The organism is Burkholderia sp. BCC1644, from assembly GCF_902833225.1.
Classification (GTDB): Bacteria; Pseudomonadota; Gammaproteobacteria; order Burkholderiales; family Burkholderiaceae; genus Burkholderia.
In genome coordinates, this window is sequence record NZ_CADFEI010000008.1 from 169,158 (window position 1) to 226,828 (window position 57,671).

At 66.7% G+C, this 57,671-nt stretch carries 49 protein-coding genes (2 of these 49 cut by a window edge); 20 read left to right on the top strand and 29 right to left on the bottom strand.

Annotated elements, in window-relative coordinates; genetic code table 11:
- The 4 genes from HWX87_RS18005 to HWX87_RS18020 all read right to left on the bottom strand — a co-directional run.
- Nucleotides 1-1,538: the 5' portion of an NADH:flavin oxidoreductase gene (locus HWX87_RS18005; protein ID WP_176048376.1), read on the bottom strand. 526 nt of this gene lie to the left of the window's left edge; the window shows 1,538 of its 2,064 coding nt (coding positions 1-1,538); the start codon lies at nt 1,536-1,538; its stop codon lies off the left edge, out of view.
- Between the two features lie 68 nt (nt 1,539-1,606).
- Entirely contained in the window at nt 1,607-2,140 is a 534-nt protein-coding gene (locus HWX87_RS18010; RefSeq protein ID WP_048243292.1) for a DUF5943 domain-containing protein, read from the bottom strand.
- A gap of 140 nt (nt 2,141-2,280) precedes the next feature.
- Nucleotides 2,281-3,252, bottom strand: coding sequence for a dipeptidase (locus HWX87_RS18015; protein WP_175841053.1), 972 nt, complete (start codon nt 3,250-3,252; stop codon nt 2,281-2,283).
- 39 nt (nt 3,253-3,291) lie between these two features.
- Nucleotides 3,292-4,566, bottom strand: a complete 1,275-nt coding sequence (locus HWX87_RS18020; protein ID WP_059239231.1) for a serine hydroxymethyltransferase — start codon at nt 4,564-4,566, stop codon at nt 3,292-3,294.
- A gap of 448 nt (nt 4,567-5,014) precedes the next feature.
- Between HWX87_RS18020 and HWX87_RS18025 the strand changes: the two genes are divergently transcribed.
- The gene (locus HWX87_RS18025) at nt 5,015-6,040 is read left to right on the top strand and encodes a GlxA family transcriptional regulator (protein WP_176048377.1); all 1,026 of its coding nucleotides are present in this window, start codon (nt 5,015-5,017) and stop codon (nt 6,038-6,040) included.
- Between the two features lie 58 nt (nt 6,041-6,098).
- Here HWX87_RS18025 and HWX87_RS18030 read toward each other — a convergent pair whose 3' ends face one another.
- Nucleotides 6,099-7,511 (bottom strand): discoidin domain-containing protein, encoded by a 1,413-nt coding sequence (locus tag HWX87_RS18030; RefSeq protein WP_176048378.1) that lies wholly within the window; start codon nt 7,509-7,511, stop codon nt 6,099-6,101.
- Between the two features lie 271 nt (nt 7,512-7,782).
- Between HWX87_RS18030 and HWX87_RS18035 the strand changes: the two genes are divergently transcribed.
- Nucleotides 7,783-9,216: a PLP-dependent aminotransferase family protein gene (locus tag HWX87_RS18035; protein WP_176048379.1), complete on the top strand. Its 1,434-nt coding sequence runs from the start codon at nt 7,783-7,785 to the stop codon at nt 9,214-9,216.
- A 189-nt stretch (nt 9,217-9,405) separates the two neighbouring features.
- The gene (locus HWX87_RS18040; RefSeq protein ID WP_176048380.1) at nt 9,406-10,167 is read left to right on the top strand and encodes a hypothetical protein; all 762 of its coding nucleotides are present in this window, start codon (nt 9,406-9,408) and stop codon (nt 10,165-10,167) included.
- Between the two features lie 151 nt (nt 10,168-10,318).
- Here HWX87_RS18040 and fdhA read toward each other — a convergent pair whose 3' ends face one another.
- The 8 genes from fdhA to HWX87_RS18080 all read right to left on the bottom strand — a co-directional run bounded on the left by fdhA (nt 10,319) and on the right by HWX87_RS18080 (nt 20,237).
- Complete coding sequence (fdhA, locus tag HWX87_RS18045; RefSeq protein WP_176048381.1) at nt 10,319-11,515, bottom strand: formaldehyde dehydrogenase, glutathione-independent; 1,197 nt, start codon at nt 11,513-11,515, stop codon at nt 10,319-10,321.
- 265 nt (nt 11,516-11,780) lie between these two features.
- Complete coding sequence (locus HWX87_RS18050) at nt 11,781-12,971, bottom strand: efflux RND transporter periplasmic adaptor subunit (RefSeq protein ID WP_176048382.1); 1,191 nt, start codon at nt 12,969-12,971, stop codon at nt 11,781-11,783.
- A complete protein-coding gene (locus HWX87_RS18055; RefSeq protein WP_176048383.1) occupies nt 12,971-14,848 on the bottom strand; it encodes an efflux transporter outer membrane subunit in 1,878 nt (625 codons plus the stop codon). The genes HWX87_RS18050 and HWX87_RS18055 overlap by 1 nt, the downstream gene beginning before the upstream one ends.
- Nucleotides 14,849-14,850: 2 nt before the next feature.
- Entirely contained in the window at nt 14,851-15,789 is a 939-nt protein-coding gene (locus tag HWX87_RS18060; protein ID WP_176048384.1) for a glycosyltransferase family 2 protein, read from the bottom strand.
- A gap of 10 nt (nt 15,790-15,799) precedes the next feature.
- The gene (locus tag HWX87_RS18065; RefSeq protein WP_176048385.1) at nt 15,800-17,401 is read right to left on the bottom strand and encodes a DHA2 family efflux MFS transporter permease subunit; all 1,602 of its coding nucleotides are present in this window, start codon (nt 17,399-17,401) and stop codon (nt 15,800-15,802) included.
- Nucleotides 17,398-18,681, bottom strand: a complete 1,284-nt coding sequence (locus HWX87_RS18070) for a nucleotide disphospho-sugar-binding domain-containing protein (protein ID WP_176048386.1) — start codon at nt 18,679-18,681, stop codon at nt 17,398-17,400. The genes HWX87_RS18065 and HWX87_RS18070 overlap by 4 nt, the downstream gene beginning before the upstream one ends.
- A 16-nt stretch (nt 18,682-18,697) precedes the next feature.
- Entirely contained in the window at nt 18,698-19,267 is a 570-nt protein-coding gene (locus HWX87_RS18075; protein WP_011547084.1) for an isoprenylcysteine carboxylmethyltransferase family protein, read from the bottom strand.
- Between the two features lie 67 nt (nt 19,268-19,334).
- The gene (locus HWX87_RS18080) at nt 19,335-20,237 is read right to left on the bottom strand and encodes an alpha/beta hydrolase (protein ID WP_176048387.1); all 903 of its coding nucleotides are present in this window, start codon (nt 20,235-20,237) and stop codon (nt 19,335-19,337) included.
- Nucleotides 20,238-20,957: 720 nt separating this feature from the next.
- Between HWX87_RS18080 and betI the strand changes: the two genes are divergently transcribed.
- Genes betI through betA form a run of 3 tightly spaced genes read left to right on the top strand, consistent with a single transcriptional unit; the run spans nt 20,958 to nt 24,770 of the window.
- On the top strand, nt 20,958-21,542 hold the full coding sequence (betI, locus tag HWX87_RS18085; RefSeq protein WP_176048388.1) for a transcriptional regulator BetI: 585 nt from the start codon (nt 20,958-20,960) through the stop codon (nt 21,540-21,542).
- 32 nt (nt 21,543-21,574) lie between these two features.
- Complete coding sequence (gene betB, locus HWX87_RS18090; protein ID WP_176048389.1) at nt 21,575-23,044, top strand: betaine-aldehyde dehydrogenase; 1,470 nt, start codon at nt 21,575-21,577, stop codon at nt 23,042-23,044.
- 25 nt (nt 23,045-23,069) lie between these two features.
- Nucleotides 23,070-24,770, top strand: coding sequence for a choline dehydrogenase (betA, locus tag HWX87_RS18095; RefSeq protein WP_176048390.1), 1,701 nt, complete (start codon nt 23,070-23,072; stop codon nt 24,768-24,770).
- Nucleotides 24,771-24,860: 90 nt separating this feature from the next.
- On the opposite strand, the gene HWX87_RS18100 is transcribed toward betA, so the two are convergent.
- The 11 genes from HWX87_RS18100 to HWX87_RS18150 all read right to left on the bottom strand — a co-directional run bounded on the left by HWX87_RS18100 (nt 24,861) and on the right by HWX87_RS18150 (nt 36,187).
- A complete protein-coding gene (locus HWX87_RS18100; protein ID WP_176048391.1) occupies nt 24,861-26,147 on the bottom strand; it encodes a type II toxin-antitoxin system HipA family toxin in 1,287 nt (428 codons plus the stop codon).
- Nucleotides 26,140-26,454 (bottom strand): helix-turn-helix transcriptional regulator, encoded by a 315-nt coding sequence (locus tag HWX87_RS18105; RefSeq protein WP_347880178.1) that lies wholly within the window; start codon nt 26,452-26,454, stop codon nt 26,140-26,142. The genes HWX87_RS18100 and HWX87_RS18105 overlap by 8 nt, the downstream gene beginning before the upstream one ends.
- A gap of 417 nt (nt 26,455-26,871) precedes the next feature.
- Nucleotides 26,872-27,456 carry a dual specificity protein phosphatase family protein gene (locus HWX87_RS18110; RefSeq protein ID WP_176048393.1) on the bottom strand — a complete coding sequence of 195 codons (585 nt, stop codon included), beginning with the start codon at nt 27,454-27,456 and terminating at the stop codon, nt 26,872-26,874.
- 6 nt (nt 27,457-27,462) lie between these two features.
- Entirely contained in the window at nt 27,463-27,957 is a 495-nt protein-coding gene (locus HWX87_RS18115) for a hypothetical protein (protein ID WP_176048394.1), read from the bottom strand.
- The gene (locus HWX87_RS18120) at nt 27,954-29,096 is read right to left on the bottom strand and encodes a glycosyltransferase (RefSeq protein ID WP_176048395.1); all 1,143 of its coding nucleotides are present in this window, start codon (nt 29,094-29,096) and stop codon (nt 27,954-27,956) included. Before HWX87_RS18120 ends, HWX87_RS18115 begins: the two co-directional genes overlap by 4 nt.
- A gap of 358 nt (nt 29,097-29,454) precedes the next feature.
- Complete coding sequence (locus HWX87_RS18125; protein ID WP_176048396.1) at nt 29,455-30,576, bottom strand: hypothetical protein; 1,122 nt, start codon at nt 30,574-30,576, stop codon at nt 29,455-29,457.
- Between the two features lie 233 nt (nt 30,577-30,809).
- A complete protein-coding gene (locus HWX87_RS18130; RefSeq protein ID WP_176048397.1) occupies nt 30,810-31,313 on the bottom strand; it encodes an activator protein in 504 nt (167 codons plus the stop codon).
- Between the two features lie 121 nt (nt 31,314-31,434).
- Nucleotides 31,435-32,259, bottom strand: a complete 825-nt coding sequence (locus tag HWX87_RS18135) for an OmpW family outer membrane protein (RefSeq protein ID WP_176048398.1) — start codon at nt 32,257-32,259, stop codon at nt 31,435-31,437.
- Between the two features lie 73 nt (nt 32,260-32,332).
- Nucleotides 32,333-33,586: a DUF2957 domain-containing protein gene (locus HWX87_RS18140; RefSeq protein WP_176048399.1), complete on the bottom strand. Its 1,254-nt coding sequence runs from the start codon at nt 33,584-33,586 to the stop codon at nt 32,333-32,335.
- Between the two features lie 73 nt (nt 33,587-33,659).
- Complete coding sequence (locus HWX87_RS18145; RefSeq protein WP_176048536.1) at nt 33,660-35,273, bottom strand: DUF2957 domain-containing protein; 1,614 nt, start codon at nt 35,271-35,273, stop codon at nt 33,660-33,662.
- A gap of 617 nt (nt 35,274-35,890) precedes the next feature.
- Complete coding sequence (locus HWX87_RS18150) at nt 35,891-36,187, bottom strand: cupin domain-containing protein (RefSeq protein ID WP_059239182.1); 297 nt, start codon at nt 36,185-36,187, stop codon at nt 35,891-35,893.
- A 423-nt stretch (nt 36,188-36,610) separates the two neighbouring features.
- Here HWX87_RS18150 and HWX87_RS18155 point away from each other — a divergent pair, with 423 nt between their 5' ends.
- From HWX87_RS18155 to HWX87_RS18170, 4 genes are all read left to right on the top strand, one after another.
- The gene (locus HWX87_RS18155) at nt 36,611-37,555 is read left to right on the top strand and encodes an ABC transporter ATP-binding protein (protein ID WP_176048400.1); all 945 of its coding nucleotides are present in this window, start codon (nt 36,611-36,613) and stop codon (nt 37,553-37,555) included.
- Nucleotides 37,556-37,558: 3 nt separating this feature from the next.
- Nucleotides 37,559-38,320, top strand: coding sequence for an ABC transporter permease (locus HWX87_RS18160; RefSeq protein ID WP_176048401.1), 762 nt, complete (start codon nt 37,559-37,561; stop codon nt 38,318-38,320).
- Between the two features lie 151 nt (nt 38,321-38,471).
- Nucleotides 38,472-39,896 carry an MFS transporter gene (locus HWX87_RS18165; RefSeq protein ID WP_176048402.1) on the top strand — a complete coding sequence of 475 codons (1,425 nt, stop codon included), beginning with the start codon at nt 38,472-38,474 and terminating at the stop codon, nt 39,894-39,896.
- 196 nt (nt 39,897-40,092) lie between these two features.
- Nucleotides 40,093-40,794 (top strand): MBL fold metallo-hydrolase, encoded by a 702-nt coding sequence (locus HWX87_RS18170; RefSeq protein ID WP_176048403.1) that lies wholly within the window; start codon nt 40,093-40,095, stop codon nt 40,792-40,794.
- 46 nt (nt 40,795-40,840) lie between these two features.
- Here HWX87_RS18170 and HWX87_RS18175 read toward each other — a convergent pair whose 3' ends face one another.
- Nucleotides 40,841-41,071, bottom strand: a complete 231-nt coding sequence (locus tag HWX87_RS18175; RefSeq protein WP_046549636.1) for a hypothetical protein — start codon at nt 41,069-41,071, stop codon at nt 40,841-40,843.
- 208 nt (nt 41,072-41,279) lie between these two features.
- Between HWX87_RS18175 and HWX87_RS18180 the strand changes: the two genes are divergently transcribed.
- The 6 genes from HWX87_RS18180 to HWX87_RS18205 all read left to right on the top strand — a co-directional run bounded on the left by HWX87_RS18180 (nt 41,280) and on the right by HWX87_RS18205 (nt 46,156).
- Complete coding sequence (locus HWX87_RS18180) at nt 41,280-41,711, top strand: YciI family protein (protein ID WP_176048404.1); 432 nt, start codon at nt 41,280-41,282, stop codon at nt 41,709-41,711.
- Nucleotides 41,712-41,816: 105 nt separating this feature from the next.
- Nucleotides 41,817-42,623, top strand: coding sequence for a DinB family protein (locus HWX87_RS18185; protein ID WP_176048405.1), 807 nt, complete (start codon nt 41,817-41,819; stop codon nt 42,621-42,623).
- 166 nt (nt 42,624-42,789) lie between these two features.
- Nucleotides 42,790-43,668 carry an alpha/beta hydrolase family protein gene (locus tag HWX87_RS18190; protein ID WP_176048537.1) on the top strand — a complete coding sequence of 293 codons (879 nt, stop codon included), beginning with the start codon at nt 42,790-42,792 and terminating at the stop codon, nt 43,666-43,668.
- 75 nt (nt 43,669-43,743) lie between these two features.
- Complete coding sequence (locus HWX87_RS18195) at nt 43,744-44,637, top strand: LysR family transcriptional regulator (RefSeq protein ID WP_176048406.1); 894 nt, start codon at nt 43,744-43,746, stop codon at nt 44,635-44,637.
- Nucleotides 44,638-44,772: 135 nt separating this feature from the next.
- Nucleotides 44,773-45,099 (top strand): carboxymuconolactone decarboxylase family protein, encoded by a 327-nt coding sequence (locus HWX87_RS18200; RefSeq protein ID WP_059239151.1) that lies wholly within the window; start codon nt 44,773-44,775, stop codon nt 45,097-45,099.
- 49 nt (nt 45,100-45,148) lie between these two features.
- Nucleotides 45,149-46,156 carry an aldo/keto reductase gene (locus tag HWX87_RS18205; protein WP_176048407.1) on the top strand — a complete coding sequence of 336 codons (1,008 nt, stop codon included), beginning with the start codon at nt 45,149-45,151 and terminating at the stop codon, nt 46,154-46,156.
- 100 nt (nt 46,157-46,256) lie between these two features.
- Here HWX87_RS18205 and HWX87_RS18210 read toward each other — a convergent pair whose 3' ends face one another.
- Together HWX87_RS18210 and HWX87_RS18215 are read right to left on the bottom strand one after the other, a co-directional pair.
- Nucleotides 46,257-46,487 carry a hypothetical protein gene (locus HWX87_RS18210; protein WP_176048408.1) on the bottom strand — a complete coding sequence of 77 codons (231 nt, stop codon included), beginning with the start codon at nt 46,485-46,487 and terminating at the stop codon, nt 46,257-46,259.
- A gap of 207 nt (nt 46,488-46,694) precedes the next feature.
- Nucleotides 46,695-47,594: a hypothetical protein gene (locus HWX87_RS18215; protein WP_176048409.1), complete on the bottom strand. Its 900-nt coding sequence runs from the start codon at nt 47,592-47,594 to the stop codon at nt 46,695-46,697.
- Between the two features lie 78 nt (nt 47,595-47,672).
- Between HWX87_RS18215 and HWX87_RS18220 the strand changes: the two genes are divergently transcribed.
- From HWX87_RS18220 to HWX87_RS18235, 4 genes are all read left to right on the top strand, one after another.
- The gene (locus HWX87_RS18220) at nt 47,673-48,011 is read left to right on the top strand and encodes a helix-turn-helix transcriptional regulator (protein ID WP_176048410.1); all 339 of its coding nucleotides are present in this window, start codon (nt 47,673-47,675) and stop codon (nt 48,009-48,011) included.
- A gap of 1,053 nt (nt 48,012-49,064) precedes the next feature.
- The gene (locus HWX87_RS18225) at nt 49,065-50,993 is read left to right on the top strand and encodes a S53 family peptidase (RefSeq protein WP_176048411.1); all 1,929 of its coding nucleotides are present in this window, start codon (nt 49,065-49,067) and stop codon (nt 50,991-50,993) included.
- 298 nt (nt 50,994-51,291) lie between these two features.
- Nucleotides 51,292-52,698 carry a methyl-accepting chemotaxis protein gene (locus tag HWX87_RS18230; protein ID WP_176048412.1) on the top strand — a complete coding sequence of 469 codons (1,407 nt, stop codon included), beginning with the start codon at nt 51,292-51,294 and terminating at the stop codon, nt 52,696-52,698.
- 120 nt (nt 52,699-52,818) lie between these two features.
- Nucleotides 52,819-53,664, top strand: a complete 846-nt coding sequence (locus HWX87_RS18235) for a GNAT family N-acetyltransferase (protein ID WP_176048413.1) — start codon at nt 52,819-52,821, stop codon at nt 53,662-53,664.
- A gap of 77 nt (nt 53,665-53,741) precedes the next feature.
- On the opposite strand, the gene pbpC is transcribed toward HWX87_RS18235, so the two are convergent.
- On the bottom strand, nt 53,742-56,153 hold the full coding sequence (gene pbpC, locus HWX87_RS18240; RefSeq protein ID WP_176048414.1) for a penicillin-binding protein 1C: 2,412 nt from the start codon (nt 56,151-56,153) through the stop codon (nt 53,742-53,744).
- 54 nt (nt 56,154-56,207) lie between these two features.
- On the bottom strand, nt 56,208-57,671 hold the 3' portion of the coding sequence (locus tag HWX87_RS18245) for an MG2 domain-containing protein (RefSeq protein ID WP_176048415.1). It continues 4,536 nt past the right edge of the window; 1,464 of the gene's 6,000 nt are visible here — the last part of the coding sequence; its start codon lies beyond the right edge, outside the window; its stop codon occupies nt 56,208-56,210.

The window sequence follows — 57,671 nt, forward strand, 5'->3', positions numbered from 1 at the left end:
GGCTCGACCTTGCCGGTCAGGATGTCCCACGAGCTCACGGCGAGCCCGTCGGCCACGCCCCAGCCCGGCACCTGCCACGTGAAGCTCGACCCGCCCGTCGCGAGCACGACGATGTCCGGCTTCTCGGCCATGATCATCTTCTCGTCGGCGGCCACGCCGAGACGGCGGTCGACGCCCAGGCGCTTCGTTTCCATGTCGAACCAGCGGATGATCCCCGACATCTGTTCGCGCTGCGGCGCCTTGGCGGCGATCATCACCTGCCCGCCCACTTCGGCGTTCTTCTCGAACAGCACGACGTCGTGGCCGCGCAGCTTCGCGACGCGCGCCGCTTCGAGCCCCGCCGGGCCCGCGCCGACCACCACGACCTTGCGCTTCGGGCCGCGCGACTTCTCGATGATGTGCGGCATCGTCGCTTCACGCGACGTCGCCGCGTTCTGGATGCACAGCACGTCGAGGCCGTTGTACTGGCGGTCGATGCAGTAGTTCGCACCGACGCACTGCTTGATTTCGTCTTCGCGGCCGTCGCGGATCTTGATCACCATGTGCGGATCGGCGATCTGCGCGCGCGTCATGCCGACCAGGTCGATCATGCCGGTCGCGAGCAGGCGCTCGGCCTGGCCCGCATCGCGGATGCTCTGTGCGTGCATCACCGGAATCTTCACGACCGACTTGATGCCGGCCGCGAGGTGCACGAACGGCTCCGGCGGCAATGCCATCGGCGGCATGCAGTTCGCGATCGTGTTGTGCGTGTCGCCACCCGAGCCGACCACGCTCAGGTAGTCGATCAGGCCCGTCTCCGACATCGCCTGTGCGATTTCCTTCAGCGCTTCGTGATCGAGGCCGTCCTCGTGGAATTCGTCGCCGCACATGCGCAGGCCGACGCAGAAATCCTTGCCGACCGCCTCGCGCACGGCCGTCAGCACTTCGATGCCGAAGCGCAGGCGGTTTTCGAGGCTGCCGCCCCATTCGTCGGTACGGTGGTTCGAACGCTTGCTCCAGAACTGGTCGATCAGGTGCTGGTGCGCGGCCGAGATTTCGATGCCGTCCATGCCCGCTGCCTTCACGCGCTTCGCGGCCGCCGCGAAATCGCCGATGATGCGGCGGATTTCCTCGATCTCGATGATCTTCGCGTTGCCGCGGTGCACGGGTTCGCGCACGCCCGACGGCGACATCAGGTGCGGCCAGTGCTCGCCGTGGAACGACGAACGACGGCCCATGTGCGTCGCCTGGATCATGATCTTCGCGCCGTGCTTGTGCATCGTGTCGGCGAGGCGCGTGAGCGGATCGATGATCTTGTCGGTCGACAGGTTCACCGATTTCGACCAGCCCTGCGGGCTGTCGATCGATACGGGGCTCGACCCGCCGCAGATGGCCAGGCCGACGCCACCCTTGGCCTTTTCTTCGTAGTAGCGGATATAGCGGTCGCCCGGCAGGCCGCCCGGCTCGGCATACACCTCCGCATGCGCGGTGCTGACGATCCGGTTGCGCAGCGTCAGCTGGTTCAGCTGCATGGGTTTGAACAGGTGGGGATAACGCATCGCTGGCGACCTCTGGCGTTCGAATGTCTCGTGTTGCGGGTGTTGTTGTGTAGCGGTGAATCAGTGCGTCAGTGCGCGATCGGCGACACTTCGAAGACGCAGTGGTCGTGATGCTCGGCCGCGCACTGCACTTCCTTCGATTGCGCGCGCGGTGCGCCCTTGCCTTCCGGCGTCGTGTCGTTGACCCAGTCCATCGCGCCCGCGAACCAGCCCGCGAACATGTAGCAGAGCTTGCCTTCCTTGCCCGGCTGCTGGAGCACGAACGACGAGTGGCGCAGCTCGATCTTCGCGCGCGCACTGGCCGGATCGGCCTCGATGATCGAGAACAGGCCCCAGCCGCGTTGCGACAGTCGCTTCAGGTAGTGCTCGAACACGGCCATGCCGGTCAGCCCGTGCAGCTTTGCTTCCTTGTCGCACCAGTGGTACGCGGACTTGTAGCCGGCCTTGTAGAGGATCTCGGCATACGCGTCGACGCCGAGCGCTTCCTCGACGGCGACGTGGTTGTTCGTGAAGAAGTGACGCGGCACGTACAGCATCGGCAGCGCGTCGGTGGTCCAGACGCCGGTATCGGGATCGACGTTGATCGGCAGTTGCGGTTGCATCGTGGTGACTCCGTGAAGAAAGTGGCCGCGCGGCTCAGTGCGCAGGCGCGACATCGTCCGCGCGCCCGCGCGGCTTGCGCAGGCACGTCCCGATTTTTCTAATGTTGAATCGCGGGTGGCGGTTCGGCTCGATGCGGCGCTTACGCGCCCCACACGTCCTTGAACACGCGCACCCAGTTCTCGCCCATGATCTTGCGGATACGCGACTCCTTCCAGCCGTGGCGTTCCATCGCCGCGGTCAGGTTCGGGAATTCGCCGATCGTGCGGATGCCGTCCGGGTTGATCACCTTGCCGAAGTTCGTCAGCTGGCGATAGCGGCCCTTGTCATGCGTCAGCATGTCGAAGAATTCCTTCGCGAAATCCTGCGTGAAGTCCGTGCCGATGCCGACCGCGTCTTCGCCGATCAGGTTCACGACGTAGTCGATTGCCTCGATGTAGTCGTCGATGTTCGCTTCGATGCCGCGCTTCAGGAACGGCGCGAACATCGTCACGCCGACGAAGCCGCCCGCATCGGCGATCTCCTTCAGCTGCACGTCGCTCTTGTTGCGCGGATGCTCCTTCAGGCCCGACGGCAGGCAGTGCGAGTAGCACACCGGCTTCTTCGAGAACGCGATCGCTTCCGACGACGTGTTGCCGCCCACGTGCGACAGGTCGACCATGATGCCGACGCGGTTCATCTCGGTGATCACTTCGCGGCCGAAGTCCGACAGGCCGCCGTCACGCTCGTAGCAGCCGGTGCCGACCAGGTTCTGCGTGTTGTAGCAAAGCTGCACGACGCGCACGCCCATGTCGGCGAACGCTTCGATGTAGCCGAGGTTGTCTTCGAACGCATGCGCGTTCTGGAAGCCGAGGATGATCCCGGTCTTGCCTTCCTTCTTCGCGCGGAAGATGTCGTCCGTCGTGCGCACGAGCGTCAGCAGCTCGCCGTTGTCGCGGATCTTCTTCTTCATCACGCCGATGTTGTCGACGGTCTTGGCGAAGTTCTCCCACACCGACACCGTGCAGTTCGCGGCCGTGATGCCGCCCTTGCGCATGTCCTCGAACACCGGCTTCTCGAACTTCGAAATGTTCAGTCCGTCGATGATGATGCTGTCCTGATGCAGCGTGCTCATATCTGCTCTCGCTCGTGGGTCTGTTCTTGTGGGAGTCGATCAGTAGATCGGGAAGCGTTCGCAAAGCGCGAAGATCTCGCGGCGCACGCGCTGTTCGGTCGCGTGGTCGCCTTCCGGGTTCGCGCGCAGCGCGTCGAACACTTCGAGGATCAGGCGGCCCACTTCACGGAATTCCGCGACGCCGAAGCCGCGCGTCGTGCCGGCCGGCGTGCCGAGACGGATGCCCGACGTGACGGTCGGCTTCTCGGTGTCGAACGGGATGCCGTTCTTGTTGCAGGTGATGCCCGCGCGTTCCAGCGCCTGCTCGACCGGCGCGCCCTTCAGGCCCTTCGGGCGCAGGTCGACCAGCAGCAGGTGGTTGTCGGTGCCGCCCGTGACGAGATCGACGCCGCCGGCCTTCAGCACTTCGCCGAGCGCCTGCGCGTTCGCGAGCACGTTGTCGATGTAGGTCTTGAAGTCCGCATGCAGCACTTCGCCGAACGCGACGGCCTTGCCGGCGATCACGTGCATCAGCGGGCCGCCCTGCAGGCCGGGGAACACGGCCGAGTTGATCTTCTTCGCGATGTCCTCGTCGTTGGTCAGCACGAAGCCGCCGCGCGGGCCGCGCAGCGTCTTGTGGGTGGTCGACGTGACGACGTGCGCATGCTCGACCGGGTTCGCGTGGCGGCCCGCGGCGATCACGCCGGCGATGTGCGCCATGTCGACCATCAGCTTCGCGCCGACGCTGTCGGCGATCGCGCGGAAGCGCGCGAAGTCGAGCGCGCGCGGGTATGCCGAAAAGCCGGCGATGATCAGGTTCGGCTTGTGCTCGTGCGCCAGCGCCTCGACCTGGTCGTAATCGATCCGCATCGTGTCGCGGTTCACGCCGTACTGGACGGCGTTGAACCACTTGCCCGACAGCGCCGGCTTCGCGCCGTGCGTCAGGTGGCCGCCGGCGTCCAGCGACATGCCGAGCACCGTGTCGCCCGGCTTGGCCAGCGCGAGCATCACCGAGCCGTTCGCCTGCGCGCCCGAGTGCGGCTGCACGTTCGCATAACCGGCGTTGAAGATCTGCTTGACGCGCTCGATCGCCAGCGCCTCGACTTCGTCCGCGAATTCGCAGCCGCCGTAATAACGCTTGCCGGGATAGCCTTCCGCGTACTTGTTCGTCAGTACCGAGCCCTGCGCCTCGAGCACGGCGCGCGACACGATGTTTTCCGACGCGATCAGCTCGACCTGCGACTGCTGACGCTCGAGTTCCTTCAGGATGGCGCTGCGTACCGGCGCGTCGCGCTCGGCAAGGGGCTGCGAGAAGAAAGGCTGGGTGTTCGACATAGTGCGTCCGTGACGAAGAATAAAGGGCTGCAACCAAAGCTCAAGGCCCGCCCTGCCTGGGTTTCCCGCTGCGCCAGTACAAGGTTGCCGACGGCTCTATTCTTGTCGTTCGGATTTTCGGCGGATTGATGAATTTAGACGCGTTCTTTGCCTTTTCCGCCATGCACGTCCGTTTTATACAAGTGACCGGTCGTGCTTTTTCGGATGACCAACCAAAACGGCGTCGGCTGTTCACCTATGGATACGCACGCGGGCAGTGCGTTTGCCGCCCGTTCGGGGTGCGGCGTCTCCCGCTTACGGTGCAGTGCAACATCGGCCTTACACCCAGACAACGTATGGAGCTAGGGTTTAGCCGTATGGCACGCTTGTTGCGCTCGCTCACACAATACCGCTGCCCGACCCGTGCCCCCCGGGCGTATAGCTATTAGAGATTTTAGGAACGCTCCCCATGTCGCCCGACCGCACAGCGTCGCTGTCCCACTTCGCGTTCATGCCGTTACCGAATTTCACGATGATCGCGTTCACCAATGCGATCGAGGTGCTTCGGATGGCGAACTACCTGAGCGGCCAGCCGCTCTACCGCTGGTCGGTGATCAGCCCGGACGGCGGCCCGGTCACGGCGAGCAACGGCCTCACGGTCGACACGGGCCCGGCCGAATGCGCGGGGCAGCCCGACATCGTGTTCGTGTGCGGCGGCGTCGACGTGCAGCGTGCGACCACGCCGGCCCACCTGTCGGCACTGCGCCGCTTCGCGCGCTCGGGCATCCCGCTCGGCAGCCTGTGCACGGGCACCTATGCACTCGCGAAATCGGGGCTGCTCGCGGGCTACGCATGCGCGATCCACTGGGAGAACATGTCGGCGCTGAAGGAAGAGTTTCCGGACACGCGCTTCCTGAAGGAACTGTTCGTGATCGACCGCGACCGCATCACGTGCACGGGCGGCGTCGCGCCGCTCGACATGATGCTGAACCTGATCGCCGCGCGCGTGGGCACTGCGCGCGTCACGCAGATCGCCGAGCAGTTCATCGTCGAACACGTGCGCGACACGAGCGCGCAGCAACGCATGCCGCTCGTCGCGCGCCTCGGCTCGGCGAACAAGTCGCTGTTCGAAGTGATCTCGCTGATGGAGAACAACATCGAGGAGCCGCTGTCGCGCGAGGAGCTCGCGCGACTCGCGAACATGTCGCAGCGGCAACTGCAGCGCCTGTTCCGCGAGCACCTCGGCATGACGCCGACGCATTACTACCTGACGCTGCGGCTGCGCCGTGCGCGCGAGCTGCTGCTGCAGACCGACATGTCGATCATGCACATCACGATGGCGTGCGGCTTCCAGTCGGCGTGCCACTTCAGCAAGAGCTATCGCGATGCATTCGGCGTCGCGCCGACCCGCGAGCGCCGCAAGCAGGTCGCGCCGCTCGCGCAGGGTGCGGCGAGTGCCGCCCCCGCGTTTCCCACCCATGTACTGCATGCGTGAGCGACGCCGCGCGTGATGCATGAAAAAAACGGCCATCAAGGCCGTTTTTTCATTGTGCTCAGGATCCCCACACCTGCATTTCGTAGAGCGAGTAGCCCCACTGCGTCGCACGCTTCGTGCCGAGCATCCGCACGTAGCGGCCGCTTCCGTTGAGATTCGGCAGCGTGACGTGACTATATGAACCGCCGTTGCTCGTCGAGTAGATCGTCGTCCAGTTCGCGTTGTCGTTCGACGTCTGGATCTGATAGACGAGCGCGCCCGCATCCCAGTAGAGATCGACGTGATCGATGTGCTTCACCGCGCCGAGATCCACCGAGATCCATTGCGGATCGACGCCGGCGCCTTCCGGCGAATCCCAGCGCGTGCTCGTCGTGTTGCCGTCGAACGCCTTGTCCGCCGTGAGCGACGCGTTGTAGCTCGCCGACGCGGCGGCCGGGCGCCCCTGCGACAGCAGCGTCGGCTGCGCGACGGCCGGGCCGCCGTAGTAGCTCGATCCGAGCTTCGCCTTCGTCGTGTCGGCATTCACGCCGAATTGCGACAGGCTCCAGCGCTGGCCGGTCGTCACGTCGCCCACATAAAGCTGATAGCCGCCTGCCGTCGTCGACGAGAAGAACAGGTAGTTCGTGCCGCTCACCGGCGCCGGATCCGAGTTGTTGCTCACGCAGTCGTTGAGCGCCAGCGCGTTCGGCGTCGATGCCGGGTCGGCCGTCTTCGAATAGATCTGGTCGGCCCCGCCGCTGTCCTTCCAGCGCGCATAGAACACCATGCCGTCCGCCCGCACGATCGGGTAGTAGGTCTGCAGCCCGGCCGGATGATCGAACACGGCGGTCGCGCCGGTCGCGAGCGTGCGCTTCATCAACCCCATGTTCGAGCCGGTGCCGGTCGCGTAGTACACGGCGCTCGCATCCGGTGCGAGGTACGGCATCGAGTATTCGGCGCCGGACGGCGCGTTCGTCAGGCTCACGACCGACGTGAACGTCGGGCCCGCGCTCGTGTACGACAGCGTCGCCTGCTTGACGTCGCCGTTCTGCTTGAACACGAGCGTCTTGCCGTCCGCGCTGAATTTCGGGTCCTCGTTGCGCGTCGCGCCCGTGCTGTTCGTCAGGTTGACGGGCGGCGTGCCGGCGCCGAGCTGCAGCATGAACACGTTCCATGCGCCGTTGCTGATGCCCATGAACGCGAGCCACTTGCCGTCGGGGCTGAACACGCCGTTCATCGGGTCGGTGATGCCCCACGTGCTCTTGCTCAGTTGCGTCAGCGTATGGGCCGAGAAGTCGTAGAGGAACAGCTGGCTCGTGCCGTCGCCGTACTTCACGTAGCTGTGATAGACGAGCTTGCCGGTGAGCGCGGCTGGAAACGTCGCATTCGGCTGGGCGGCGGGATTGCTGACGCAGGCAGCCTGCGCGGCGCCGCCGGACAGGGTGAGGGCGATGCCGGCCACGAGGCCGGCGGCGAGAGTCTTCAGTTTCACGCTGGATGCTTCCGGATAGGGTCAGGACGCCGCGGACAGGAACCCATGCAGGACATGCGTGGGTCACGGAGCCGCCGCCATGCAGCGTGGATTCCGTCTCGGTCGGACATCGGGAATGGGACGTGCTGGAGAATGCCCGCTTGTCAGACGAAAGAACAGCATCAGAGCGCTCAAAAAACATACGGATCAGCGATTGGGGGCGCGCTTGCGTGCGACGGGTGCCGTGCCCTACTCTTTTTTCAGCGAGGCTTCGAGCGGCCGGGGGGCAGGCATGAAGCGATATGCGGCGCTGGCACAGACGATCGCCGACGCGATCCGGCGCGGCGACCTGGCAGTCGGTGCGCGCATCCCCACCGTGCGCGCCGCGTGCCGCGCATATGGCGTGAGCCCGTCCACCGTGTTTCGCGCGTACTACGCGCTCGAAAGCGAGGGTCTGATCGTCGCGCGAGCCCGCTCCGGATATTTCGTTGCGAACCTGGCAGACAAGCATGTGCGGTTCGGCGACGATCCGCCGCGCAAGCCGGCCGCCACACCAGCCGACGGCGACGACAACGACGACGACACGCTGCTCCGCCTGCTCGACTCCCTCAAATGCGACGACATCGTCCCGCTCGGCTCGGCATTCGCCAGTTACTCGCTGTTCCCGATGAGCAGCCTGTGGCGCTACATGGCGTCGGCGGCCCGCAGCATGGACCGCACGAAACTGCTGTCGGGATTACCGCCCGGCAATGACGCATTGCGCCGGCAGATCGCGTTGCGTTACCTGAACGCGGGCGCCGCCTTGCCGCTGGACGAGATCGTCATCACGACCGGCGCGCTCGAAGCGTTGACGCTCTGCCTGCAGGCGCTGACGCGTCCCGGCGACATCGTCGCGATCGAACGGCCGGCATTCCACGCGGTACTGCACGCCGTGCAGCGCCTGCACCTGAAAGCCGTCGAGATTCCGGTCGACCCGCGCACGGGCCTCGATCTCGATGCGCTCGCGCAGGCGCTCGACACGCATCCGGTGCGCGCGTGCTGGTTCATGACGTCGTTCCACAACCCGACCGGCGCGACGCTGAGCGACGAGCGCAAGCGCGCGCTGATCGACCTGCTCGCGTCGCGCGGCGTGCCGCTGATCGAGGACGACGTGTACGGCGAACTGCATTTCGGCACGGCGCCCACGCGCCCCGCGAAACTGTATGACGACAGCGGGCTCGTCCTGCATTGCGGGTCGTTCTCGAAATGTCTCGCGCCCGGGTTCCGGATCGGCTGGGTCGCGGCCGGGCGCTACGTGCGGCAGATTCGGCAGGCAAAGGGCGCGAGCGCGCCAGCCGCCGACGTGCCCGCACAGCTGGCGATTTCGAGCTACCTGCGCGACGGCGCATACGACCGCTTCCTGCGCAAGCTGCGGCGCAATCTCGCCGCGCACCAGGCGCAGATGCTCGCGGCCGTGCGCGCGTATTTTCCGGCGGACACCGAAGTATTCGCGCCGCGTGGCGGGTATTTCCTGTGGATCGAACTGCCGCCGCGCGTCGATGCGATGCACCTGTTCGACGCTGCGATGGAAAGCGGCGTCAGCATCGCGCCGGGGCCGATCTTTTCCGCGACCGGCGGATTTCGCCGCTACCTGCGGCTCAACTACGGCCGGCCGTGGACGCCGGCCGTCGAGCGCGCGATGGAGACCGTCGGGACGCTCGCGGCGCGGCAACGACACGACGGCTAGCGCCAGACGCGCGGCCGGGAACGACCGACATCGTCCTTGCGTTTCACGTGCCAGCGACAAAGAATGAAGCGACAGGTAGCCGCGGACGAACGGATTCCACGCGTCCGATGTTATGGAGAATCACATGAACACCGAACGCGAACGATCGTCGACGTGTGCTCCGTTGATGGCGCCCGCCGGCCGCTGACGATGCGTGTCCTGCCCAACCGGAACGTTCGCACGCGCGACGCATGGCGCACCGTGTCGAACGCACGCGCCGAATCTCGGCACGCCGAGCGTTGCCGGTGCAGGGAGTGCGGATTCGTCGCGCCCCACGCACTCGAGCGCTGCCCCGCCTGCGGCCAGTGGGACTGGCCGTTCGATCCGCTTCGTCATACGCCCGATCCTGCGCACGCCGCTCACGCGCCGCATGCCGTCCGTTCATGGTCGTCGCGCGTCGCGCACTCGCTGCGCAACGCGACGTTCCGGCGGCCGAGCGCATCGAGCGCACCGATCCTGAGCCTCCTGACACTCGTGCTGCTGGTCGGCGGCTATGTGATGGTCGACCGCACATGCAAGGCCGATCCCGTCTGCCGAGGGTCCGGTGCGCCGGCAGCCACTGCGACCGAATCCGGCTTGCATACGGTGAACGAGCCGATGCTGCCGGTATTGCCGACGCCCGCTTTTCCGTTTCATCCGCCCGACCGCACGCCGCAACTGGCGGCCATTCCGCCACACGCCGACGCGAACGCCAGCCTGACTGCCGGCAAGATGCAGGTTGCGCAAGCCGCACCGTCGATGCGCGCACCCGACCGGCCACACGCCAGCGCAGTTCGCATGGCCGACTGGAAAGGCAGCCGCGATGCCGCGCATCGCACGCATCCGATTCGCCGCGTGAGCCTGCATACCCGCCATGGGCGGTACACGGCGTCCAGCAACGCCGAGGTCGCGAAACTCTATCGCGGCCACTGAGCGCGGAGTCCGGCCGTTCGCGCCGGACGATTCGCTTTCCGAACCGATCTTCGACTCCCCTCGCTCGCCCCGCGCCCGCAACAAAAACGGGCGGCCCGTTTCCGGAGCCGCCCGTTTGCGTTCAGCGTGTAGCGTATCGAGCGCTAGCACATCACGCCGCCAGCAACCCGTGCGGGTCGATGACGAATTTGCGCGGCGCGCCGCCGTCGAACTTCTTGTAGCCTTCCGGCGCCTGGTCGAGCGAGATCACTTCGACGTTGACGATCTTCGCGATCGGCAGCCGGTCGAACAGGATCGCCTGCATCAGGTTGCGGTTGTACTTCAGCACCGGCGTCTGGCCCGTGAAGAACGAGTGCGACTTCGCCCAGCCGAGGCCGAAGCGGATGCTCAGGCTGCCGTGCTGCGCCGCCTTGTCCTTCGCGCCCGGATCGTCCGTCACGTACAGGCCCGGGATGCCGATCGCGCCGGCCGGCCGCGTGATTTCCATCAGCGAATTCAGCACCGTCGCGGGCGCTTCCTCCGCATGGCCCGACGAGCCGTGGCCGTGCGCCTCGAAGCCGACGCAGTCGACCGCGCAGTCGATCTCGGGTACACCGAGGATCTGCTCGATCTGCTCGCCGAGCGATGCATCCTTCGACAGGTCGACCGTCTCGAAGCCCATCGCACGCGCATGCGCGAGACGTTCCGCATTCATGTCGCCGACGATCGTGACGGCCGCGCCGAGCAGGCGTGCCGATGCGGCGGCAGCCATGCCGACCGGGCCCGCGCCCGCGATATAGACCGTCGAGCCCGGTTTCACGCCCGCGCTCACCGCACCGTGATAACCGGTCGGCAGAATGTCGGACAGGCAGGTCAGGTCGCGGATCTTCGACATCGCCTGGTCGCGGTCCGGGAATTTCAGCAGGTTGAAATCGGCGTACGGCACGAGCACGTACTCGGCCTGGCCGCCGATCCAGCCGCCCATGTCGACGTAGCCGTAAGCACCGCCGGCACGCGACGGGTTCACGTTCAGGCACACGCCCGTATGCGTGTCCTTGCACATCGCGCAGCGGCCGCAGGCGACGTTGAACGGCACCGACACGAGATCGCCGATCTTCAGCGTCTCGACGTCGCGGCCCACTTCGACCACTTCGCCGGTAATCTCGTGACCGAGCACGAGGCCGACCGGTGCGGTCGTGCGGCCACGCACCATGTGCTGGTCGGAGCCGCAGATGTTCGTGCTGACCACTTTCAGGATCACGCCGTGGCCGATCGCGCGGCCGCTCGGGTCGACCATCTTCGGATAATCGATTTTCTGGACTTCGACCTGGCCCGGTCCAAGATAGACGACACCTCGATTGCTGCTCATCGTATTGTCTCCATGTCTCGTTGGATGGCGCCGCGGCGCGCCGTCTCATGCGGCGCACACGCAACGTGCTGTTCGAGAGTAGTCCCGGAGGCAGGGGCGCCGATGTCTCAAACGCGACATGCGTTTGATCGGCGCCGACATCGATGGCGGAAATACGAAAGTCGGGCGGGAAACGACGGGACGGCGCCGGACGCGACGCGGGACGCGCACCCTATCGGGAGGCGGACCGGCGCTCGCGGCAGGCCCTTTCCTTTTCCGACGGGCGTCAGCCGCCCTGATTCTCGCGGATGATCGCGGCAGCCGCCGCTTCCGCGTCGCTCGCGACGCCGTCGTGCACGCGCGTGCTGACGGCCGGCGTCGGTGGCTCGCTGTCGAGCGCGTGGCCGTTGCGGTCACGCGTGTCGACCGTCGCGCGCATCGACAGCCCGACGCGCAGCGGATGCGCGGCGAGATCGCGCGGATCGAGCGCGATCACGACCGGCACGCGCTGCACGACCTTGATCCAGTTGCCGGCCGCGTTCTGCGACGGCAGCATCGAGAAGGCGCTGCCCGTACCGGCCGAGAAGCCCTGCACGCGGCCGCGATAGGCGACCCGCGAGCCGTAGAGATCCGACACGACCTCGACCGGCTGGCCGACGCGCATGTGGCGGATCTGCCCTTCCTTGAAATTCGCCTCGATCCAGAGCTGGCTGAGCTGCACGACCGACATCAGCGGCACGCCGGGCCCGACCTGCTGGCCGACCTGCACCGAGCGCTGCCCGATCGTACCGTCGACGGGTGCGACGATCGTCGTTCGTTTCAGGTTGCGGTACGCGAGCTTGAACTGCGCGGCCGCCTGCACGACGGCCGGGCTTTCGTCGACGGGCAGCTTGCTGCCGAGCGCGCGCGCCGCGTCGAGCTGGGCCTGCGCGGCCGCGAGGCTCGCCTGCGCGCCGGCCACCGCCGCGCGCGCGCGCGCCAGCTCCTCCGGCGCGACGATCTCGACCGACGCGCCCGAGCGCGCGACGAATGCGCGCTGCGCGAGCGACAGGTCGGCGCGACGCGCATTCACGGCCTCGACGTACATCGTGTTCGAGATCTTCGCGTTTGCCACCTGCCTCACGGCCTGCGCGAGCTGCGCCTTCGCCTGCGCGAACGCGACGGATGCCTCGGTGTCGTCGAGCCGCACGAGCGTCTGCCCGGCGCGCACGGCCTGCGTATCGGCCACCAGCACGTCGGTCACGGCGCCGGGGATCTGCGCGGCGACCTGCACGATGCTGCCCGCGACGTACGCGTCGTCGGTGTCCTCGTAGTAGCGGTCGCTCAGCAGCCAGTACGCGATCCACGCGATCGCGGCCAGCAGCACGATCGCGAAGAACACGGTAAAGCGCTTGCGACGCGTCGCGCGGCGCGCAGCGAGTGCCGGGTCGGTCTGTGCGGCCGGCGGCGCGGCGGTATGAAGGTTGTCGTGGTGCATCAGTCGCTTTGCGTAACGATCAGTCGATCGTGCTGGAACAGGGGGATCGGCTGGGTGACCGACGGGGCCGGCGCCGCGATCGTCGTCGCCGTGCGCGCAAGAACGGGCGTGCCGCGAGGCGTCGTGTCGACAGCCGGCGTGCGTGCCGCGTCGTCGCGTCGCGCAGACCCCGCATCCGATGCGGCGACGACCGGCCGGACGGCCGCGCCCTGCGCACGTGCATCGGCCGACGGCCCTGACACCGATCGGCTCACGGTCGCGGCGGTGGCCGGTGTGATCGTGGCGGTCGCAGCCGCCACGGCGAGCGCTGCAGGTGCCGTGGTCGCAGCACCCCGCTTCGCCGCCCCGCTGCGCGCCCGATGCACGGCCGGCGTCTGCACCTGCGCCACCGTTGCGCCCGCATCGAACCCGCCGCCGAGCGCGCCGATCAACCCGACGCGCAGCGTGCGCTGCCGGCCGAGCAACGCGATCATCTGCGTGCGCTCGTCGATCAGCGTGAGATCCGCGACATCGACATCCTTCTGCATCAGCACGCCGCGCCGGTGGCGGTCGGCCGCGATCTGCACGATCTTCTGCGCGGCCGCGACCGCGTCCTGCTGCTGCGTCACGAGCGTCTGCGACGTCTGCAGGGACGTGACGAGCTGCGCGACCTGCCCGAGCGCATCGTCGACGGTCTTGTTGTATAGCCCGATCGCGACGTCGGCCTGCGCGACGTCCGCGCCGAGCTTCGCCTTCAGCCGGCCGCGATCGAAGATCGGCAGCGAGATCGCCGGACCGACTGAGCCGGCGAGCGAATCGCGCGAGAACAGCGATGCGGGTGTCAGCGCGAACACGCCGCCGAGCGCGACGAGGTTCACGTCCGGATAGAACTGCGCGCGCGTCGAATCGGCATTCGCGAACGCGGCTTCGACACGCAGCCGCGCGGCGACGATGTCGGGCCGGCGGCCGAGGAGATCGGCCGGCAGCCGCGCGGGCACGGCGCCGCCCGCGAACGCGCCGACGCGCGGCCGCTGCAGCGCGAGACCGCGCTCGGGACCGCGGCCCGACAGCACGCCGAGCTGCAGTTGCGCGAGTTTGATCTGCTCGTCGTTCAGCGCGATCTGTTCGAGCAGGCGGCTGCGCTTGATCGACGCGTCGCTCGCGTCGTACGCGTTGTCGAGGCCGCGCGCGGTACGCTCGCGCAGCACGGCCGTCACGCGCTGGCTGATCTTCAGCTTCTGCTGCAACAGGTCGCGCACCGCGTACGTCTGGTCGAGCTGGCAGTACACGGTGACGATCGCGACGGCGAGTGTCAGCCGTACCTGTTCGGCCTCGACGCCCGCCGCGTCGCGCAGCGACATCAGGCTCTTCGTCGCCGCGCGGTTCTTGCCCCACAGGTCGAGCTGGTAGTTCAACCCGACGAAGATCGACGACGGCGATACGTTCGGATCGCCGAAGATCTGCACCGGCACGCGATAGCCGCCGGCCGTCACGTCGGCGATGTCGCCGGGTTTCGGCATCCGCGCGCGGCTGATCGTCGCGCCGGCCGTGCCCGTGAGCCCGATAAGCGAATCGAATTGCTGAAGCTGCGCCTGCGCGATGCGCAACCGCGCCTGTGCGACCTGCACATCGGGACTGTTCTGCGACGCCTCGGCCACCAGGTCGTCGAGCTGCGGATCCTGAAGCTGCTTCACCCAATCCGGCGCCGGCCACGCGCCGTTCGCGCCGGGGCCGACCGTATGCGCGAGCGCATCGCCGGCCGGCGCGCGCAACGACAGCGACGGCAGGAACCCCGACGGCACGCAGCCCCCCAAGGCGAACAGCATGGCCGCCGCCGCGATCGTCGAGCCGCCCTTCACGCCACGCGCCGAACCCGCCGCTTTTCTCGAATGCCGCATCGTCACCCCTGCCGAACGCGCTGCGCACGCGCGGCCAGGCGCGGCCGCGTGCGTTCGAGCGGGCCGAGCCGGCCGAACAGGCCGTCCGCGACGCCGAACAGGATGCCGGCGAGCTTCGCGCGCTTGTCGCGTTCGACGAGCGCGATCTGCACGACCTGCCAGACGGTCAGCAGGTTCGGCACGATCGCCACCGGAAAACGCAGCCCGTACTGCATCCCGAGCTGCACCGCATTGCGCGCGCTGTAGTAGCGCCGTTGCCACGAATGATTCATCGACGTCATTTCAAAAGGGCCGATCGCATGCCGCTGCTTCGCGCCGATCCGGTGCGGCAGCACCAGCGACGGCACGACATAGAGCGGCACGTTGCGCGACAGCGCGCGGAAGCTGTATTCGGTGTCGACGTGGTCGATGAACAGCGTCTCGTCGAAGCGGCCGAGCAGGTCGAACGCGTCGCGCGACACCACGCAGCCCGACGAGATCAGGAACGCGCAGCGCTGCAGCGGCGCGCCCGGCTCGATGCGCAGGCGGCGCAGCCCGATCCCGTTGGTCGAGAGCTCCGGCAGGAAGCTGCGCGCGTTTTCGTCGAAGATGCGCGGGCCGGCCAGGAACGCGCGCCCGGCCAGCCCCGCGCAGACGTCGCGCATCACCGGAAAATACGCGGCCGGCACCGACGAATCCTGGTCGAACAGTGCGACCGCGTCGATGCGGTCGCGAAACAGCGCCGCGAGCCCCGCGTTGTACGCGCCCGCGATCCCGCCGCGATTGCCGTGATGCAGCAGCGCGATGCCCTCCCGCTCGCACAGCTCGCGCGCCCGCGCATCGGGCTGCGGCGTGTTGTCGACGACGAGCAGCGCGTCGCACGCATGCCGCCATGCGCGGAGCGCATCGAGCTGCGCATCGCTCGGGTGATACAGGATCACGAGTGCGCCGAGTGTCGTCATGGTCTTCTCCTCAATGCCCGAACGACGCGGCCGCGCCGCGCTTCGGCCGCGTCAGCCACATCATCGCCGCGAGTGCGAGACACGTCATGCTCGCCATCCAGAACATGTCGTTGGTCGCCATCATGTACGCCTGCTGCATCACGACCTGGTGCAGCGTCGACAGCTCGCGCACGCCGTCCACGCCCATCGCGTTCAGCGAGTGCACGAAGCGCTGCGTGTTCGCCGATGCGTGCGTGACCGATTGCGACACGACGTCGTAGTGATAGGTCGCGCGGTTTTCCCACAGCGTCACGCTCATCGCCGTGCCGAACGCGGCGGACAGCGTGCGCAGGAAGTTCGACAGGCTCGACGCGGCGGCGAGCCGGTCGTCCGGAATGCGCGACAGCGTCGCGGCGGTCAGCGGAATGAAGAAGCACGGCAGCCCGATCCCCTGGATCAGCCCCGGCGCGGCGATCTGCGCGAACGTCATCTTCAGCGTGAAATGCGCATCCCACGCGAGCACGGCCGCGAACACGAGGAAGCCGAACGTCGCGAGCACGCGCGCGTCGAAACGGTGCGCGTGAATCCCGACGAGAATCGAGAACACGAGCGCGAGCACGCCGAGCGACGCAGTCGCGAGCCCCGCATGAAACGCGTTGTAGCCCATCACGGCCTGCATCCACAGCGGGAACACGACGCCGACCACCGAGAAGCTCATCATCCCGAGCGAGATGATCAGCACGCAGAACGAGAACGTGCGGTCGCGAAACAGGCTGAGATCGACGACGGGATGCGCTTCGCCCGCCTCCCAGATCAGCAGCGACACGATCGCGAGCGTCGCGACCACCGCGAGCGTGACGATCAGCGGCGAGCCGAACCAGCCACGGTCGTGGCCGAGGTCGAGCATCGCCTGCAGCGAGCCGACGCCGATCACGAGCAGCACGATGCCCGGCACGTCGATCGGGCCGGCCGCGCCGCGCTGCGCGTCGGGGCGCAGCATCGCGGTGCACACCGCGAACGAGAACAGCCCGATCGGCAAGTTGATCAGGAAGATCCACGGCCACGAGAAGTTGTCGACGATCCAGCCGCCGACCACCGGCCCGAAGATCGGCGCGAGCAGCACCGTCATCGCCCACAGCGCGAGCGCGATCGTGCGCTTGTCCGGCGGGAACGTGCGCAGCAGGATCGTCTGCGACAGCGGCACCATCGGCCCCGAGCACAGACCCTGCAGCGCGCGGCAGATCACCAGCACGTGCAAGTCGCGCGCGAGACCGCACAGCAGCGACGTCAGCGTGAACAGCAGCACCGCGCCGACGAACAGCCGCAGCTCGCCGACGCGGCGCGCGAGCCAGCCCGTCAGCGGCACCGCGATCGCCGCCGCGACCGAGTACGAGCTGATCACCCATGTGCCCTGGCTGTTCGATACGCCGAGACTGCCGGAGATCGCCGGCACCGCGACGTTCGTCACGGTCGAGTCGAGCACTTCGATGAAGGTCGCGAGCGACAGCGCGAACGTCAGCAGCGCGAGCCGGATGCCGCGCACCGGCTGCGCGGCCGGCGCGGGCGCAGGCGCTGGCGTGTCGAACGCGGAAGGCGTGACGGGCCCGTCGTGAAGCGGGGATGCGGTGCTCATGCGCCGGCCACCGCGACATCGGCCCGTGCGGCCACCCGCCCGCGCTTCGGCACGAAGCGTTCGATGAAATCGGCGGCCGCGTCGCAGCCGTCGGGTGCGGCCGCGAGCAGCGCGCGCGTGCGCTTCGCATGCACCGCGAACGCCGGTTCGGCAAGCACGCGCGCGAGCGCCGCGCCGAGCCGCGCGCCATCGACCGGGCCGTCGACGCGCACGCCGCAGCCGTTCGCGACGACGCGTTGCGCGTTGTCGAACTGGTCGTGCGCGAACGGCGTGACGACCTGCACGATCCCGGCCTCACACGCGAGCGCCGCGGTGCCGATCCCGCCGTGATGCACGAGCGCGCGGCAACGCGGCAGCAGCGTACGCATCGGCACGAAGCGGCGCACGAGCAGCCGGTCGTCGTGCGACGCCGCATCGTGCGGCGTCAGCAGGATCCCGCGCGCGCCGGTCGCGCGCAGCGCGTCCGCCACCGCGCGCGCGTATGCCGCGTGATCGACGCGTGTCGAACCGGCCGTGAACACGACCGGGGGCTCACCGGCCGCGAGAAACGCATCGAGTGCCACATCATCGTCAGGTGTCGCAATATCGTTGAACAGCGGAAAACCGCTTTGAAAATGGTTCGACGGCCAGTCGGGCTGCGGCGGCGCGAACCAGCCGGGAAACAGGCACAGCACGCCGTCGGTCGAATGCAGCCAGCGGCCGAGCACGCGCCGCGCTGGCGCGAGCCCGAGATCGCGGCGCACCGCGTCGAGCGCCGGGCCGCACACGCGGTCGAGCACCTGCCGCTCGATCAGCGTCATCAGCGCCGACTTCACCGGCAGCGGCCAGCGCGCGGGAATCGTCAGGCGCGGGTGCGTCGGCGGCGCATGCGCGGACAGCAACGTCGAAGGCGACACCTGCACCGACACGTACGGTGTGCCGTGCCGCTCCTGCATGAAGCGCGCGGAGAACGCCCACAGCGTGCCGACGAGCACCGTGTCGGCGTCGGTCAGCGCATGCAGCGCGTCGTAATGCGGCCGCAGCGTCGGCGCGATCACCTGCCACAGCGTGCGGAACGACGTGCGCGGATCCCACAGCGCCGGGTTCTCCATCGCGGCGTCGTATTCGGCCGCGGTACCGACCGGCACGAACGCGAACCCGCAGCGGCGCACGGCCGCCTCGAACGGCGCGTGCGTGCAGAACACGACGTCGTGACCGCGCGCCGCGAGCGTGCGCGCGACGCCGAGCAGCGGATGCACGTCGCCCGCCGAGCCGATCGCGGTCACGATCATCTTCGCCATCGCGCGCCTCGCGGGATCAGTAGAAGCCGGGAATCAGCGCCGCCACTTCGCGGCGGTACTGTGCGTACGCCGGCCCGAAATACCCGGTCAGCCAGCTTTCCTCGACGCGCACCTTGTACGCGAGCGATGCGAACACGAGCAGCACGCCGATCGCGCCGCGCCATTCGCCGCCGATCAGCGCGGCGCCGACGAGCGCGATCAGGCAGCCCGTGTAAATCGGGTGACGTACCAGCGCATACGGCCCCGTGCGGACCAGCTCATGGTCCTCCTTCAGCGTGACCGACACGCTCCAGTTCGTGCCGAGATGCAGCCGCGCCCATACCGAGAACAACAGGCCGGCCACCAGCACCGCGAGCCCGCACTGCGCCTGCAGCCCGAAGCGCTGCCAGTCGGGCACGAGCGCCTGCCACGACGGATCGGGCAGGATGATCAGCGCGCCGCCGACGATCAGCGGAATCGACTGCAGCGTGCGCGAGCGCGATGCTTCCTTGCGCACGGTCGTCTTCACGCCCTGCGACGTGGCGATCCAGTAGGCGAGCCATGCGGCCCACGGAACGACGATGGCGATGGTCTGAACGATATTCACGGCTGGCCTGCCTCGTTGGGATGGGAATTCGGATGTGCGGGATGGGCCCGATGCACGACGGTTGGCGTCACGACGACAGCGCGTGCATCGGTGCGGACACGCACGCCTGCGCGGCCGCGCGCGCCATGCCGGCCGTGACGGACGCCTCGCCGCAGAAGAAGTCGAGCAGCGCGGTGCGCGTGTATTCGCGCTGCGCGCGGCCTTCGATGTCGAGGAAATGGCCGGCGTCCGGCACCGTCGCGAACCGCGCGCGCGACACGTGCGCGCCGAGCTGGCGCACGTCGGCCGGCGTCGTGTAATCGTCGCGCTCGCCGTTCAGGAACAGCAGCTCGCAACCGATGTTCGAGAACTCGCTGAAGTAGCGTTCGGGTTGCAGCGACAGGATCTGGTCGACGTGGAACGCGACCTGGTCCTGCTCGTCGCGCGGCAGGCGCGTGAGATACCGGTAGTTGTACAGCTTCATGATGCGCGGCAGGTAGCGACCGACCGTGTCGTTCAGCAGCTGCGCGGCCTTCAGGTTCTCGCCGGCCGCGATGTGGTCGCGGGCACGCGTCACGTAGTCGACCATCGCGTCGTTCAGGAACGGCGAGAACGAGCAGATCGCCGCGCGCCGCACGCTCGGGCAGCCGCGCGCGAGCGCGAACAGCGACGCGACGCCGCCCCACGACACCGACACGAGGAACGCCGGCGCGAAATGCTCGACCAGGTACTGGAGGATCGCGGCTTCGTCGTCCTTGGTCAGGATGTAGCAGCCCGGGTTGTGCTGGCGCGACTGGCCCGCATACGGCAGGTCGAAGCAGATCGTGTTCATCCGCTCGCCGAGATACTGGACGGTCTGCCCGAACGACGCGGTCGTCGCGAGCGCGCCGTTGACGAGCATGGCGGTGTCGAACGCCGGGTCGAACACGTTCCGTTCGACGTAGACCTTCAGACCATTCGGTAGCGGGACCACGTGTTTTTCGGTCGGCATCGTCGTTCTCCGGTGAATGCGGCGTCTCGACGTCGCGGCATGCTGCAGGTGCGCAATGGCAGGTGACGGCCCCGTGCGCGGTCCGTCATCGCGCCCATTGCCGACGCACCGCGGCAATGCCCACGGTGCCCATTCATTCCTCTTGGTGCGGCGCCATACTAATACGGTCGATATTACTTACTCAAGTCATTCCAAGGATCCCCTCTACTCTGTTAGGAAATGCCCATGATTCAAATTTTTTTATCAATTTCTATGGTAGGCAGATCCTCGTGAAAGGTATCCGCAATCGTTTGCGAGCAATCGGCCACAGCGTTCATAAAATCAATATTTCCGTTTAAATTCAAATTGATATGCAATTTCAATCGCCTGATTGAAACGGTTTTTAGAAAGCTGCACATCTTCACGATCCGAATTGACAATTTCACATTGCGAATAATCTTGCAGATCTCGACACTCTTTCGATTCGTAATGACATCGCAAGTGGAAACTTTCCTCCACATTACCTATCTTTTCGGAAACCGTTTTAAACAGATTCCAATTTAATTAACCTTCTTTCAATTCGTTTTTCCGCACCTGCACATGGCCGCGGACGCGGACGAATGCCCGCGATCGAACACGCCACAATCGTCAGACCCCGTTTTTTTGTTGATTGAGCGGTCAATAAAAAACCGCTAAGCTCTCGACTTCCATGGACGGCCCGTCCGGGCAAAGGGAGTCGCGATGCCGAAAGTCGGAATGCGGGAGATTCGCCGCGCGCAGTTGATCGACGCCACGTTGCGTTCGATCGACGAAGCGGGCCTGCCCGGCACGACGCTCGCATCGGTCGCGCAACGCGCGAACATCTCGACGGGCATCGTCAGCCACTACTTCGGCGACAAGGACGGCCTGCTCGAAGCGACGATGCGTCACGTGCTGCGCGACCTGTGGTCGGCCACCACGCGCCGCCGCACGACCGCGCGCAAGGATCCGCGTTCGCGGCTGCGCGCGATCGCCGCCGCGAACTTCGACGACACGCAGGTCAGCGCGCCCGTGATGAAGACGTGGCTCGCGTTCTGGTCGCAGAGCATGCACGACCCGATGCTCAAGCGCCTGCAGCACGTCAACACGCGGCGCCTGCATTCGAACCTGTGCGTCGAATTCGCGAAGGCATTGCCGCTCGCGAAGGCGCGCGAAGCCGCCAGCGGCCTCGCCGCGCTGATCGACGGCCTGTGGCTGCGCGGCGCACTCGCCGGCGGCCCGATCGACACCCGGGCTGCATTGAAGCTCGCCCACGATTACATCGACCTGCTGCTCGCGTCCGCCTGACGCGCAACGCAGTCGCCCTCAAGGAGATCCTCATGTCCGTATTCGGTTTGCAGCGCCTCTACATCGGCGGCGGTTACGTCGACGCCACGAGCGGCAAGACTTTCGACACCTTCGATCCCGCCACCGGCGAACTGCTCGCCCAGGTGCAGCAGGCGAGCGCGGCCGACGTCGACCGTGCCGTTGCGTCCGCGCAGGAAGGCCAGCGCGAATGGGCCGCGATGACCGCGATGCAGCGCTCGCGCATCCTGCGCCGCGCGGTCGACCTGCTGCGCGAGCGCAACGACGAGCTCGCGGCACTCGAAACGCGCGACACCGGCAAGCCGATCGGCGAGACGCTCGCGGTCGACATCGTCACCGGCGCGGACGTGATCGAGTACTACGCGGGCCTCGCGACCGCGATCGAAGGACTGCAGGTGCCGCTGCGCGCCGAGTCGTTCGTCTATACGCGCCGCGAGCCGCTCGGCGTGTGCGCGGGCATCGGCGCGTGGAACTACCCGATCCAGATCGCCTGCTGGAAGACGGCGCCCGCGCTCGCGGCCGGCAACGCGATGGTGTTCAAGCCGAGCGAAGTCACGCCGCTGACCGCGCTGAAGCTCGCGGAAATCTATACGGAAGCCGGCGTGCCGGCCGGCGTGTTCAACGTCGTGCAGGGCGACGGCTCGGTCGGCGCGCTGCTGACGGGCCACCCGGACATCGCGAAGGTGTCGTTCACGGGCGGCGTCGAGACGGGCAAGAAAGTGATGTCGCTGGCCGGCGCATCGTCGCTGAAGGAAGTGACGATGGAACTGGGCGGCAAGTCGCCGCTGATCGTGTTCGACGATGCGGACCTCGACCGTGCGGCCGACATCGCGGTGACCGCCAACTTCTTCAGCTCGGGCCAGGTCTGCACGAACGGCACGCGCGTGTTCGTGCACCGTTCGGTCAAGGACGCGTTCACGCAAAAGGTGCTCGAACGCGTGAAGCGCATCCGCGTCGGCAAGCCGACCGATGCCGACACCAACTTCGGTCCGCTCGTGTCGGCCGCGCAGCTCGACAAGGTGCTCGGCTTCATCGAAAGCGGCAAGGCCGAGGGCGCGAAGCTGCTCGCGGGCGGCACGCGCCTGACCGACGGCCACTTCGGCAGCGGCCAGTACGTCGCGCCGACCGTGTTCGGCGATTGCCGCGACGACATGAAGATCGTCCGCGAGGAAATCTTCGGGCCGGTGATGAGCATCCTCGATTTCGAATCGGAGGACGAAGTGATCGCCCGCGCGAACGACACGCACTACGGGCTCGCGGCCGGCGTCGTGACCGAGAACCTGTCGCGCGCGCACCGCACGATTCACCGCCTCGAAGCCGGCATCTGCTGGATCAACACGTGGGGCGAATCGCCGGCCGAGATGCCGGTTGGCGGATACAAGCAATCCGGTGTCGGACGGGAGAACGGCATCACGACGCTCGAGCACTACACTCGAATCAAGTCGGTGCAGGTCGAGCTCGGCCGCTACAACCCGGTGTTTTAAGGATCACGAAAGGAGACTGACCGTCATGACGACACGCGAATACGACTACATCATCTGCGGCGCGGGTTCCGCGGGCAACGTGCTCGCAACGCGCCTGACGGAAGATCCGGACGTCACGGTGCTGCTGCTCGAAGCGGGCGGCCCCGACTACCGCTTCGACTTCCGCACGCAGATGCCGGCGGCGCTGGCCTACCCGCTGCAGGGCCGCCGCTACAACTGGGCGTACGAGACCGACCCCGAGCCGCACATGGACAACCGCAGGATGGAATGCGGCCGCGGCAAGGGGCTCGGCGGCTCGTCGCTGATCAACGGGATGTGCTACATCCGCGGCAACGCGCTCGACTACGACAACTGGTCGACGCACAAGGGCCTCGAGAACTGGACGTATCTCGACTGCCTGCCGTACTTCAAGAAAGCCGAGACGCGCGACGTCGGTCCGAACGACTATCACGGCGGCAGCGGCCCCGTGTCGGTCACGACCAGCAAGCCGGGCGTGAACCCGCTGTTCGAAGCGATGGTCGACGCGGGCGTGCAGGCCGGCTATCCGCGCACCGACGACCTGAACGGTTATCAGCAGGAAGGCTTCGGTCCGATGGACCGCACCGTCACGCCGAAGGGCCGCCGTGCCAGTACCGCGCGCGGCTATCTCGACCAGGCGCGTGCACGGCCGAACCTCGAGATCGTCACGCACGCGCTCGCCGACCGCGTCCTGTTCGACGGCAAGCGCGCGTCGGGCGTCACGTACCTGCGCGGCAGCGAACGCGCGACCGCGCATGCGCGCCGCGAGGTGCTCGTGTGCAGCGGCGCGATCGCGTCGCCGCAACTGCTGCAGCGCTCGGGCGTCGGCCCCGGTGCGTGGCTGAAGGAACTCGACATTCCCGTCGTGCTCGACCTGCCCGGTGTCGGCCAGAACCTTCAGGATCACCTGGAGATGTACATCCAGTACGAGTGCAAGGAGCCGGTCTCGCTGTATCCGGCGCTCAAGTGGTGGAACCAGCCGAAGATCGGCCTCGAATGGATGCTGAACGGCACCGGCCTCGGCGCGAGCAACCACTTCGAGGCGGGCGGCTTCATCCGTACGCGCGACGACGATCTGTGGCCGAACATCCAGTACCACTTCCTGCCCGTGGCGATCAACTACAACGGCTCGAACGCGATCGAGATGCACGGCTTCCAGGCACACGTGGGCTCGATGCGCTCGCCGAGCCGCGGCCGCGTGAAGCTGCGCTCGCGCGATCCGAACGACCATCCGAGCATCCTGTTCAACTACATGGCCGAAGCGCTCGACTGGCGCGAGTTCCGCGATGCGATCCGCGCGACGCGCGAGATCATGCGGCAGCCCGCGCTCGACCGTTATCGCGGCCGCGAGCTGAACCCGGGCGCCGACTGCAAGAGCGACAAGGAACTCGACGCGTTCGTGCGTGCGCGTGCGGAGACGGCATTCCATCCGTCGTGCTCGTGCAAGATGGGTTACGACGATATGGCGGTAGTCGACGAGGAAGGCCGCGTGCACGGGCTCGAAGGGCTGCGTGTGGTCGATGCGTCGATCATGCCGATCATCACGACCGGCAACCTCAATGCGCCGACGATCATGATCGCGGAGAAGATCGCCGACAAGATTCGTGGCAAGCAGCCGCTCGCGCGCGTCGATGTGCCGTACTTCGTCGCGAATGGGGCGATGGCGCGGAATGTCGCGAAGGCCGTGCGGCAGCCGGAAACGGTCTGACGGGGACGGGCACACTAGCCCGCTCATCAATGTACTGACGAAACGCCGCCGACAGGGATTGTCGGCGGCGTTCTTACGTGCCTTCCATCTTCACCGGCGAGCGCGACCCACGGGATCCTGGCGAAGCAAGGCAACGTTCTCGTTGATTCGGCCTTGAATCGTGCGCAGGGTATCTCGCGTAATGATCCGCGGGTACATGTTCGCGGCCATGTCCGAGAATTGACCGGCCACTTCGCAAATGTCGTCGATCATCCTGCCGGCAACGTCTTGGGGCACTTCGGCTTCCTCGGCAAACCGAAGCATGTGCGTGCGGGAAATCTCCAGTGCCTCACCCATCACGTCCATCTGGTGATATCCACCGGGCCCCTCGCAGAAGGTCACATCGTAGGCCGGCGCCAGTCTCCACTGACCATTTGGCGCCATGAGGTAGGCGAAGTTCTTGGGATGGTCGTCGCGGTTGTTGAACACGACGTTGAAGACGGCGCGCTCGAAGGCCCTCCCCATCTCTCGCACGTCGTTGGTACAGATCCGGGTCGCCCGCAAGAAGTTGACGTAGTCCAGCGACCCCGCATTCCGGTAATCAGCCCCCGTAAACGCCGCGAGACTCTGCATGGGAACGCGCAATCCATCATGCCGATCAAAGCGCTTGCTGGCGAACGCCGCCAGCCCATTGGGCAAATCGAAGTACTGCGTGTCCGGGGTCTCGATGCCGCATCTGCGCAGACATTCGGCGTAGACCATCTCGATGGCGCACACCTCGGCATGCTCTTCTCCGGCGGGGAACTTGACCAGCCAGGCTTCGAAGCCTGGCGTGACGGCCGTGGTAAAGCCGCCGGATTGCGGATCGCGATAGATCAGGACCTTGGGCCTTGCACCCTGGGGCGATCCGCCCACCCGCAGCAACGTCTGCAGGAACTCTCCCCCTTCACCCTGGAGCACGCCCTGAACTTCGGCAGCAAGCTGTTCCAGCGGGATGTGGACGTCCGGCGCCGCCCCTTCGGGTGCGACGGGTTCAAACGTCATGGCCCCCATCGCATTGCTGCCGATACAGGCCAACCGCTCCAGGGCGCCAATGCGCACCGTGTTGAGCCCACGGCGCCGGAACATACGGTCCATCAGCAGCATGCCCCACCCGTCCGGCAACGCGTCATAGACAGGCCCCGGCAGTTGCAATTGATGAACCGGGAAATCTCTCCGCAACTGGGGGCCCTCCAGCGGCAACGTGTACGAAGACAGCTCCAGGCCCCTTTGCCTCGCCTCGTTGCTGTACTCGAACACGATCAGCGGGCGACCGGTCAGGGCTGTCGTGGAGACCAGCGTGCCCCAAAGCCACCGCTCCCCCCAGCCCTCGTAGAAGACATTCACTTGTTCAGGCATCGCCGGACTTCCTCCTTGTACGGAGGCGCTTGGCTGTTTTCTCGTAGCGCAGAATGTCCTCGATGCTGTCCAGCTTTGGCTGGAACAGGCCTTCGAGCTCCTTGATTCGGCCGAGCGCCATCGCCACCCGGACCACGGCCTCGAAGCCGACATTGCGCCCGGCCTCCAGGTTCGACACGGTGTTGGTCCCGATGCCGGCACGCCCGGCAAGATCCGACTGCGTCATGCCCACAGCCAGACGCTCGGTGCGCAAGCGCTCGCAGAGTCGCTTGACGACCTCGCTCGGCTTGCTGAAGCTTAAATCCAACATAGTGTGTCTTACACCTCATCTATGCCAGTTAACATCCCAAATTATAAAATTAACGCCACCTTGGCTCAAGAAACTTAATTCTTTAATTCTGTGTCTTATCGGCAAAATTTCCCATATAGGCACAATATATTGTATTTAAGTGGCTTCGCGCCAAAGATGCGGTCGATCAGACCGCCTCGGGGCTGCGCGAACCATCCGGGGCAGTGCAGAGGTCAGATCCCGGGTTGCACGGGCGCACGCCCTTGTTCGCGCCTCTTCGAAGATCGTGGTGGAGCCGACTGGCTGCTTGGGCTTTGCTGCAGTTCGTCCGGCGAAGAACCCGCTGCATGCCAGGAAAGTCGGCATCCTGCTGCTGCAGCGTTGACGAGCGCTGAGCGCTACGGTGATGCTGGGAGGTAGTCCTCGCGGGTCCGCTCAGCCGCTGTTCACTTCCTTCCGCAACCGCTCGACATCCACGTGCTTCAGGTAGTTCGTGATGTTCTGCCAGATCGGATGGAACCCGTAGCCGCCGTGCTGCAGCTCGTCGAGCGCCTGCTCGCGCGTCCAGCCCTGGTACACCATCCGGTACAGCGCGGAGACGAGACCGGTGCGATCGGCGCCGTGCTGGCAATGGATCAGCACCGGGCCATCCTGGTCGGCGGTCCGCAGCGCCTTCAGCGCGGTGACCATGTCTTCGTCGCGGATGTCCCACGTATTGATCCGGATGCGCTGCATCTTGATCTGCGTGCCGGCCAGAATCGTGTCGTCCGCATGAAACGAACGGAAGCTGATGACCTTGCGGATGCCGAGCTTCTGCAGCTCGGGCACGTCCGCGCGCGACAGCTGCGCACTACGGTACAGCGTCGGCGTGATGCGATGCAGGTTGTTCACGTGCGCATCGACCACGCTCTGCGCCCACTTGATCGGCCGGGCAGGCACTTCGGAGGCCGGGTCCGCATGGGCCGGCTGCACGAGCCCGGCGAGCGTGACGGCGAGCGAGGCAATGAAGGCGATTTTCATGTCGATTCAATAGAATGCGCGCTTGCGCTCGCGGGACAGGACGAACAGCACGATCGCGGCCGCGCTCATGGTCCAGTAGTCGGTCGGCGCCACGCCCAGCCAGTGGATATGCCACGGCACGTTGGCCGGATTGAAGCGGGCCAGACCGTAGGCCGGATTCAGCACGAACCACAGGAAATCCTCGGTCAGCCAGAACACCATGATGCACGCGACGATCCGCGCTTCGATGCGCCACGACCACCGCGCGTTGAAGATGGGCGGCAGGTGGAAAAACAGCGCGACGAACGGGAACACCCACGCGTGGTAGCCGGTCATCGGCCGCCCGCCCCAGAAGATGTCGAGCAGCCAGTGATGCTCGATGCGCCAGGTCGGCAGGTTCGCGGCCCAGCCCGCGCTGCCTTCGATCTGGATCTCGACGTTCGCGAAGAAGTACGCGAGCAGCATGACCCAGGCAACGACGAACAACGTATGGCGCGTCGGTACGAAACGCGCAACGCTCATGCGGCAGGCTCCAGGCCCAGCACGCGGTCGAGCACGAAACGGCCGGCCAGCGGCCGCCCGAGCGGCGCGAGACGGCGGCGCATGTCGGCCAGGCGCTCCGGCGTCTGCAGCAGCGCGCGGATCCGGTAGACGAGCGCGTCGTCGTCGATGGCCTTCAGCGCGACGCCCTGTTCGAGCAGGAAATCCGCGTTGCGCTCTTCCTGGCCCGGGATCGGCGAATTGACGATCATCGGCAACTGCATCGCGAGGCATTCGGACGTCGTCAGGCCGCCCGGCTTCGTGATCACGAGATCGGCGCACGCCATCAGGCGTTCGACCTGCTGCGTGAAGCCCTGCGGAAAGAGCCGCCCCGGATGCCGCGCGGCGAGTGCCTGCAGCGACGCGAGCATCGCCTGGTTCTTGCCGGCCAGCGCGATCAGCTGGAAATCGGCGTCCATCTCGAGCAACCGCGCGGCCAGCACGTCGAGCCCGCCGAGGCCGGCGCCGCCGGACATCATCAGGAACGTCCGGCGCGCGGGATCGAGGCCGAACTCGGCCGCGCAGGCCGCGCGATCGAGCGGCTGGCCGAACGCCGGCATGATCGGGATGCCGCTGACGTGCACCGTTTCCGGCGCCATGCCGCGTGCATGCATGCGCCACGCGATCTCGTCGTTGGCCGCGAAGTAGCCGCGCATGTGCGGCACGACCCACATGCTGTGCAAGTCGAAATCGGTGACCTGCACCCACACCGGCGTGTCGATGCGCGCCTTGCGGATCTCGCGCGACAGCAGTTCGGCCGGCAGGAAATGCGTGCAGATGATCGCGTCCGGGCGCTGCCGCTCGATCTCCGCGAGCAGCTGGCGGCAGTTGAGCCGCTCGATCGCGCGCCGGATCTTCTGCGATGCGGCGGCCGGATCGGCCTCGTCGGTCTTCTGGTACAGGTAGCCCCACAGCGCCGGCTGGCTGCTGACGAGCTTGATGTAGAGATCGGTGTACAGCTTGCGGAAGCCGGTGGACACGAAGTCCATCACGTCCAGGTGCGTGGCTTCGATGCCGGCCGGATGGTGATCGGCGAATGCGCGAATCGCTTCGGCCGCGCGCGTATGCCCGGCGCCGGCGCTGACGCTCAGGAGCAGGATTTTCTTGTTTTGCTTTGACATCTGACTGACCGTTTCGATGAGGGTGGCCCGGAAGCGGTTCGGCACCGGCGCTTACGCGGCGGCGTCTTGCATCCGGCTTTCAACAAGCCTGGCGGATCTTCAGCGGTGCGGGCGGGCGGCCGGCTCGGCCCGGTCGATCGCCCGCATCGTCTGCGGAATCATACTGCGTCCGGTCGACGGGGTTCGGAACGGGCGGTGGCGCGTGGGCGATCAAGTTGGGATAGTGTGCGGTCGCGCATGGATGCCGACGGCGTGACGCCCCGCTCGCTCGCGCGAACGGGGTTCGGTATTTCTTCTACACGAGCGGGGCGCTCGCGCGCGGTGATTCCTGTCGTCTCGATTCGGCAAAGGCTTTGCGTCAGCCGGCCTTGCCCTCGTCTTCGCCGCGCCGGGAGATTGCGACGGCCCGCGTCCGCATCCGCTTCCCGCGGACGATCGGATTCCAGCGCGACGTCAGGCTCATTGCGCCACGCAGGTGATCGAACGCGACGTCCTCCTTCGGCCCGAAGCGACTGACCGCCGGCCACGCGAGTACGTGGTCGAGCCAGGTTTGCCACTCGTCGCCATGAAAGCGGCGGCCGATTTCGCGCACGACGTCCGGTGCTTCGATCACGATACCCGCCAGCACGTAGTAAGCCCAAAAGCTGCCCGCGCCGACGAGTTGATCCAGCCTGCACACGGATAACGCCGCGAGCAGCCCGTCCACCGACGCGAGATCGGCGCGACGCGTGCGAATCGCCCGCGCGACGAGGTTGTGCTCACCGCCATACGCGGCCATGGAGGCCCCGTTGCCGGCCGCGAGCACGGCCGAGAACGTCACGAGCGCAGCCATTTCGTCGATGCGCGATGCATCGTCGCGCGGCCCGCACACGCGCAGCACAATCGCATCGATGACGGCGCCAGGCATGGCCGACGTTCCTTTACTCGCCGCCGCGGCGACGGCGAGCCTGTCTCTCAGGTTCTTCGCAGGCGGGGGGTCGCCCTGCGCGCCCGTTTCATATGCGGGGCATGCGCCGGCATCGCTCCGACTGTATTCGACACCACCGGCAATCCGCTCGAGTGCGGCCCAGCCGACATCGGGATCGTCGAACGCGCATGCCTCGATCACGCCGTGCGCGGTGTCGAACGCGGCACGCGAACCGGGGCAGCGGCGTTCGGCTTCGGCGAGTTGCTGCATCGAAGGCACATGCGAGCACGCGCCGCGCGGATCGGTCAGGTCGCATGTGCAGGCACCGCCGTCCGATGCGATCCACGGTGCGAGCCCGTGAAGATCGGCCGCTGCGTCACGAGACAGATTCGCACCTGTCCGCATACGTATCGCCTGCAACGCGGCAACGGTCGTGTCGCCCGTGTCGGCTGTCATCGCTACGCAGGCGGCAGCGTCGAGATGTTCGATCAGGTACTGCAGCCACGCGGCCGTGCGCAGCCGGTCAGGCGTCGCGCCGCGGGCATCTCCATACTTTGCTGGATCGGTAAGCATGGGTCTTCCGGGATAGTTCTGGCCAATTGGAATTGTGTTGTTTCAACCAAACCGGACAGCGCGGCACGCCGCGCCAGTCCTGCCTGTCCGCCCGGATCGGATCGCGACACGGGCGGTCAGCCGGCCGTCGCGCCGATACGCGCGACGACACGAGTGCAACGAGAAATGGGGCGTCCGCCATACATATCGCACGCCCCTCGTGCGCGGCGGGCACCCGCTTCGATCCGCGACGCTTACTGCACGTGGAACTTCGGCGACGTCGTGACCGTGCCGGACACCGAGCAATTCGGCGTCAGGACGGCGTTATTGAACGTCAGCGACGAGTTCGGATCGTTCCATGCCGTGACTACCTTGCTCGGGCCGCACGCGCCGAGCAGCGCGACGTTCACCTGCACGTTGTTGATCGACAGCTGCGTCGTGCTGTCTGCCTGGCCCGTCCACGGCGACGTGCTGCTCGCCGTGCCGCTGATCAGGCCGCAGGTGCCGCCGCCCGAGAACGTCGTCGACGTGATGTTGACGATCCCGCTCGACGTGATCGTCCCGTTGAACGTCGCCGTGCAGGTCGCGCTGATCGAGCCCTTGCTGAGGCTCGTGAGCCCCGACACGGAAAACGGCTCGCCGTTCGGATTCATCGGCTGGCCATCGACACGCGAAACGGTGACGGCGAAAGCAGGCGCGGCCGAAACCGCGGTGAAAGCGACTGCAGCAACAAGCGACACGATTTTGCGAATGCTCATTTGAACTGCCCCCTCTCTTCACAAATGGCGGCACGCCGCCAGGAACGCGACCCTCCGGCCGGATGAACCCGGCCAGCCGGTCGCAGGAAACCGCCGGCGCGCGTCATGCGCGCCGATCGGTTCAGAACTTGTAGGAAATCCCGACGAACGTGATGAGCGGATCGGCCTTCAGCCGCGTGCGCGTGGTCGCGAGCGTCGACCCGTCTGCCGCCTTGATCACGAGCGACGAGTAGGTCTTCAGCGGCATGTACGTCAGCGTCGCGGTGAGCCCCCAGTGCTTGTCGATCGCATAGCTCGCGCCGACGTTGTAGACCGGCGTGAACGACGACGACGCCTTGCCCTCCACCGACGTCGGCCCCGGCTTGCCGGCGCCGGCCGCGAGCACGCTGCCGAGGTTCTGGTTGATGTCCCTCGCGAAGTTGCCGTTCAGTTCGATGTTGCTGAACCAGCTGTAGGCCACGCCAATCCCGACGAACGGCCGGAACCGTGCCGTCGACGAATTGAAGTAGTACTGCAGAATGATCGTGGGGCTCCACTGCCGTGCGTTCTTCACGGCCGGCTGGTTCGCCGGATCGTCCATGTTGACGCTGCCGAGCGCACCGGCCGGGCCGGGCGGCTTGATCGTTCCGTGCCCGGTCAGCGTGAACTCGGGCGGCACGCCGAGCACCGACGTCACTGCGATGTGGTCGGTGAAGAAGTGCGTGAGCGTCAGGCCGACCGTATCGGCGTTGTTGACGGTCAGGCTCGTGCCCGGCGACGTGAACGAACCGGGCAGGCGCAGCGGCCCGTTGATCGGCATGCTCGCGAGATTCGTCGTCAACCCGTTGGTCGAATCCTGCGGCATGATGTGCAGCCAGCCCAGCGTCGCGACGTTGTCGCCCGCCTGCTGGGCCGATGCGAGCGTCGACACGCCTGCGACGATACCCGCGACAATCAGCTTCTTCATGAAGTCTCCCCCTCATTCTGTCGGGGCACCGCGCATTCGCGCGCGGCGCCGCCGTGTCTCCATCCACACACGGTCACTGCACGAACGCGCCGACCGTGAAGTACGGGTTGCTCGTATCGGCCATGTCGAGGAACCCGAACACGCCGCCGGTGAACACGAACTTGCCGGTCGCCGGCCCCGACGCCGCGTCCGCATGCACGGTCGTCACGACGCCCGGCACCTTCTGCGTGTAATCGAGGTTCAGCGCGCGCGTGAGCGCGGCCTGCGACGCGTTGAACGGATCGAGCAGCGTGGCCTGCGCGCCGATGAGCGCGGTCGCGCGGTAGTTGAACGCGCTGTCGACACCCGTGTACTCGCCGTCCTGCGAGCCCTGCGCGATCGCCGTCTGCGGGCTCAGGAACGAGATGCCCGATTCGTCGTCCGCGCTCGGCGGGCCTTGCGTGAGATCCGCATTCGCGGCGCCGGTGCGGATGAAGATCGGCACGAGCTGGTTGCGCAGCTTGCCGACGATCAGGATCCCCTTGCCGGCTTTCGCCGGATCGAGCGCGGCGAGCGTCGGCGGAATCTGCGGCTGGTAGTTGAGCGACTGGAATGCCGGCGCATCCGGGCGCAACGTGAACGGCTGGTTCACGGTCGCGCTCGACGCGAGCGGCTGGCCGCCGTTCTTCTTGCCGAAGTTGTCGGTTTCCGTATAGCTGCCGTCCGCGTTGATCGTCACCTTCTGGTCGAGCGCCACCGGCTGGAAGTTCTGCGACGGCACCTGGTGATAACCGAGCTGGCTGTACGTGCCGGCGATCTTCGTCAGGTCGGTTTCCAGCGACGAGAAGCTGATGAACGGGTAGTACGGGAACGTCGTCTTCGGGATCTTGCCGACGCCGATCACGCCGTCGAACTGGATCGTCGCGCCGGGGATCGCTCCGCCCAGCACGCCTTCGCCGAGGAACAGCCGCGCGGGCCGGCTCGGGTCGAGGCTCGCGTTCTGCATCCGGAACGTGCACTGGTTCAGCTTCACCGTCGGCAGCCCCGTCTCGTCGGCCAGCGTGCCGTCGACCACGTTGGCGGGCGCCATGTCGCGCGTCGGCTGCACGGTGCCCGTCGCGGTCGGCACCGGCGACGCGAGGTAGGTCATCCGGTACGTCATCTTCGTCGTGTCGAGCTGCACTTTCACGAGCTCGCCGGATCCCGACCCGCCGATGAACACCGTGTTGTAGTCGATCGTCTGCGGGCACAGCCGGACCACCGGTGCGGGCGGCGGGTCGCCGTCCCCGCCGCATGCCGCCAGCACGGGCGCGAGCGACGCCGCGGCCATCCATTTCTTCACATTCATAGGAATCCTCTTGAAATTCGATTCGCCGGCGGCGACGCATGCGCCGCCGGTGTTACGGGTTCAGTACGCGGGGTTACTGGACGAACGCGCCGACCGTGAAGAACGGGTTGACCTGGCTGTTGTTGACGACCATCGCATAGACGTTGCCGGCCGTCACGATCCAGCCCGTGTCGCCCTTCTTGAAGATCGCGACGTTGCCGCTTGCACCCTTCGCGTTGAAGTCCTGCGTGGCCGTGACCTTGATCTTGCCGGGCGTGGCCTGCGTGTAGTCCAGCGCGAACTGCGAGGTCACCGACGACGTCTGCGGGTCGATGAACGCCGCGGTATTGCCCTGGAACAGCGTGGACGTATAGTTCGCGGCCATCGTCGAGACGGCAGTACCGTCGTTGCAGCTGCCCGCCTGAGCCAGGAAGAAGGTGCCGTTGAAACTGCCGGGCAGATCCGGGTGCGGCACGTTGTTGTTGAAGCTCGGACCCGAATTCGCGACCGCGAACGTCGCGGTGCTAGGCGCCACGACACCGCATGCGGACGCGCTCGTTGCGCCGATGAAGCCGCCCTTCAGCGAGTTTGCCGCGATGGCGGTGGTCGACGAGAGCATCGAGATCCCCACTTCGGCATCGGCGACCGACGCCAGCGCATTGCTCGAATCGACATGCGTGTAACCGACTCGAATCACGACCGGCACCCGCACGCCGTTCAGCTTGCCGACAATCATGATCCCCTTCGCCTGGCTCGGCGTCGCGATCACGATGCCCGGCGCCTGCCCCGCCACCGGATACGAGACCGCACCGAACTGGTTCGCCACGGCGTTGCTCACGAACACGTTGTCGGCCGATCCGTCCGCGTTCTTGCGCAATGCCCACGGCGACCCGGTGGTCTGGCACGAGTAGTCGCTATTCGGGGTGATCGTGCACGAACCGTCCGCATTGAGCGTCTGGTTCCAGTTGACCACGTCCGGCTCCCAGCCGACCGCCCCGGCACTGCTCTGGGCGCTGCCGCCGACGGGCGACAGGTGGATACCCACTTCGTTGTAGTTGCCCGCGACCTTCGTGAAATCCGTTTCGGTTTGGGTAAAGCCGATGAACGGATAAAAATCGAACGTGCGCGACGGCACGACACCCAGCACGAAGCCGGGGAACGGTTCGATCCCGGCGAACGCAATCGTCGCCCCCGGAATCCCGCCGCCCACCACGCCATTGCCGACGAACAGCATCGGCGGATCCGCGCGATTGATCGTCACCGAGTACGCGCCGTCGCTCGTCGCGCCGCTGTCGAGCACGAACGCGCAGCGGTTCTGCTCGGCGGTCGGGAGACTGGTCGGATGATGGAACGCGCCGCTGATCGTCAGGCCCGCACGCGTGTTGTTGACTTGCCCTGCCGAGGTCGGCACCGACGATTCGATGAACTGCATCTGATAGGTGAGCTTCGTCGTGTCGAACTTCACCTTCACGTACTCGCCGCTGCCGGCGCCGCCCGTATACGTCGTCGTGTAATCGAGCGCGTCCGGACACAGCTTCGTCTTGACGGGCGGCTCCGTGATCGGACCGCTCGGCCCGCACGCGCTGCCCGAGCACTGCGGCACGTTGATCGGCCCCGGATCGTCGCCGCCGCCGCAACCGGCGACGAACGGCAGCGCCAGCACCGCGCACGACAGAATCGCCTTCCGCCATTCAGGAATGCAAATCATCAACCCCTCCTTTTCAGGTACGACAAGTCTCGTCCGGCCGGGCTGCATGGCCCGCCGGTTGGTATCGCGCCGCCGCACGAACGCGCGGCGCATGACGGTGCGCGCAAGACGGCCGCGATGCCGGTCAGGCAGGTGCGGCATGCGCCGCGGCGGCAGACAAGCGCGCTCCCGCAGCCCCGTCATGCGGCACGGCGCCGTCGGAACGATCGAAACGGAAAGTGGTTCGCCGCTACACGGCGAGGTGACGACGCAGGCACGCGACGTGAGTCGCGCCTGCATTCAGCGAAAAATCGGGAAACGGCAGTCCGGCTGGCCCCGCGGATAGGCGTCTCATGGTGTGGTCTCCATCCGTACGCTTGATTCGTTATCGTGATGCGTCGTTTGTCGAGACTATGATCGGACCATTCAAACAAGTAAATGGATGCAGAGTTCCAAACGAATGAAACCGCGCGATCCTAGCGTTTACACGGTATTTGACAGATTTTCAAACAGCCTTCATTTTATTTGCTCAGACAAATACCGGGGCCGTGGAACACCCGTTTGAACGGCAACCGTCAATCCGCGCCGGGCCAGGCCAGACGGCCTTCAGCGGCCCGCACGCATGTTGCGGCGCAACCTTACACGTCGATGATCGCGAGCGTGCCGTGGCTGCCGGGCAGCACCGCGTGGCGGATGCCGGCACGCGCAAGATACATCTGTCCGGCCCCGACCACGACCGTTTCCGCTTCGACTTCGAGCATCAGCGTGCCGTCGAGCACCAGCAACCCCTCGTTGTAGTCGTGTACTTCCGCTTCGTACGGCTGCGCGTCCATGCGCAGCACCTTGATCCGGGCCGGCCCGACCTCGCCGACGATCGTGGATTTCCATGCGGCGGCCTGAGCGTCCGCCACGGATTTGAAATCGATCAAAGACATGCGCCCTGCTCCGTGAACGATGAAAGGAACGCATTATCGCGAGCGCGATGCGTGCCGTCCCGGTACGGCGCACGGGCCTTCGGGCAGCACAGTCGGCGCGCCGCGCGCGCGGAAACGCGGCCACGGCCCGATTCGCTGAAAATGCGCCGAATTGTTCGTTCAGTTCAAATAAAGCTCGCCTTTGTTGATCGTTGCGCGCTTGATTCATGCAAATCCGGCACTGTCGCTGCCCGTCTTTTCCATCAGAATGCATTTCGATCTTCCGATTGCTAATATGGCGGTCCCGCGATCCCGCACCACAACGCCGTTCGACATGACGCCCGTTCGCCATGCCGTCCCCGGTCCCGGCCGCTTCGCAGCGGCGGCGACACCGGGCACGCGCGGCGCAGCGCGTCACGCCGGCCGGCCGTGCCATCCGTGAGCATGCAACCGATCCTTTCCGTCTCCGACCTCTCCAAGACTTACGCGTCCGGCTTTCAGGCGCTGAAGCACGTGACCCTCGACATCCGCCCCGGCGAGATCTTCGCGCTGCTCGGGCCGAACGGCGCCGGCAAGACCACGCTGATCGGCTCGATCTGCGGCATCGTCACGCCAACCGAAGGCCGCGTGACGGTCGGCGGCCACGACATCCGCGATCAATACCGCGCGGCCCGCGAAATGATCGGCCTCGTGCCGCAGGAGCTGACCACCGACGCGTTCGAAACCGTCTGGGCGACCGTGTCGTTCAGCCGCGGGCTGTTCGGCAAGTCGCCCGATCCCGCGTACATCGAGAAGACGCTGAAGGCGCTGTCGCTGTGGGACAAGCGCGACAACAAGCTGATGACGCTGTCGGGCGGCATGAAACGCCGCGTGATGATCGCGAAGGCGCTGTCGCACGAGCCGCGCATCCTGTTCCTCGACGAGCCGACGGCCGGCGTCGACGTCGAGCTGCGCCGCGACATGTGGAAGCTCGTCGATTCGCTGCGCGAAAGCGGCGTGACGATCCTGCTGACCACACACTACATCGAGGAAGCCGAGGAAATGGCCGACCGGATCGGCATCATCCTCGGCGGCGAGCTCGTGCTCGTCGAGGAAAAGCGCGAGCTGATGCGCAAGCTCGGCAAGAAGCAGCTGACCGTGCAGCTCGAGCACCCGCTCGCGGACGTGCCGCCCGCGCTCGTGCCGTTCGGGCTCGAACGCGCGGACGACGGCGCCGCACTCGTCTACACGTACGACTCGCATCGCGACGACGCGAGCATCGCCAAGCTGATCAACGCGCTCGGCTCGGCCGGCATCGGCTTCCGCGACCTGCACACGACGCAGAGCTCGCTCGAGGACATTTTCGTCAGCCTGATCGACAACCGCCGCAACGGCGTGCAAGGAGCCTGACGCATGAACTGGCATGGAATCCGCGCGATCTACCGCGCAGAAATGGCCCGCACGCGCCGCACGCTGATGCAGAGCATCATCGCACCGGTGATCTCGACGTCGCTGTATTTCGTCGTGTTCGGCTCCGCGATCGGCTCGCGCATCAGCGACGTGAACGGGATCGGCTACGGGTCGTTCATCGTGCCGGGCCTCGTGATGCTGTCGCTGCTGTCGCAGAGCATCTCGAACGCTTCCTTCGGCATCTACTTCCCGCGCTTCACGGGCACGATCTACGAGATCCTGTCCGCGCCCGTGTCGTACTGGGAGATCGTGATCGCGTACGTCGGCGCGGCCGCGTCGAAGTCGATGCTGCTCGGCGTGATCATCCTCGCCACGGCCGGCCTGTTCGTGCCGCTGCACATCCTGCATCCGTTCTGGATGGTGCTGTTCCTGGTGCTGACGGCGATCACGTTCAGCCTGTTCGGCTTCGTGATCGGCATCTGGGCCGACAGCTTCGAGAAGCTGCAACTCGTGCCGCTCCTCATCATCACGCCGCTCACGTTCCTCGGCGGCAGCTTCTATTCGGTCGACATGCTGCCGCCCGCGTGGCGCGTCATCACGCTGTTCAACCCGATCGTCTACCTGATCAGCGGCTTCCGCTGGTCGTTCTACGGGCTCGCCGACGTGCACGTGTGGATCAGCCTCGCCGCCACCGGGCTGTTCCTCGCGATCCTGCTCGCGATCGTCGCGTGGATGTTCCGCACCGGCTACAAGCTGAAGAACTGACGTGGCACGCGCCGCCCGCCGATGACGCATTTGGGCAAGCAGGCGGCGCTTTTCCTCTGATGCGGCAGTTTGTGGTCGCGTCTACTGAACGTGAAGCATCGGGGCCCTGGAGCATGCGCTGCGCGGCCCCTTTTTCATTTCAGAGGACGCCATGCCCGCCGCCACCGCTCCCGCCTCCGCCGCCGCCCGGCTCGAACGCCTGCCGTTCTCCGGCTATCACAAGCGCATCTTCTTCATCATCGCGATCGCGTTCTTCTTCGACTCGGTCGACCTCGGCACGATGACGTTCGTGCTCGGCTCGATCCGCAAGGAGTTCGGGCTGTCGACCGCGGCCGCCGGCCTCGTCGCGAGCGCGAGCTTCTTCGGGATGGTGATCGGTGCGGCCGTCGCCGGCCTGCTCGCCGACCGCTTCGGCCGCCGGCCCGTGTTCCAGTGGAGCATGGTGCTGTGGGGCGCCGCGTCGTACCTGTGCTCGACCGCGCAGAGCGTCGACGCGCTGATCGTCTACCGCGTGCTGCTCGGCATCGGGATGGGGATGGAATTCCCGGTCGCGCAGACGCTGCTGTCCGAGTTCGTGCCGACCGAGAAGCGCGGTCGCCTGATCGCGCTGATGGACGGCTTCTGGCCGCTCGGCTTCATCACGGCCGGCATCGTCGCGTACTTCGTGCTGCCGCAGTTCGGCTGGCGCACCGTGTTCGCGCTGCTCGCGATTCCCGCGGTGTTCGTGCTCGTCGTGCGCCGGATCGTGCCCGAATCGCCGCGCTGGCTCGAGCATGCGGGCCGGCACGCGGAAGCCGACACGGTGATGCACACGATCGAGGCGAAGGTGATGCGCTCGGCCGGCGTCGCGACGCTGCCGCCGCCATCACGGCTCGCGGAACCGGTCGTGGCTCGCGGCCACGGCGCGCTGCTCGAGATCTGGAGCGGCGTGTACCGTCGCCGCACGGTAATGGTGTGGCTGCTGTGGTTCTTCGCGCTGCTCGGCTTCTACGGCCTCACGTCGTGGCTCGGCGCGCTGCTGCAGCAAGCCGGCTTCGAAGTCACGAAATCGGTGTTCTACACGGTGCTGATCTCGCTCGGCGGCGTGCCGGGCTTCCTGTGCGCCGCGTGGCTCGTCGAACGCTGGGGGCGCAAGCCGACCTGCATCGCGTCGCTGATCGGCGGCGGCGCGATGGCGTATGCGTATGGCCAGAGCGCGCTGTACGGCGGCAGCACGACGCTGCTGATCGTCACGGGCCTCGCGATGCAGTTCTTCCTGTTCGGGATGTGGGCCGCGCTGTACACGTACACGCCCGAGCTGTACGGCACCGGTGCGCGCGCGACGGGGTCGGGCTTCGCATCGGCGATCGGGCGCGTCGGTTCGCTGATCGGGCCTTACGTGGTCGGCGTCGTGCTGCCGGTGTTCGGCCAGGGCGGTGTGTTCACGCTCGGCGCGCTGTCGTTCATCGCGGCGGCAATCGCCGTGTGGACGCTCGGAATCGAGACGAAGGGGCTCGCGCTGGAACAGCTCGCGGCAGGCGACGAGACGGGTGGCAACGGGCGATATGCGGCGGCGGCAGCGGACAAGCTGTCCTGACCGACGGGGTTCGCTTTCGGGCCGGGAACGCGTTCGGCGCCGTTCCCGGCCGCTGCGAAAACTGACAGGCGTCGCATCCGGCGCGACGCTGCTAGACTGCATCGACGTAGCGGTTCACGCACGGCACTTGCCCGCTATGCCGCGGCGCTCGTGCGACGGTGCCGTCCCGCCCACTCCTCGCGCGAGGATTGCATCGATGGACCACGCCCGTATCGAAGAAATCCGCAGCGGCCTGTTTCGCGCGACGACCTACATCGACAAGCTGAAGCTCGGGTTCAGCCAGTTCTTCGTCCGCGCGCCGGACGGCGACGTCGTCTGCATCGAAACAGGTACGCGCGCCAATTTTCCGCAACTGAGCGCGAGCCTCGCGACCGTCGGCATCACGCCGTCGAAGGTGAGCAGCGTGATCGTTCCGCATTTCGAGGTCGACGAGATGGGCGCGCTGCCCGACTTTCTCGCGGCCAATCCGGCGCTCGTCGCGTACGGCCATCCGATGTGCACGCACGGGCTGGCCGATATCTTCGGCGTGCGCGCGAAGCCGCTGAAGGACGGCGAACCGACGACGATTTCAGGCGTCGACGTCGTGCCGGTCTTTACGAAGCATGTGCACCAATGGGATGCGCTGGTCGTGTACCTGCCGGCGTACAGGGCGCTGCTGTCGTCGGACATCCTGATGCGCTTCGGCGACGAGGACACGGACGACCCGTTGCCGGTCATCCTCGAATCGATCCGACGCTCGGACTACCTGCCGTCGCTCGCGCACATGGCGAGCGCGCTGCGCCGCATCCAGGCGCTCGATCTCGAGATCATCCTGCCGATGCACGGCCCGGCGATCACGCACGACATCCCGCGCGTGCTCGCCGGTGCGATCGCGCACTGCGAAGCCGCCGCCGCGTAAGCCGCGGAGGCGGCAATCCAGCGTTGGTATGTATAGCCGGTGCCGGTCAGGCGCCGGCGACGACGAACTCTTCGGCCGCCTTGCGCTGGACCGCGGCCATCACGGCCAGTTCGCGCTTGCTGCGCGTGTCGCCGGACACGACACCCGTCGCGTTCTTCGCCTTCGCGCCCAGCGGGAAAAACACAAACGACGCGCCGGCCGGCGCAGCCGGTTCCGCACGCAGGCGTTTGTTCAGGATCTTCAGGTATTTCTTCTTCGAGACTTCTTTAGCAGCCATGGCATCCTCCGCGTCAACGTGGTGAAGATCAGCATACCAGTTTTGGCGGCGCGCTCCGCGGCGGCGCCCGCCGGTGCGCCCGCCGTCGAAAATTCTTCGCGCGCGATGTCGATCCGCGTGATTCCCGCGCGTCGTGTTGTCGTAACCGATCGTTTTGCCGTCGATACGGCCGGCGGTTCCCCCGATTCATTATTCAGGAGATAAGACAATGCGCGTCATGGTCATCGTCAAAGCCACCGCCGATTCCGAATCCGGCCGGATGCCCGACACCCAATGCATGGCCGAAATGGGCCGCTTCAATGAAGCGCTGGCGGAAGCCGGCATCCTGCTCGCCGCGGACGGCTTGCACGCGAGCATGCGCGGCAAGCGCGTGCATTTTTCCGGCAAGGACCGCTCCGTCATCGACGGCCCGTTCGCCGAAACGAAGGAACTCATCGCCGGCTACTGGCTGTGGCAGGTGAAATCGATGGAAGAAGCCGTCGAATGGGTAAAGCGCTGCCCGAACCCGATGCCGGGCGACTCCGACATCGAGATCCGCCCGCTGCTCGAGGCCGAGGATTTCAGCCCGGCATTCACGGCCGAACTGCAGGCGCAGAAGGCGCGACTGAGCGCGGAACGCGACGCGCGGCAGAAGTCCTGAGCGGCAGGCGTGCGCGAGCCTCGCGCGCGCCCGGACGAACCGGTTGACGAGCACCCGCTTGGTAACGTATCGTTTTGATACGTTACCAAGCGGAGCCCATTCGCCATGCATTCCCGTTTCGACCGTTTCCGCACCACCGCGCTCGGCGCCCAGCTCGAAGCGCTGATCGAACAGCCCGGGCGCTATCTCGAGTTCGCGGCGCTGTCGCGTGTGGGCGTCGCCGCGATCGGCGCGATCCAGGACGAGATCGCAGGCAAATTCCCCGAAATCGAAACCGACACGACGGCCCGCCAGTTCTGTGGCGCGATGGTCGCGGAAGTCATGCGCCGTCACAGCCACGAGGTCGTGCAGGCGCGCGGGCGGCTCGGCGGCGCGCTGTTCAGCTATGGCGCGGTATTCAGTGCATTTCCGCACCGGCTGCCGTTCGCCGACGTCGTCGCCGCGCTGGCACGCATGCCCGACCGGCTCGCCGCCTATGCCGCGCATGTGCCGGTCGCCCTGGCCACGCGCCGCCCGGCCGGCACCGGCTTTTCGCTCGTCGAGCATGCGTGCCACCTGCGCGACCTCGACACCGTGTTTGCCGAACGCATCGACGTCGTGCGCACGGCCGAGCTGCCGGTGATCGCGTCGGTCGACGGCACCGTGCTCGCCGCGCAACGCGACTATCTCGCGCAGCCGCTCGACGCCGCCATCACCGCATTTCGCACGCACCGCGCCACGCTATGCGCCACCGCCGCCGCGCTGGAACCGTCGCAGCTCGCACGCTGCGGGCTGCGCGACGGCATCCGCCGCATGTCGCTCGACGAACTCGTGCGCGAACTGCTCGACCACGACCGCACGCACGTGCTCGAACTCGACGAACTGCTCGCCGAACTCGACTTGCCACCCCTTCCCGCCGTATCCACCGAATGACCCAGCTCACGCCCGTCGTATTCATGCACGGTTTCGTCTGCGCGCCGCCCGCCTGACAAGACGTAGGGTTTGCCGAAATATGGTTGAAAGGCGCGGTTGCTAGAGTCGCCGGAACAGGGTTTCCCCGGCGCCCGGCGCCGGACTGGGTCGACACATGCAAGGATCGATGAACCTGGCGCGTACCTTCTGGCTGCTTCTGCTGCTCGCCGTCACGAGCCCTGCCTTCGCGTTTCATGCGCGGGTCGTCGCGATCCCGAGCGCCGCGATGAGCGAGACGCTGCAGGCGACGGTCGTGCTGCCCGATGATTACGCGCGCGGCAACCGCGGCGGCGAACGCTATCCGGTCGTCTATCTGCTGCACGGCTCGGGCGGCGACCATACCGACTGGACGTCGAACACGCACATCGCCGCGCTCGCCGACCGCTATCACGTGATCCTCGTGATGCCCGACGGCGGGCACGAAAGCTGGTACATCGACAGCCCGTTCGATTCGGGCAGCCGCTACGAAACCTTCATCGGCGATGAAGTCGTGTCCTACGTCGATCTGCATTTCCGCACGATCGCGACGCAGCATGCTCGCGCGATCACCGGGCTCAGCATGGGCGGCTTCGGCGCACTGCGCATCGCACTCGACCGGCCCGACACGTTCGGCGCGGCCGGCAGCATCAGCGGCGCGGTCGATCCGCGCTGCTGCGCGGACGAACCGGGCATCGACCACGTGTTCGGCGATCCCGAACGCCATCCGTCATTCTGGAATCGCAACGTGATCGTCGAAAGCGCGCGTGCGTTCGTGCGCGCCCATCTCGACCTGACGATCGATTGCGGCCGCGACGATTCATTCGTCGGCTCGAACCGCACGCTGCACGAACGACTGCTCTCGCTCGGCGTGCCGCACGATTACACGGAGCGGCCCGGCGGTCATACGTGGGATTACTGGGCGAATGCGATCCGCTACCAGATGCGCTTCTTCGCGAGCTCGTTCCAGCATCGCGGCTACGCATACCGTCCCGCACCTGCCGCGCCGGGCATGACACGCGCGGGCTGAGCGTACGCCGCGCCGCCGCGCGGCCCGGTGAACGCGGTGGTACGATGCGCTGGCATCGACCATTCAACGCCTTCCATGCCGCGCGACAACTTTGCGGACCTCCTCGCCTTCATCGCCGTCGCGCGCGAGCGCAGCTTCACCCGTGCGGCCGCCCAGCTCGGCGTGTCGCAATCGGCGCTCAGTCACACGATCCGCTCACTCGAAACGCGCCTCGGCGTACGGTTGCTCACGCGCACGACGCGCAGCGTCGCGCCGACCGAAGCCGGCGAACGCCTGCTGCGCAACCTCGCGCCGCGCTTCGACGAAATCGAGGCCGAGCTGTCGGCGCTCGCGGAACTGCGCGACAAGCCGGCCGGCACCGTGCGCATCAACGCGACCGACTATGTGATCCGCACGCTGCTGTGGCCGAAGCTCGCGCCGATGCTGCGCGACTATCACGAGCTGAAGGTCGAGTTCGTGACCGACTACGGGCTGTCCGACATCGTCGCCGAACGCTTCGACATCGGCGTGCGGCTCGGCGACCAGGTCGCGAAGGACATGATCGCCGTGCGCATCTCGCCCGACCTGAAGATGGCGATCGTCGGCGCGCCCGCGTATTTCGCGGAACGCGCCCGGCCCGAAACGCCGCAGGATCTCGTCGCGCACGACGGCATCAACCTGCGCCTGCCGACGCACGGCGCGCTGTACGCGTGGGAACTCGCGCGTGGCGACGAGTCGCTGCAGGTGCGCGTCGACGGGCAGGTCACGTTCAACGGCACGTACGAAATGCTCGACGCGGCGCTCGCCGGCTACGGGCTCGCTTATGTGCCCGCCGAACTCGCGGCGCCGCACGTTGCCGCCGGCCGCCTCGACAGCGTGCTCGACGACTGGTGCCCGACGTTCCCCGGCCATCACCTGTATTACGCGAGCCGGCGGCAGTCGTCGCGCGCACTCGCGGTGATCGTCGATGCGCTGCGCCATCGCGCATGAGCCGGGCCGCGGGCGGCGGCGGCCCGCCGCGATTCATGAATCCGGTCGATAAGTGCATGCGAATTATTGGGGATTATCGATAGGCGTGCCGATGACTACCATCGTCGGTGTTCCCCACGTTCCCCGGAGCCCTCGATGTCCGAACCGACTTCCCCCGCGCACAAGGCATTCGGCGCCATCGCGCCCGCCCTCGCCGATTACACCGACAACGTGCTGTTCGGCGACGTCTGGCAGCGTGCCGGCCTGTCGCCGCGCGATCGCAGCCTTGTCACGGTCGCGAGCCTCGTGTCGCTGTATCGTGTCAACGAACTGCCGTTCCACCTGAAGAAAGCGCTCGACAACGGCCTCACGCGCGACGAGCTGATCGAGGCGATCACGCACCTCGCGTTCTATTCGGGCTGGCCGACCGCAAGCTCGGCGCTGCCGATCGCGCAGCGCGTGTTCGACGAAGCCGGCGTTTAAGCGCGGCCCTTCATTCAACCGGCAGGCGCATGCCTGCATGGAGCCTCACATGGATTACCGCTATCTCGGGCGCAGCGCGCTCAAGGTGTCGCCGCTGTGTCTCGGCGCAATGATGTTCGGCGGCGAGACCGACGAAGCGACATCGGCGCGCATCATCGACAAGGCATTCGACCAGGGCGTCAACTTCATCGACACGGCCGACGTCTATCACGCCGGCCGCTCGGAACAGGTCGTCGGCCGCGCGATCGCGCCGCGTCGCGACAGCTGGATCGTCGCGACGAAATTCGGCTATCCGGCCGGGCCGGACGCCGGGCCGAACCGGCAGGGCCAGTCGCGCAAATGGATCGTCGAATCGGTCGACGCGAGCCTGAAGCGGCTCGGTACCGATTACATCGACATCCTGTATTTCCATCGCGCGCTGACCGACGCACCGCTCGACGAAAGCATGCGCGCGATCGCCGACCTGATCCGGCAAGGCAAGGTGCGCTACTTCGGGCTGTCGAACTTCAAGGGCTGGCGCATCGCCGAGATCGTACGGCTCGCCGATCAGCTCGGCATCGATCGTCCGGTCGCGAGCGAACCGCTGTACAACCTCGTCGATCGCTCGGCCGAGGTCGAACAGCTTCCGGCCGCCGCGCATTACGGGATCGGCGTCGTGCCCTACAGCCCGCTCGCGCGCGGCGTGCTGACCGGCAAGTACGCGGTGGATGCGCAGCCGCCCGCCGATTCACGCGCGGGGCGCGGCGACCGGCGCATCCAGCAGACGGAATGGCGGCCCGAATCGTTGCATATCGCACAGCAAGTGGCCGCGCATGCGGCTGCGCGCGGCACGACGTCGGTCGCGTTTGCGCTTGCGTGGGTCATGAAGAACCGCATCGTCAGCTCGACGATCGCGGGGCCGCGCACCGAAGCGCACTGGGACAGCTACATCGATGCGCTGACGCTCGAACTCAGCCCCGACGACGAACGGTTCGTCGATGCACTCGTGCCGCCCGGGCACGTATCGACGCACGGCTACACCGATCCCGGCTATCCGGTCGAAGGCCGCAAGGTCTGAAGTCAGGACTGGATGATGGACTGACATGCCGGGCAACACGCCCGGCATGAGGTGGCTCGCGCGTCGCCCGACGCGCGAAGATAACGGAGCGACGAATCGGTCAGTTGCCGTGCGCGGCGTCCGCGCCAACGATGCGATCGAAAAATTCCTGTGCACGCGCCAGCTCGTCGAGTGCGCGATCGAGGCGCGACATCGCGCGTGCGTATTCGGCCGACGAAGCTTCGTCATCGCTTTCGCCACGCACCGCGCGAAACGCCTGATCGACGTTGCGCGTGGCTTCGACGAAGCGTTGCGCAGCCTGCGCTTCCCGCGAACAGATGTGGGTCGACATCGACACTCCTCCCTCAGGATTGCAGTGTGAAGCACGCCGACGCTCAGTGTGCGTGGTGCGCATGTCGGCGGCGTGAACCGCGACCCATCGCGCGTCGACGCATCGGCCGCCGCGCAGCGCGCTTCGTGCCGATTGTCCCTCTGCGCCCGCCGATCCGCTACGGCGAGATTGCAACAAAGTCTTGCGCGACCGGCTTCTCGCTGTGCGTCACGCGCGCCCGATGCGCGGATGGGCAAGCCCTGCAAACGCAGCCACTTCTCCCGGCGACAGGTCGAACAGGTCGCCGGTGAGATCGCGCGGATGCTCGGCCGCCGGCCGGTTGCGCAAGCGCGCCCCATGCGTGGGTGCAACATACGCGGCCGCCGTTTCGATCGGCGGCACGTCGAACAGGTCGCGCGTGACGCCGCGCACGGCGTCCGTCGGCGAACGGCCGCGCAGGCGCGCGACGAGTTCGACGAAGCGATCGAAATCGCCTGCGCGCGTGGCCTTGTTCACTTCCGCGAGATCGCGCGCCTTCAGTACGCACGGCTGCGCGAGCCGCACGAAATACGGTGCTTCGAGCTCGACCGACAGCGCGAGCGGATAACTCTTGCCCGTCTGCTCCTTCGCGCGCCCGACACAATCGACCACGGCCGCACCCTGTGCGGCACCGAGCGGCTTGCCGGTGCTCACGCTGCGCAGATGATCGGGAAACACGCGCAACTGCGTGCCGACCGTCAGCGCCGTGGATGACGCACACACGAGTGCGTAGTGCTGTTCGCGACGCCGGCCCGACGGCAAGGTCGAGCGGCTGGCGATGAACGTATGCGGCGGCAACGGCCGCACTTGCCCGCTCGCGTCGACCCAGGCATTCCACAGCAGCGCGTCCTTGCGCTCGCCCGCGCGCGGGCGCGATGCGACCGGCGAAAACAGCGCGAGCAGCGAACCCGTGCGATGCGCGGCGACTTGCGCGCTGCTGCCGAGCGGCTGGTTGATGCCCCACAGAAAACGCCCGCCCCCGAGCCGGCGCTCCCATTCCTTGCGGAGCACGACGGTCGGCAGTTCCTCGCCGGACTCGGTACCGATCTTGGTCCAGCAGAACGTGGGTGGGAGGTGTTTCAGTGTCATCAACTTTCTCGGGATGCAGCCTCGCTGGTGACAGCAAGCCCATTCAACAGCCGTAACTGTATAGGTATAATGCATCGCATGGAAGCCCCGGACCAAGATTTTCCCGTTCAAGACCTGTTGCGCCGCCTGATGGCAGATACACGCTCGTCCAGCGAAATAGCGCGACTTTCCGGGGTCAGCCAGCCGACCGTATCACGCCTGCGGCTCTCGAACGGGCGGCGGCTGCGCCGCAGCGCGCCATTCAACAAGCTATGCAATTTCTATGGAGTCGACACGGAGCCGTCGCGCCGTCGTTATAACGAGCTCCTGCGCGACGCGATCGTCGACGCGTGGGACGGGTCGGACGAGCACGGGCGCGCGCTGCTGGTCGTGATTCAGGGGCTGAAGGATTTGCAGGCGAAGGCGGATGACGGGTGATCGCCGGCCAGTGATGCATGGCACATGGCGCGCGACCGGCGCGCCGCTGCTGGAATCGCGAAAGCCGGCGAGAAGGACAAGAAGACGCCGCGCAACACGATGCGTGTTCCGTGTTCCACGCAAATCCGGGCGTATGGCCTGTTTGAATCAAGGAGAGTCGGGCGTTGCGCCGGACGCGTGCTTCCCCGCTCACGCATACAAGCAAACCTCGAGAATCGGTTTCAAACGTCACCGCAAAATTGCAACGGCAGCAGCGCCTGTTCGCAACGCCCGGGCTTCGTCCGCACTGCGTCAAGCCTCATTCGTCAAGGATGACGAATGACTTACATAATCGCTTCCCGTTTATAAAAAACACGCCTTGAAGCGATTATCTAAACTTTTTAAACCTAATCAAAAAAAGTTTGACGCATCGTTTTCTTTCTTGCTATCTTTCCCCGCAAGAAATATCGCCGCGATATCGAATTCACATCGGGAAATCAACGACCCGACAATTAACTTCCGTTTTTATTACGTCTTGCAAGGACGGTAGCCAATTCGTAAGTCGCGACGTCTGCTCGCGACGCAAAGCTCCCGCTTCACCGGTCATCCCGCTCCGCTTAAGGCGGACGAGGACGATATCGACATCTCACCCGGCTGACCGGGACATTCGATCTCGCCCGCAGCACCTCACACGAAACACGCGTATCCCGTCGTCGACCGACAATGCATCGCCCGCTTATCCGGATTACATGCATTGGATTCCTAATTAAGTGATAACGCATTGCAGCGCATTCGCAGCAGATTGCAGAGAACGAGAGGGTCGGCACGCGCGCCATTGCGGCGATGCGGGCCGGCACGATAGAGGGCCGGGAGCGGGATCGACGTTCGCGATGCGCGAATCCGATACGCCGACCGGCCTCCGATCTTGATGGTGGGAGGGGGAGGAAAACTTATGTCGCCTTGAATCACGCCGGTCGGTCCGGTCTTGCGTCAGGTTGCATGCGCCGCCCTGCCGCTACCCGCGATCCGGGTCGCGCGCTGCACCGGTTCTTCGTCGAAATCTCGGAGCTCACAATGCAGAGAACTCAGCACGTCAATCGCACACGCTCGCAACGCTTTGCCCTCGCCGCACTGCCGCTCGCGGTAGCCGCCACGCTGGCGCCGCTGCCCGCCCAGGCTGCCACCAACTGGGTCGCGACCCGCACCAGCGCTTTCCTGCTGTCGAATGCGCCCGCCGCGGCTGCGTCGGCCGCATCGCAAGCCCAGCCTGCGTACTCGCTCAACAGCGTCGGCACCCCGGCGCTCACCGACACGCACGTGACGCCGCTCGAACTGAGCCAGCCGCTGCATGTCACCGTGGTGCTGAAGAACCGCAACACCGACCAGCTCGACGCGTTCCTGCGCGACGTCAACCAGCCGGGCAGCGCGAACTACCGCAAATACCTGACGCCCGCCCAGTTCAAGGCGCGCTTCGCGCCGACCGACGACCAGGTCGCGGCCGTCGTGGCCCACCTGAAGGCGAACGGCTTCAGCAACGTCACGGTGTCGGAGAACAACACGCTGGTCTCCGCCGACGGCAACGCGAGCAACGCGCAAAACGGCTTCCACGCGAGCATCAAGCGCTTCAACTATCGCGGCAAGCCCGTCTTCGCGAACGATTCGGCCGCACTGATCCCGGCGTCGCTCGGCCCGGTCGTCGATGCGGTGCTCGGCCTGCAGAACGCCGCCGTGCCGCACCGCCTGCTCCACCGCTTCGCGCCGGCCGCCGTCATCGAACCGAACAGGATCGCGAAGAACGCGGCCGCCGCGTCGCAGCAGGTCGGCCACCAGCCGACCGATTTCGCGAAGATCTACGACGCGAGCGGCCTGCCTGCCGCGACCAACACCACGGTGGGCATCATCACCTGGGGCGACATGACCCAGACCATCGCCGACCTGAACACCTTCACGCAGAACGCCGGCCTGGCGACCGTCAACACGGCGGTGGTCGCGGGCGGGTCGGGCACGCTGGCCGACGACGGCGATCCGGGCGAATGGGATCTCGACAGCCAGGACATCATCGGCACGTCCGGCGGCGTCAAGCAGCTGATCTTCTACTCGGCGGTGAACGGCGACAGCAACGACAGCGGCCTCACCGACGCGACGCTGACCGCGGCGTACAACAAGGCCGTGACCGACAACAAGGCGACCGTCATCAACGTGTCGCTCGGCCTCGACGAAACCGCCGCGAACTCCGACGGCTCGCTCGCCGCCGACGACGCCGTATTCAAGCAGGCCGTCGCGCAGGGCCAGGTCTTCTCGGTCTCGGCCGGCGACGCGGGCGTCTATCAATGGTCGACGTCGCCGCAAGGCGCGCCCGGCTACATCGGCACGTACAACGGCACGTCGGTCAGGACGACGATCAACCTGTCCAAGTACAGCGTGTCGTCGCCCGCGAGTTCGCCGTATGTCGTCGCGGTCGGCGGCACGACGCTCTCGACCACCGGCACCACGACGTGGGCCGGCGAAACCGTGTGGAACGAAGGCGTCGCGTACGCGGATCTCGACAGCAACGGCAACCCGGTCGACAACGCGGTGCGGATCTGGGCGACGGGCGGCGGCGTGAGCGCGTTCGAAACCGCGCCGAGCTGGCAGACGGCCGCGCTCGGCAGCACGGTGACGAAGCGCGTGGTGCCCGACGTGGCGTTCGACGCCGCGCAATCGACCGGCGCATACATCGTCATCAACGGGCAGACCAACCAGCTCGTCGGCGGCACGAGCCTCGCATCGCCGATCTTCGTCGGCGGCTGGGCGCGGGTCGAATCGGCGAACAACAACAGCCTCGGCCTGCCGACGTCGGCGTTCTACCAGAACCTCCCGACCAATACGGCGCTGCTCCACGACGTGACGTCGGGCAACAACGGTTACAGCAGCCACGGCTATACCGCGAAGGCCGGCTGGGACGACGATACGGGCTTCGGCAGCCTGGACTTCGCGAAGGTCAGCGCGAGTTCCGCGAAGTAACACCCCGGCGCGATGCGGCGCGGCGACGCTGCCGCGTCGTGTCGCGCCCGGCACGACGGTCGGCCACTGCGCCGGCCTCCATCACCTGTTCCGACGCGCGCATCCGGCCGGATGACCGGCGCGCGCTCGTCCGGCCCCCGGCCGTCCGAAGAGGGCCGCGCAAAAACAGGCAACGCGCGGTGCCGGTCTAGACGTTTACCCGACCTCAAGTCGGCGGCCGCGCCGCCGTCATGACAGGAGCGCACGCCCAAAGCTCGTCAAATACCGGCCAAGCGCATCCATCAGGAGACCCAGCAACGTGAACTTCTTCGGAATCGGCCGCGGCCATCGTTCGTCGCGCGCGCTCGTCGGCGACATCGCCGAGCAGGCCGGCAGGCTCGGCATCGAGATCTGCGACGTGTCGGGTCACGTCGAGGAAGTCGCGGCCCGCGTCGCCAGACAGGCGGAGGTCTGCCACACGCTGCGCGAATCGGCCGCCGTCACGTTGCGCGGCAACCACCGGATCGCCGAGGCCGCGCAGCAGGTGCGCGCCGTGAGCGCGAATGCATCGAACGCGGTTCGCCAGTCGCAACAGACGATCGAGGCGTCGCTCGCCGACATCCACGGCCTCGTCGAGGGCGTCACGTCGATCGGCAACCAGATGGGCGCGCTGCGCGACGCGCTCGATCACGTACGGGCCGTGTCCGAAGAGATCTCCGTGATCGCGCGACAGACCCACCTGCTCGCGCTGAACGCCGCGATCGAGGCCGCCCGTGCCGGCGATTCGGGCCGCAGTTTCGCCGTCGTCGCAGCCGAGGTCAAGAACCTGTCCGCCAAGACCGGACAGGCGACGGCCCAGATCGAGACGACCCTCGCGCGCCTTGCCGAGCAGACCGAACACCTGATCGCGGAAGGAACCGACAACGCCGCGCGCGCGCATCGCGTGCGCGAGGGCACGCGTACGATCGGCGAGGTCGTGCACGCGACCGGGCATGCGATCACCGAGCTCGCCGGCGAGGCCGAGCAGATCGCGTCGCTGACCGACGAGATCGAGACGCAATGTCACCGCCTCGACGAACAGGTCGGCGAGATGGCATCGGGCGTCGAGGATTCGAGCGACAACTTCTCGCAGGCCAAGGACCGGCTCGGCAACCTGCTCTCCGTCTCCGAGACGCTCATCGAACTCACGGCCGCGACCGGCATCGAATCGCCCGACACGCGCCTGATCGACACCGCGCGGCATACGGCCGCCGCGATCGGCAAGCGCTTCGAGGAAGCGGTCGGGCGCGGCGATATCGCACTCGACGCGCTCTTCGACGCGAACTACGTGCCGATTCCCGGCACCGACCCGCAGCAGTTCATGACGCGCTTCACCGACTTCACCGACCGCATGCTGCCGGCCATCCAGGAGCCGGTGCTCGGGATCGACGCGCGCATCGTCTATTGCGCGAGCTTCGACAGGCAGTGCTACCTGCCGACCCACAACCGGAAATTCTCGCTGCCCCAGCGCGCGGACGCCGCGTGGAACGCCGCGAACTGCCGGAATCGCCGGATCTACACCGACCGCACGGCGCGCACTTCCGTGTCGCATACCAAGCCGTTCCTGCTGCAGACCTACCGGCGCGACATGGGCAACGGCAACTTCGCGCTGATGAAGGACGTTTCCGCGCCCATCGTCGTCGGCGGACGGCAATGGGGGGTGCTGCGGATCGGCTACAGCGTCTGACTCGGGGCCTGCATCGGCAGGCCGTCGTCTACTGTTCGAGCCCCGTGACGGCACGAAACGACCGTGCCGATATCCGTCGCCGGCACTATGATGGTTCAATCAGCCGCATCGGAGCGAGCCATGAATCGGGACGAAGACTTCGTCGTGCGTACCATGTCGGCCGACGAGGTCGCCATGTCGGTCGAATGGGCTGCAGCGGAAGGCTGGAACCCCGGCCTGCATGACCCGCACTGTTTCAGGGAAGCGGACCCGGCCGGCTTCTTCGTCGGCTTCTGGCGCAACGAGCCAGTCGCGTGCCTCGCCGCGGCCGCCTACGACGCACGCTTCGGCTTCATCGGCCTCTATATCGTCAAACCCGGGTTTCGCGGCAAAGGCTTCGGCATGCGGATCTGGCAGCACGGCATGCGCTACCTCGGAGATCGCAACATCGGCCTCGACGGCGTCGTTGCGCAGCAGGCGAACTACCGGAAATCCGGCTTCCGGCTCGCGTACCGCAACATCCGCTATCAAGGGCGCGTGAGCGGCATCGGATGCGCGTTGGCGACAGAAGCAGCCGATGTACCGTTCGACCAGTTGCTTGCGTACGATCGCCAATGTTTCCCCGCCGCGCGCGAACGTTTCCTCTCTGCGTGGATCGTGCAGCCGGATGCCGTTGCGCTCGCAACAGTCGATGCCGGCCGTGTTGCCGGATACGGGGTCATACGCCGCTGCAAGGCCGGCTGCAAGATCGGCCCGCTATTCGCCGACGACGCGGATGTCGCCACCGGGCTGTTTCGTGCGCTGGCTGCGCGCATGCCCGGCGAGGTCATCGTGCTCGACGTACCGGAGACGAACCCTGCTGCCGTCGCGCTGGCCGAACGGCACGGCATGACGAGCGTGTTCGAAACCGCACGGATGTACACGCAGGATGCACCCGCGATTGCAATCGATCGCGTGTTCGGGGTGACGTCGTTCGAGTTGGGCTGACGGAGCAGGCAGGCCGAGCGCATCGTCCGCAAGCGGCAACGCCACGGCCCCGCCAGCAACCGACAGCCCGCCCCCCGCTACTGCTCCAGCCCCACCCCCAACGGCCGCTGATCGCTGCGCCCGTGATCGTCGACCACCCGCACCGTATAGTTGCCGGCCGTCCTCGGCTGCCAGAACAGCGCATCGCCCGGCGTACTGCGGCCGACGTACGCATCGTTGACGAACCAGTACAGCGCATGCGCGCTCGCATCGGCCGTCGCGTTGAACGCGATGCGTGTTTCCTCGGTGCGCTTCACGCGCATCGCATACGTACTGCCACGCAGCGGCGACGTGATCCGCGGCGGATCGCCTTCGACCTGCCCCGCATCGCGACAGTCCGCATTCTGCGGCGGCCGCCTGCGTGGGACACCAGCCTGCGCGAACACCTGCTGCAGATCCGACGGCCAGAACTCGAAGATTTCCGTATGCGTGCGCTTGCCATCGTACGGCGGGCATGCGGCCTTCCCCGTCGCATCGTCGATCACGACTGGCCGGTGCACGGTGCTCACGCGAATCGGCGACGTGCCGGGAATGAACCACGTCCAGCCCTGCTGCGGACACCACTCGTTCGGCAGATCGCCGCTCGCGAGACAGATCCGCACGCGCTTCAGCCGCGGCGGCATCGCGCGCGGCGGCTCGACGAGCGTGCGCTCGGCATTCATCGCGTCGACGACCTGGAAGAACAGCGGCGCGGCCGCATCGACGCCGACGAACGCCGTATTGGTCGAATTGTCGAAATTGCCGACCCACACGACCAGCACGTACGGACCGAACACGCCGGCCGTCCATGCATCGCGGAACGACCATGACGTGCCGGTCTTCCAGTACACCGGCACGCTCGACGGCTGCGCGCCGCTCGTCTCGTCGGGGCGCAGGTGCTGGCGCAGCATGTCCATCGTCATGTAGCTCGCGTCGGCGCTGAGCAGGCGGCGGCCGGGCAGCGCCGGCTCGTCCGCGCGCAGCCGCAGCGGCCGGAACTCGCCGCGATTCGCGAGCATCGCGTACAGCGCCGCGAGATCCTGCATCGTCACCTCGCCGCCGCCGAGCACGAGCGCGAGCCCGTAGTGCTGCGCGCTCGCGAGCCGGCGCACGCCGGCTTCCTGCAGGAACTGGTACAGGTCGGGCGACTTGAGCTGCGACGCGACCCACACGGCCGGCACGTTGCGGCTGCGGTTCAGCGCGTCGGTTGCCGTGATCGGCCCGAGGAAATGGCCGTCGAAATTCTCCGGCGCATACGGGCCGAACGAAGTCGGCACATCGCGCAGCACCGTCTGCGGATGCAGCACGCCCTGGTCGAACCCGAGCGCATAGATGAACGGCTTGAGCGTCGAGCCCGGCGAGCGCCGCGCGAGCGTGCCGTTCACCTGCCCGTCGATGGTGCGGTCGAAGAAGTTCGCGGAGCCGACGAGCGCCTTTACGCCCATGTCGCGCGTATCGACGAGGATGGCCGCCGCGTTGCGCACGCCGCGCGTGTCGTTGCGTGCGACATAGCGCGCGATCTGTCGTTCGAGCGTGCGCTGCAGATCGAGATCGAGCGTCGTCACGAGCCGCGCGCCGGCATCGCCGTCGCCCGCCGCGCTGCCCGACGTCGTGCGCCACGCGCTGCGCGCCGCAAGCGCCTGGTCGACCGCATGCGGCGCATCGAACGGCAGCGCGGACAGCGGCCGCATCGTGAGCGGCAACGCGAACAGCGGCTTCAGCGACGCATCGCCCGGATGCTTCGTCAGCCAGCGCGCATACAGCCGGTTGCGCGACGTGGCCAGCGCGCGATTGATCTCGTCCTGCCCGCCACGCACGCGCCGTGCAGGATCCTGCGGAATCACCGCCAGCGCGAGCGCTTCGGGCAGCGTCAGCGCGTCGGGCATCCGGTCGAAATAGACGACGCTCGCGGTGCCCGCGCCTTCGACGTTGCGGCCGTACGGTGCGTCGTTCAGATAGGCTTCGAGGATCTGCCGCTTCGAATAGAAAAGTTCGAGCTGCATCGCACGCGCGACTTGCATGAGCTTGCCGGCCGGCGTGCGCGTATTCAGCTTCCAAAGCGAGCGCGCGAGCTGCATGGTCAGCGTCGACCCGCCCTGCGGATTGCCGCCGCGCACGTACGTGATCCACGCGCCGCGCGCGAGCCCATACGGGTTGAAGCCCGGATGCCACCGGAACCAGCGGTCCTCGTGCAGCATCACGGCCTCGACGAGTTGCGGCGACATCCGGTCGAGCGGCACCCACAGCCGGTAGCGATCGTCCTTCGCGAGCGTCAGGCGCAGCAACCGGCCCTGCGCGTCCGTCACCGCAACCGACGACGGCTTCCAGTCGCGCAGCGGCGGATGCGGCCACAGCCGGCATGCGGCCAGCGCGCCGAACACGAGCAGCGCGCCGACGAGCCAGTTCTGCCAGCGATGCAGCCAGCGGCCGGCGCCGTGCAGCGCGCGCCGGAGCACGGATGCTTCAGCCACGCGCGGGTGCTCCACGCGTTCGACACGGCCTGCAACGCCGCTGCCACCGGATCGTCATCGCACGCGCTCCACCGTCAGTGCCATGCCGCCCGGCGCCTGCGCCTGCACGCGGCGGTCGTACATCGACTCGCCGTACGCGGGCGGCGCGACGAAGCGGCCCGCGTTGCTCGCCTTGATCCGGTAGACGAATTCGCGCACGTCGGTGGTCGCGGTGCCGTAGATCACCACGCGGTCCTCGCGCACATCCGCGAACTGCGGCTGCCACGTCGAACCCGTCACGCCGATCGGCGAACGCCATGGCGCATCGGCCACCGGCGCCGGCGCGCCGCCGCCGTTGCTGTCGCCATCCTGCGTGTCGGTCGCGGGCGGCGGCGCGATCACCGGATCGAAGCCGCCCGGCAACAGGTCGACGATCGCGACGTTGCCGACGTTCGCCGAGCCCGTCGCGCGAATCTTCAGGTGCACGTCGATCTCCTGGCCGACCGTGATCTTGTCGAGCGGCTTGCCGCCCGTATCGGTGTAGTCGCGCACGATCTCCAGCCCGTCCTTGATCGCCTTCGTCGACGTGCCGCGATCGTAGCCCGACTGGCTCGCGACCCACCATGCGGGCAACGCGCTGCCGTTCACGAAGTCGACGCGCGACGCGCCGGCCGCCCACGTGCCCGAACGCACGAGGTTCGCCTGGATCGACGACACGTCCTTCGCGCCGGCCCCCGCACGCACCTCGTCGATCGCGAGCCGGTCGAGCTGGCCCGCGTTCGACGCCGCATACGCGTCGAGCGCGAGGATCGTCATCGCCGACGACAGCGTGTTGTAGCGGCTGTCGACCAGCGGCGCGGCGATGTTGTCCATCGCGCGCGGCGACAGCTTGCTCACGCGTTCCGGGAAGTGCTTCGCGAGCAGGTACAGCACGCTCGCGTCACGCGTCAGCGGGTCGATGTAGTAACCCGACACGTAATCGCCGTCGGACGCGCGCTTGCGTTCGAGCAACGCCTGCGGACCCGCGATCAGTGCGGCGGCCTCCTTGTCCTGCTTCAGCAGCTGATACGACGCGGCGAGCCACGCGGCCGCGAGATCGTTCTTCCAGTCCTTCGGGTACGCATCCTGCAGCCGCTTCTGCACGGCCGCGAGGCTGTTGGTCGTCACGTTGCCCTGGCGCGTCAGCAGGTAGACCGCATACGCGCGCTGCCGCAGCAGGTCGAGCGAGCCGAGCGAATCGTTCGCGGCGAGCTTCTGCAGATACGCATTGCCCGCGTCGAGCATGTCCTTCGGCACCGCAACACCGCGATCGCGCGCGTCGAGCAGCACGTGCATCGCATACACGGACACGAACGGATCGGCATCGGGCGTCGCGCTCCACAGCCCGAACCCGCCCTGCGCGTTCTGCCGGCTGCGCAGTACGCCGAGGAACTGCGTGATCGCGCTCGCGTTCGCCGCATCGGCGCCGGCTTCCGGTGCATGCATCGCGCTCGTCAGCGCGCGCACCGACAGCCACTTCGCCGCGAACACACGCGGCAC

Excerpts from the sequence above, each read along its gene's own strand:
- HWX87_RS18010 (WP_048243292.1), bottom strand. The coding sequence starts at position 2,140 with ATGCAACCGCAACTGCCGATCAACGTCGATCCCGATACCGGCGTCTGG.
- HWX87_RS18015 (WP_175841053.1), bottom strand. The coding sequence starts at position 3,252 with ATGAGCACGCTGCATCAGGACAGCATCATCATCGACGGACTGAACATT.
- HWX87_RS18020 (WP_059239231.1), bottom strand. The coding sequence starts at position 4,566 with ATGTCGAACACCCAGCCTTTCTTCTCGCAGCCCCTTGCCGAGCGCGAC.
- HWX87_RS18025 (WP_176048377.1), top strand. The coding sequence starts at position 5,015 with ATGTCGCCCGACCGCACAGCGTCGCTGTCCCACTTCGCGTTCATGCCG.
- HWX87_RS18035 (WP_176048379.1), top strand. The coding sequence starts at position 7,783 with ATGAAGCGATATGCGGCGCTGGCACAGACGATCGCCGACGCGATCCGG.
- HWX87_RS18040 (WP_176048380.1), top strand. The coding sequence starts at position 9,406 with ATGCGTGTCCTGCCCAACCGGAACGTTCGCACGCGCGACGCATGGCGC.
- fdhA (WP_176048381.1), bottom strand. The coding sequence starts at position 11,515 with ATGAGCAGCAATCGAGGTGTCGTCTATCTTGGACCGGGCCAGGTCGAA.
- HWX87_RS18050 (WP_176048382.1), bottom strand. The coding sequence starts at position 12,971 with ATGCACCACGACAACCTTCATACCGCCGCGCCGCCGGCCGCACAGACC.
- HWX87_RS18055 (WP_176048383.1), bottom strand. The coding sequence starts at position 14,848 with ATGCGGCATTCGAGAAAAGCGGCGGGTTCGGCGCGTGGCGTGAAGGGC.
- HWX87_RS18060 (WP_176048384.1), bottom strand. The coding sequence starts at position 15,789 with ATGACGACACTCGGCGCACTCGTGATCCTGTATCACCCGAGCGATGCG.
- HWX87_RS18065 (WP_176048385.1), bottom strand. The coding sequence starts at position 17,401 with ATGAGCACCGCATCCCCGCTTCACGACGGGCCCGTCACGCCTTCCGCG.
- HWX87_RS18070 (WP_176048386.1), bottom strand. The coding sequence starts at position 18,681 with ATGGCGAAGATGATCGTGACCGCGATCGGCTCGGCGGGCGACGTGCAT.
- HWX87_RS18080 (WP_176048387.1), bottom strand. The coding sequence starts at position 20,237 with ATGCCGACCGAAAAACACGTGGTCCCGCTACCGAATGGTCTGAAGGTC.
- betI (WP_176048388.1), top strand. The coding sequence starts at position 20,958 with ATGCCGAAAGTCGGAATGCGGGAGATTCGCCGCGCGCAGTTGATCGAC.
- betB (WP_176048389.1), top strand. The coding sequence starts at position 21,575 with ATGTCCGTATTCGGTTTGCAGCGCCTCTACATCGGCGGCGGTTACGTC.
- betA (WP_176048390.1), top strand. The coding sequence starts at position 23,070 with ATGACGACACGCGAATACGACTACATCATCTGCGGCGCGGGTTCCGCG.
- HWX87_RS18100 (WP_176048391.1), bottom strand. The coding sequence starts at position 26,147 with ATGCCTGAACAAGTGAATGTCTTCTACGAGGGCTGGGGGGAGCGGTGG.
- HWX87_RS18110 (WP_176048393.1), bottom strand. The coding sequence starts at position 27,456 with ATGAAAATCGCCTTCATTGCCTCGCTCGCCGTCACGCTCGCCGGGCTC.
- HWX87_RS18115 (WP_176048394.1), bottom strand. The coding sequence starts at position 27,957 with ATGAGCGTTGCGCGTTTCGTACCGACGCGCCATACGTTGTTCGTCGTT.
- HWX87_RS18120 (WP_176048395.1), bottom strand. The coding sequence starts at position 29,096 with ATGTCAAAGCAAAACAAGAAAATCCTGCTCCTGAGCGTCAGCGCCGGC.
- HWX87_RS18125 (WP_176048396.1), bottom strand. The coding sequence starts at position 30,576 with ATGCTTACCGATCCAGCAAAGTATGGAGATGCCCGCGGCGCGACGCCT.
- HWX87_RS18130 (WP_176048397.1), bottom strand. The coding sequence starts at position 31,313 with ATGAGCATTCGCAAAATCGTGTCGCTTGTTGCTGCAGTCGCTTTCACC.
- HWX87_RS18135 (WP_176048398.1), bottom strand. The coding sequence starts at position 32,259 with ATGAAGAAGCTGATTGTCGCGGGTATCGTCGCAGGCGTGTCGACGCTC.
- HWX87_RS18140 (WP_176048399.1), bottom strand. The coding sequence starts at position 33,586 with ATGAATGTGAAGAAATGGATGGCCGCGGCGTCGCTCGCGCCCGTGCTG.
- HWX87_RS18145 (WP_176048536.1), bottom strand. The coding sequence starts at position 35,273 with ATGATTTGCATTCCTGAATGGCGGAAGGCGATTCTGTCGTGCGCGGTG.
- HWX87_RS18150 (WP_059239182.1), bottom strand. The coding sequence starts at position 36,187 with ATGTCTTTGATCGATTTCAAATCCGTGGCGGACGCTCAGGCCGCCGCA.
- HWX87_RS18155 (WP_176048400.1), top strand. The coding sequence starts at position 36,611 with ATGCAACCGATCCTTTCCGTCTCCGACCTCTCCAAGACTTACGCGTCC.
- HWX87_RS18160 (WP_176048401.1), top strand. The coding sequence starts at position 37,559 with ATGAACTGGCATGGAATCCGCGCGATCTACCGCGCAGAAATGGCCCGC.
- HWX87_RS18165 (WP_176048402.1), top strand. The coding sequence starts at position 38,472 with ATGCCCGCCGCCACCGCTCCCGCCTCCGCCGCCGCCCGGCTCGAACGC.
- HWX87_RS18170 (WP_176048403.1), top strand. The coding sequence starts at position 40,093 with ATGGACCACGCCCGTATCGAAGAAATCCGCAGCGGCCTGTTTCGCGCG.
- HWX87_RS18175 (WP_046549636.1), bottom strand. The coding sequence starts at position 41,071 with ATGGCTGCTAAAGAAGTCTCGAAGAAGAAATACCTGAAGATCCTGAAC.
- HWX87_RS18180 (WP_176048404.1), top strand. The coding sequence starts at position 41,280 with ATGCGCGTCATGGTCATCGTCAAAGCCACCGCCGATTCCGAATCCGGC.
- HWX87_RS18185 (WP_176048405.1), top strand. The coding sequence starts at position 41,817 with ATGCATTCCCGTTTCGACCGTTTCCGCACCACCGCGCTCGGCGCCCAG.
- HWX87_RS18190 (WP_176048537.1), top strand. The coding sequence starts at position 42,790 with ATGAACCTGGCGCGTACCTTCTGGCTGCTTCTGCTGCTCGCCGTCACG.
- HWX87_RS18195 (WP_176048406.1), top strand. The coding sequence starts at position 43,744 with ATGCCGCGCGACAACTTTGCGGACCTCCTCGCCTTCATCGCCGTCGCG.
- HWX87_RS18200 (WP_059239151.1), top strand. The coding sequence starts at position 44,773 with ATGTCCGAACCGACTTCCCCCGCGCACAAGGCATTCGGCGCCATCGCG.
- HWX87_RS18205 (WP_176048407.1), top strand. The coding sequence starts at position 45,149 with ATGGATTACCGCTATCTCGGGCGCAGCGCGCTCAAGGTGTCGCCGCTG.
- HWX87_RS18210 (WP_176048408.1), bottom strand. The coding sequence starts at position 46,487 with ATGTCGACCCACATCTGTTCGCGGGAAGCGCAGGCTGCGCAACGCTTC.
- HWX87_RS18215 (WP_176048409.1), bottom strand. The coding sequence starts at position 47,594 with ATGACACTGAAACACCTCCCACCCACGTTCTGCTGGACCAAGATCGGT.
- HWX87_RS18220 (WP_176048410.1), top strand. The coding sequence starts at position 47,673 with ATGGAAGCCCCGGACCAAGATTTTCCCGTTCAAGACCTGTTGCGCCGC.
- HWX87_RS18225 (WP_176048411.1), top strand. The coding sequence starts at position 49,065 with ATGCAGAGAACTCAGCACGTCAATCGCACACGCTCGCAACGCTTTGCC.
- HWX87_RS18235 (WP_176048413.1), top strand. The coding sequence starts at position 52,819 with ATGAATCGGGACGAAGACTTCGTCGTGCGTACCATGTCGGCCGACGAG.